The organism is Clostridium sp. AM54-37XD, assembly GCF_003478225.1.
Lineage (GTDB): Bacteria > Bacillota > Clostridia > Lachnospirales > Lachnospiraceae > Coprococcus > Coprococcus ammoniilyticus.
Genome location: NZ_QUEV01000005.1, coordinates 173,015 through 228,263 on the forward strand (window position 1 = coordinate 173,015; position 55,249 = coordinate 228,263).

The window sequence follows — 55,249 nt, forward strand, 5'->3', positions numbered from 1 at the left end:
TTCCGATAACACTTGTTGTATGATCATAGAAACAACCGGACGGAAGTGTATGCAATGCAAATTTACCATAGTCATTTACAATTGTGTGACCTGCATTTGCACCACCCTGAAATCTGACAATAATATCAGATGTTTCCGCCAGCATATCTGTTATTTTACCTTTTCCTTCGTCGCCCCAGTTGGCTCCGACAACCGCTCTTACCATATTTTTATCCTCGCTTTCATGGCATTTTCCCGGAAATATCTTCCGAAATTGAACTCAATTACTTATACATTATAGCATGTATGTATTATAAGTAAAATCGATATTAATTATATATAGCATAAGGTGTACTTATATTTATTCTTTACAAATACATTGGTTCGGTTTACACTTTCAATATAACGATTGATCAGGAGCTTCGATTATGGATATTAATTATGAATATTATAAAATTTTCTACTACGTGGCAAAGACAGCAAGCATCTCTGCTGCTGCCAAAGAGCTGTGCGTATCCCAGCCCGCTGTCAGTCAGGCAGTCAAATCTTTAGAACAGGCAATCGGTATCAACCTGTTTATTCGGACGAAAAAAGGTGTATCCCTGACAGGTGCAGGCGAACTTCTCTACAAACATGTATCCGAAGGATACGAGGCAATCTCCATGGGCGAACAGCAGCTTGCCCGACTGATGCACTTAGAAACCGGTGAGATCCGGATCGGAGCCAGTGATATGACACTCCAGTTCTATCTGCTTCCGCATCTCGAACGCTTCCACCAGCTCTATCCCGGCATCAAAGTACATGTAACAAATGCACCGACCCCAAGTACGATCGATCACTTATTTGCAAATAACATTGACTTCGGTATCGTTACAACTCCTCTCCCACAGAATCCGAATATGGAGATTCGAAACGCGCGGGAGATTGAAGACATCTTTATAGCCGGTCCAAGATTCAACGATCTGAAAGGAAAAATTCTTGACTATCAAGATCTGCAAAAGCTTCCGATCATCTGTCTGGAAAATGACACCAGCACAAGAGCCTATGTGGATCAGTTTCTTGCAAATGAAGGCGTCACGCTGACCCCTGAATTCGAGCTTGCAACCAGTGATATGATCGCACAGTTTGCAAAGAGGAACCTTGGAATCGGATCGATTGTGGCCGACTTTGCCGGTGACTATATTGACCGTGGTGAGATCTTCCGGTTAAATTTCAAGAAGCACATTCCCAAGCGGAACATGTGCATCATCAGCGACCGCAGACGTGGCATGAGCATCGCCGCTATGAAGTTGATGGAATTGCTGTAGCTTTCCTGTCATCCGATAATTGGTCCTTTAACTGTTAATGAACTTCTGAGCTATATTGATTATAACGCTATAACAAAATATCACATGAATTAATCAGGGATGCATATCCCCTTGTAATGACATTGTGAGGATTTCGTTACGAAGTACACATTACCAGTAAATGCGAGTGCTTGTTTGAGCCGAAGGCGAGTTAGCACAAGAGCATTTACGAATCAGGTATGTGCACTGAATAGAAACCACAACACGTCATTACAGGGGATATGCATCCCTAATTGATTCATGTGATATTTAACTTTTATACGTTGATCTCAGCGGTCATGCCAAGTACGTCTTTATTTGCATCAAGTACCGGCTTTACAACCTCTGTGATGAATTCTTCGGTCTGCTCCGGTGCGCGTCCGACAAAGTTCTTTGGCTCAAGGATGGCTTCGATCTCTTCCTTGGTCATGCCAAATGCAGGATCTGCTGCGATCAGATCAACAAGGTTATTTTCCTTGCCCTCTTTCTTTACAGTTGCGCCTGCCTGCATGGAGTATTCACGGATAAGCTCATGCAGCTCCTGACGATTGCCGCCACGTTTTACAGCATCCATCATGATATTCTCAGTTGCCATAAACGGAATCTCCTTCATGAATCTCTGATAGATAACCTTATCATATACAACCAGACCATCTACAACATTCAGATACAGGTCTAAGATACCGTCGATCGCAAGGAATGCTTCCGGATAGATACACGCTTGTTTGCGGAATCATCCAGTGTTCTCTCAAACCACTGTGTTGCTGCTGTAAATGCAGGATTTAATGCATCAGCCATAACGTAGTTTGATAAAGATGCAATTCTCTCACTTCTCATCGGATTTCTCTTATATGCCATTGCTGATGAACCGATCTGGTTCTTTTCAAATGGCTCCTCGATCTCTTTTAAGTGCTGTAACAAACGGATATCATTTGAGAACTTATGTGCACTCTGTGCGATACCGGAAAGTACATTTAACACTCTGGAATCTACCTTACGGGAATAAGTCTGTCCGGATACAGGATAGCATGCTTCAAATCCCATCTTCTCTGCGATCTTCTTATCGATCTGACGAACCTTCTCATGATCTCCGTTAAAGAGCTCTAAGAAGCTTGCCTGTGTTCCTGTTGTTCCCTTACATCCCAGGAGCTTCTGCTGACCGATCATGTAATCCAGATCAGACAGATCCAACATCAGTTCCTGAAGCCATAAGGTTGCACGCTTACCAACAGTTGTTGGCTGTGCAGGCTGGAAATGGGTAAATGCCAGTGTCGGCAGATCTTTATATTCCATAGCGAACTTGGACAGTTCGTTGATCACATTTAATAATTTCTTTCTGACAAGCTTCATAGCCTCTGTCATAACGATAACATCTGTGTTATCACCAACATAGCAGCTTGTTGCTCCCAGATGGATGATGCCGGCAGCCTTTGGGCACTGAACGCCGTATGCATATACATGGCTCATAACATCATGACGAACCATCTTCTCACGCTCTTTTGCTACATCATAATTGATGTCCTCTGCATGTGCCTTTAACTCATTGATCTGCTCCTGTGAGATAACCGGCTTGCCGTTTTCAGAAAGGCCGAGTTCATACTCCGTTTCTGCAAGGGCGATCCATAATTTTCTCCATGTCTTAAACTTCTTATCCGGAGAGAAAATATACTGCATTTCTTTACTTGCATATCTCTCGCAGAATGGGCTTGTGTATCTGTCTGTACTCATTTTTACCTCTCCTGTATTTCTTTATTTTACTTTTGAATCTTCACCGCGTTTGAAATTCTCATGTTCTCCGCGGATATCTTCCTTTGGTGGCTCCATCGGATATTCCCCTGTAAAGCAGCCGTGGCAGTACTGTCTTCCACCGGAGATCTCTAGCAACCGCTCCTTGCGAAGATAAGCAAGGGAATCGGCGCCGATGATCTTGCAGATCTCATCAACCGAACGGTTATATGCGATCAACTGCTCTCTGTCCGGGATATCCGTTCCAAAATAACAAGGATATAAGAACGGAGGCGAACTGATCCTTACATGAACTTCCTTTGCGCCAGCCTCACGAAGCATTCCTACGATACGGTCTGAGGTTGTACCTCTGACAATGGAATCATCGATCATAATGATACGCTTACCCTTTACCGCTTCTTTTAATACATTTAACTTCACGCGAACACTGGACTCTCTCTGGCTCTGCTGTGGCTTGATGAATGTTCTGCCGACATAGCCATTCTTGACAAATGCCGTTCCGTATGGAATGCCGGATTCCAGTGAATATCCCTGAGCTGCTGCATTTCCCGATTCCGGAACACCTACAACCATATCTGCATCTACCGGACTGTCCTTTGCAAGACATCTTCCCGCGATCAGTCGGGATTCATAGATTCCCATTCCGTCAAATACGGAATCCGGACGGGCAAAATAGATATATTCAAAGATACATCTTGCATGCTTCTCCTGACACATATCCTTATAGGACTGAATACCATACTCCGGTGAGATCGTTACGACTTCTCCGGGCTCTACATCACGGATAAATTCTGCACCGATCGTATCAAGGGCACAGCTTTCCGATGCAAGAATATAGGCATTATCACGTTTTCCGATACAGAGCGGGCGGAATCCAAATGGATCTCTGGCTCCGATCAGCTTTCTTGGACTCATTACTACAAGTGAATAAGATCCCTTCACTTTTCTGAGTGCTTTCATAACTGCTTCCTCGGCACTTGCACTGTTCACACGTTCTCTTGCGATATGATAAGCAATAACCTCGGAGTCGATCGTCGTCTGGAAGATCGCACCTGTAAGTGCCAGTTCCTTACGAAGCTCCGGCGCATTGATCAGATTACCGTTGTGTGCAAGACCAAGTGTACCTTTTACATAGTTCAAGACTAATGGCTGAGCATTTTCTATCGTACTCGCGCCGGCAGTTGAATATCTGACATGTCCGACACCGATATTTCCTTTTAATTTCTCAAAGGATTCCGGTGTGTACACCTCGTTTACCAGACCCATGCCCTTCATGGAGCTTACCTTCCCCTTGGGACCTTCCGTGTCTGATACTGCGATACCACAGCTCTCCTGTCCTCGATGTTGCAATGCAAACAATCCATAATAAATGGAGGTTGCAACATCATTGTTGTCAAAATCATACATTCCGAAAACACCACATTCTTCATGCATCTTGTCATCATTCTCAAAATAATGGGATCTTATATTCTCGTTCATGTTTTGCCTCTCGTATTTTATTTTTTAACACACTAAGACTTTATACGTTTTCTGTTTTTCTGTCAATGTTGGAATGTGAAAAATTATTCCGGAAATTAACAGCCATTTTCTCTATATTGCATAACCTTTCTCTTTGATCAGATCTACCATCTGATATACATATTTGTTGCAGAGCTCATCACTCTCTGCTTCTACCATAACACGAATAAGCGGTTCTGTTCCGCTCTGGCGAAGAAGAAGTCTTCCGTCAGAACCAAGCTCCTCTGCGATCTTCTGATTTAATGCCTGCACATCCGGATCATTCATAACCGCATCCTTACTGGATACCTTTACATTTACCAGAAGCTGTGGGAAGATCGTCAGGCTCTTGAAGCACTCTGATAATTTACATTTGCGTTCCAGAATAACTTCCATGATCTTCAAAGACGTCAATACACCATCTCCGGTCGTTGCATATTTGGAGAAGATGATATGTCCTGACTGTTCGCCGCCGATAGAATATCCATGCTCCATCATGGATTCAAATACATATTTGTCACCGACTGCTGTCTTATCATAGGAGATTCCCTTCTTATCCAGTGCTTTATATAAGCCAAGGTTTGACATGATCGTTGTTACGATGGTATTCTTATTCAGTTCTCCACGTTCCTTCATATAACGTCCGCAGACATACAGGATCTTATCTCCGTCTACTAACTCACCCTTATCATCAACACACAGACAACGATCTGCATCACCGTCATAAGCAAATCCTACATCCAGTCCTTTTTCTACTACAAACTTCTGCAGTCCCTCAATATGGGTAGATCCACAATTTGTATTGATATTGGTTCCGTCCGGATCATTATTGATTACATAGGTCTTTGCTCCGAGTGCATCAAATACTGCCTTTGCAACCTGATAGGCTGCACCATTTGCACAGTCCAGGCCAACTCTCATATTCTTAAAGGATCGGGTAGGGATCGTCATCAGGTATCCCATGTAACGGTTTCTTCCCATAGAGTAATCAATCGTGCATCCGATATTTTCTTTTGTAGCCAGTGGAATCTCCGGAATCTCACCATCGATATAACGCTCGATCTCTTCTTCAACCGCAGCCTCTAATTTGTAACCCATGCCATTGATGATCTTGATACCATTGTCATAGTATGGATTGTGGCTTGCCGAGATCATGATTCCACAGTCGAAGCCATCCGTTCTGACAATATAAGAAACACTTGGCGTCGGTGTTACATGCATCAGATATACATCTGCACCACTTGCCGTTAAGCCCGCAACTAATGCATATTCAAACATATAACTTGAACGTCTGGTATCCTTACCGATAACCACCTTTGCCTTGCCTTCCGGATTCTTCTTGCCATAATAATAGCCAAGATAACGTCCGACCTTGAAGCTGTGCTGTACAGTAAGATCCTTATTTGCCTCACCTCTGAATCCATCTGTTCCAAAATATTTACCCATAACTGTAAACCTCTTTCTTTCAACTCAGTTTGAACTACTTAACTTCTTCTTTTTCTTCTTCCGGTGATACCAGCAGAGAAACTGCTCTCCGATGTACAGAGATCTCGGATGTGGTATACTCCCCGCCATACTCTCCATCCAGTGTCCATGCGATCGGTTCTTCGCTCTCGATCACGACACGATTGGTTCGGAATGCTACCATATTGGTCTCATTCGTATTTCCAAGGAGCAGCGAATTGATGATTCTCTGGAGATCTGCAAGATTCTGGATCTTGCGAATCAGGACTCCTTCAAATAAACCATCGTCGAATTCAACTCCATGGCTGGTCAGACTTTTATATCCGCCGACCGATACTGAATTCGATATCATACCGAACATAAACTCACCGGTATATGTCTGGTTATTAAATTCTATCTTCAGATTATATGTGGGAACATTTACAAGACTCTTCATACCCTGTAATACATATGCCGCATGTCCTAAAATATTCTTCATATTCTGAGGGGTTGCATATGATGTATCAGAGAATATGCCAAATGCTGCAACATAGACAAAATAATTCTTATTCAATTCTCCGACATCTACTGAAAAAGGTGCGGCAGTGACAAGCTGTTCTGCTGCCTCGATTGCTTCTTTCGGGATCTCAAGACTTCTGGCATAATCATTTGTCGAGCCACATGGGATATAGCCAAGCGGCCGGTTCAGTCCACATTCCATAAATCCTGTGACTGTATTACCAAGCGTTCCGTCACCTCCGGCACATACGATCACATCGTAGTTCTCTCCTTCTTCTTTTACGACACGGGCAGCATCGCCGACTCCCTGTGTCAGATAAATTCTGACTTCATATTCTTTCTTGCAAAAGACATCTATCACATCTATAAGACAATTCTTCAAAGTTGTTCGTCCCGCTTTGGGATTTACAATAAACAGCATCTTCTTCATATTCATACCTCATTACTGTTTACAGGAACACATTTATCCGATTGCTCTGTTCCCGTCTGACTTATGCTTTATGCATTGTGATTCTTTTTATATTCCATGTAAAGATCGTATCCTTTTTTTCTGAGCTTACAGGATGGACAATGACCGCATCCTTCACCCGGAATACCATTATAACAAGTAAGTGTCATATCTCTGATAACATCAAGTCCGCCGAGTTCATCTGCCAGCTTCCATGTCTCCATCTTATCGATCCACATCAATGGTGTGATAATATCGAATTCATAGTCCATCGCAAGATTCAGTGTTGTATTCAATGATTTGATGAAAATATCTCTGCAGTCAGGATAGCCGGAGAAATCACTCTGGCTGACACCTGTTATGATGTCGCTGACGCCCTTCTGTTTTGCGTAGATCGCTACAAATGTCAGGAATACCATGTTTCTTCCATCTACAAATGTATTCGGTGTACCGACCTCCGGCGCATTCTCGTCTACTTTCATCTCACTTCTTGTCAATGAATTTGGTGCAAGCTGATTCAACAGACTCATATCCAGAATATGATGCTCTACTCCAAATTTTTCAGCAATCTTCTTTGCACATTCTAATTCTTTTACATGCTTTTGTCCATAGTCAAATGATACTGCGTATACTTTTTTATACTTCTTAAGTGCCCATAACAGACAGGTCGTACTGTCCTGTCCACCACTGAATACAACAACTGCTTCATCTCTGTTCTTCAAATTCTGCATCTTTCATATCCTCCTATCGGTTCATCATCAATACTTTATTCTGTAAATTCACATCATTCTCAAATGCTCCACGGAACGTCGTTGTATAGGTCTTCGTTCCCGGCTTCTTAATGCCCCTTGCTGTCATGCAGCTATGATTGGCCTCGATCAATACGGCTACATCCGGTGAGCCTGCTGCCTTTCCAACCACATATGCGATATCGGATCCGATCCGCTCCTGAAGCTGCAACCGCTTCGCTACCATGTCTGCGATCCGTGCGATCTTGCTGAGTCCTAAGACCCTGCCATGTGGGATGTATGCCACTGACACCTTCATATCATACATCAGTGCCATATGATGTTCGCAGTAACTGAACACCTCGATATCCTTTACGAATACCATATCACTTGTATGTGCCGCATCTTCCTCTTTGAATGTCTTGCCAAACATCTCAGCAATCTCATCGTTGGTATAATTCATTCCCTCAAATACTTCTTCATACATTCGCGCAACACGGTCCGGTGTCTCTTTTAAGCCTTCCCGGTCAGGGTCATCACCAAGTGCTACAAGGATTCCACGAATATGCTCCTTTATTGCTTCTTTATCAATTGCCATTTCTACTCCATTCTCTTATTACTCTTAATCGATTATCCAAATAATATGTTAATATCAATATCTGCGGTTTCATCCGTTTTACACTCCACGCATCTCCGGATCCCAGATATACTTATGAAGCTGTAACTGTAATTTTACACCATTCATTTCATTCTCGATCATAAAATCAACGATATCCTCCGGATTGATCTTGCCGTATACCGGACTGATATAGACGTTTGATTTGATATCCAATGCCCATTCATGAATAATGTCTCTTGCTGTTTCCAGATCCTTGATCGAGCCGGATACGAACTTTACCGCATCCTTCTTATCAATATAGTTATAATTGGAGAAACACATATTACTTTCCATTCCGCTTCCCGGAAGCTTATAATCAAGTGTAAATGCTACCCGGTCTGTCAACGCTTTAAACTCTGCGATATCCACACTCCCGTTTGTCTCTACTTCTACCTGAAGTTCCTCATCCATCGCCAGCATCAGGAGCAGCTTATCGATATCCTCCTGGATCAACGGTTCTCCACCGGTTAATGTCACGTTTCTGACTCCGGTTCGCTTGATATAGTCATAGATCTCTGCATCCGTCAGTTCTTCGTATGGGGCATCTGCTTCATTTGCCCATTTGGTATCACAGTAACTGCAATTCAGGTTGCAGCCTGTAAAACGAATAAATACCGCCAGTTCTCCGGCTTTTACGGATTCACCGTTGATGCTGACAAATCGTTCTGCTACTTTAAATTTTGCCATTTCTATTTCCTTCTTACTTTTTGTATATGATATTCTTCGATGTCATATCTCTGATATGACACCTTTGATCGATTTCATTTATTATCATTTTCTTTTATTATGCTTCCGCATAAGTTGCTGCATTGGTCGGGGTCTCATAAACTGTGGTACGAATCACCTGATATCCCTTATCTGCCATATATTCATAAAAATACTTTGCCAGATTCTCTGCTGTCGGACGTACCGGAAGCTCGATGATACGGAACTGTTCTTCTGCCAGTGCTTCCATCGTCTTTTCCTTTAATGTACCTTTCTCCATGATCAGGCAATGATCCATCTCTTCTGTTTTCTCTCTAAGATCCTTTTTCAGATCTCCAAAATCTACAACCATGCCTCTGGTCTGTCCGTCCTGCATCAGCTTCTCGCCGCCGACTTCAACTTCAACCGTCCAACGGTGTCCGTGCAGATTTCTGCATTTACCCTCATAGCCCGCAAGGAAATGCGCGCTGTCAAAACTTGAATTTGTCTTTAAACTGTACATATCTTCCTCTTTCTTTTATTTTCGAATGTTATATTACACAGTTGTCAGCTTGTACGATGTAATAAGCATCGACATTTGTGTAGTTTCGTTATGAGACCTGCACTAGCTGTCAGCACCAAGCCCATGTTTGAACCCGTATGGGTGAGTTTGGGCGACTGCTGACAAATAGGCGTGCAGGTCGAATAGAAACGAAACAAGTCGGGCGATTACATCGTACAAACTGACAGCTGTGCAATATAACATTCCTATGTAAAAAACGCGCATATAGGAAAATGCCCTTCATGCGCGTTTTTTCCTAGTTTTGTTTAGTGACAGGATGGTATTAATGAACTGTCAGTTATTCTGTTTCTGTATTGCCTGTCATATCTGACCGGCATCTGTTTTTAGATATTTAAGAACTTCTTTACGACGCTCTCCATTTCTTCTTTGTCACATACTGTGTCGTGAAGAACAGGAGCTGTACGGATGTCCTCAATCGCCTGTGGAACCTTTACGCCGGATAACTTGCACAGCTCATCGACTAATTCAAAGTCACTCTTTGCTGCATAAGCTTCATCGATAGATTCCATAACACTTCTTGTAAACTTATATGGGCTTGCTGTAGAAGCGATAACCGTAGGAGTCTTATCTCCTGTTTCATTTACATACTTGTCATATACGGTTGCCGCTACTGCTGTATGTGTATCCATAATGTAAGAATCCGATTCATATACCTTCTTGATCGTTGCTGAGGTTTCTGCTTCCGTTGCATAACCGCCCGCAAATTCAGCAAGCTTTGCTTTCATCTCATCTGTGATTGTATATACGCCTTCTGTGCTTAACTGCTTCATCAGTGCTGCATTCTTCTCTGCATCATTTCCTGCGATCTTGTAGATCAGTCTCTCTAAGTTGCTTGAGATCAGGATATCCATAGATGGTGATGTTGTTAAGATAAATTCACGATTTCTGTCATAAGTACCTGTTGTAAAGAAATCATATAATACCTTGTTATCATTTGATGCACATACAAACTTTGCAATCGGGAGTCCCATTTCTTTTGCATAATATGCTGCAAGGATATTTCCAAAGTTACCGGTTGGTACAACAACATTGATCTTGTCGCCGGCCTGGATCGTACCGTCCTTAACCAGTCTTGTATATGCATATACATAATAAACCATCTGCGGAACCAGACGTCCGATATTGATTGAATTGGCTGATGAGAACTGATATCCTTTCTCGTCCATGTATGAAGCAAGCTTCTCATCTGAGAACATCTTCTTAACACCGGTCTGTGCGTCATCAAAGTTGCCTGTGATTCCTACGACAAATGTGTTTTCACCCTTCTGGGTTACCATCTGCTTCTCCTGGATCGGGCTTACACCATGCTTTGGATAGAATACGATGATCTTTGTTCCCGGCACATCTGCAAATCCTGCAAGTGCTGCCTTTCCTGTATCACCGGAAGTAGCTGTCAGAATAACGATCTCGTTCTTTACATGATTCTTCTTTGCGGATGTTGTAAGCAGATAAGGAAGAATGGACAATGCCATATCCTTAAATGCGATCGTTGAGCCATGGAATAATTCCAGATAATATGCACCTGCTTTATGTACGAGTGGTGCGATCTCCGGTGTATCAAATTTCTTGTCATATGCTGAATTGATACAATGCTTTAACTCTTCTTCCGTAAAATCCGTAAACATCAGCTTCATTACTTCATAAGCAACCTGCTGATAGTTCATCTGAGCCAGCTCTGTAAGGCTGACATCAAGAGCAGGAATACTGTCAGGAACAAATAATCCTCCTTCATTTGCAAGACCTTTTAAGATTGCTTCTGATGCGGTTGCTGTTTCATTTGCATTTCTTGTACTTCTGTATATCAATTCCATATGGCACTCTCCTTCTGTTTTATTTACTCTTTTGACTTATGCAGGCTTTCTTTTTCCGATGCTTTCATCCAGACATACTGAAATCAACCTACAAGCGTCCACATTATAGCATACCCATTTTCAAAACACAAGACGGCGGAAGCATCTCCCAAATCTGTTTTTTATATTTTATAGAATTGATCAATCTTCCGCCATCTGTATTTTCTATTTTCTTCTGTTACAAATGGAATTAATTATTTTACTTTAATGGTAATGGTTGCTTTCTTACCACTTCCATCTTTTGCTTTTGCTGTGATCTTAACCGTTCCCTTCTTCTTTCCGGTTACCTTGCCCTTAGCTGTTACCTTTGCAACCTTCGGATTACCGGAGGTCCATGTCACTTCTTTACTGATTCCCTTTGTCGGAGTCAGCTTTGCTTTTAAGGTTATAGACTGTTTCTTCTTAATCATTACTTTCTTTACTGTCTTTTTCTTTGATGTGATCGTAACCTTCTTAACTGCCTTTTTCATAACCTTAACCGTATAGGTCGCTTTCACCTTGCTGTTGCCAACCGCTGTTGCTGTTACCTTGATCGTCTTTCCCTTAGCAGCTTTCTTCACTGTCAGCACACCCTTGCTGTTAATGGATGCATATTTCTTATCCGATTTACGGATTGTCCATTTTACCTTCTTATTTGTCGCTTTCTTAGGTGTAACAGTTGCTTTCAAAGTCAGCTTCTTTCCCGGAGCGATCTTTTTGGTTGCTGCCTGAATCTTGACCTTTGTCGGTTTGACTGTCTTCTTTGGTGCTTCTGTTGTTGGTTTCTCGGTCGTCGGCTTTTCGATCGCAGGTTTCTCGGTTGTCGGCTTTTCCGGATTCGGTGTTGGTGTTACTGTTTCTTTCTTCTTTATCGTAACGGTGCAGGAGCCTGTAACACCACTTTCGTCCTTCGCTGTTACCGTAATAACTGCAGTTCCGGCACTTACTCCCTTCACTTCACCAGTCTGCGATACACTTGCCACTTTCTCGTTGCTGCTCTTCCAGTCAAATGTCTTCAGTGTTGCATTTGCAGGTATAACGGCCGCTACTGCGATCCGTTCTGTATCACCAATATTTAATACCACGCTGGTCTTGTTTAACGTGATCTTCTCGATCAAGATCGTATCTGGGATCTCATCTCCATTTTCATCCTTTGGTTTCGATGAAAAGATATCCTTTGAACCTGAAGAGGATGCTACTGTATTGTCTCCAGCCAGAATGATATTGTCTGATTTGATCGGTGGATTCTTCGTATCCTGATTCGCTCCGACCGTTACCTTAGACTCCTCGATCCGTACAGTATCTGCTTTGATCGCCGTTCCTGTCTCATCTGTACCTGCGACAAGCTCTGCATCCCGGATCAGAACTGTGCCGCCTGCTAAGACGCCTCCATCAACCGATACCTTTCCGCCTTTGATCGTTATATCTCCTGCTGCAGATATCTTTCCGGATACTGTAAGGAATCCATCTCCGCTGATCACAAGTCCGCCGTCCGTCTCAACATTACCTGCGATCGTTACCGTTCCTTTTCTTGCGATCTCCGTCTTACCATCTGCATTTCCAATGATCGCAACGGCTCCAACCTCTGCCTGATCCAGTGTGACCCTGGTTGCCCCACCTGCCTTAATAACAAGCTCCTTATTCTTACCTGTGATCACATAGTCCCTGCCGTCTTCCGTAAGTGTGAGAACCGGTTCCGTATAGTTGACTGTTATTTTGCCATCATCTGTCCGTAAAGCATCCTGATATTCTTTGTCCGTAATCTTTGCTATATCGATCGTATATGGATCCTGAACAAGGGTATATACCGTAAGCAATTCCACTGCTTTTCCTGCATATGCAGTTGCAGTTTCTGCATATCTGCCTGAAACTGTATACTTTGTAAAGCTACGTAATCCGGCAAATTCAATTGTCTCTCCATTGGAGACTGCCTGTTTCCATGTCGTTCCATCTACGGAATACCGGACACCCGCTTGACCGGAGATCCGGATCGTATCCTTTGTTCTTGCAAGAAGATCCACACTATCCGGAACCGCTGTCTGTTTTGCCTTTCGTACTTTTACAGAAACCATCTTTTTATAAACAGCATCTTCATCAGAGTTCTCGATCTGATACTGCTTCTTGCTTGCATCACTCCATGTAAATACAACCTCATACTGATTGATACTATTTTCTACTTCCTGTTCGCCCATTGTTACATCCGGGGTGCTCCATGCAAATGTTCCATACCCGGTTGAACCGCCGGCAAGGGTAGAATCAGAAAGCTTCTGTCCATATACCAGCTCAGAAGCCTCCGGGAATGTGATAGCCGGAAGTCCTGCTCTGCTGACTGTTACCGTCACATTCTGTGTGATCGTTCCTGCTGCCGCATCATACCCTGTGATCTGGTCAAATGCATAATTCTTCTTCGCATCGGAACAAAGGGTTAATACCACCTGTCCCTGATACGTTCCTCGTTCCGGTTTTTCTGCTGCATCTGCCCATGCAAATGTTCCATAGGTCTCATCTCCACCGGATAATTCTGACTCAGAAAGTGTCTGACCAGTTACGATCATTCCTGCTGTCGGGAATGTAATACCCGTTACCGGACATTTCTCAACTGTTGCAGATACCGGAATCTGAAAGGACTGTCCATTATCTGCCTCTATCAGCAGATTGTCGCTGTAAGTACCTGCATCCTTACCATTCTTTAATGATACGATCACAGTTGTTTTTCCTGCCGGTGCAAGCTTTCTTTCACTGTCGCCGGATAACGCAAATGCACTTCCTGCACCTTTCTCCAACTGAAGCGCTGCAGTTCCATCTGCATCTCCTTTATTCTCTAATACCAGTTCTGCCGCAGAACCGGTCTCATATCCATAAATAACCGGTGCACAGGTCAGTACAGTCTGGTCTGTTGAAAATACTGCCTTCGGTGCTGCTTTTACCGTAAGCTTGCAGCTTGCCGTAAGCTTGGTCCCATCCATCGTTGCCGCCGTAATCGTTGTTGTTCCTGCTGCAAGAGCAGTTACCTTTCCGACATCCGAAACCGTTGCAATCTTTTCATTCTCAGACTTCCAGGTAACCTTCTGTTCCGCTGTCTTTGGTATGACCGTTGCTCGAAGTGTAACTGTTTCCCCTTCTGTCAGCGCACAGGTTTCCTGATTCAGCTTGATCTCTGTTGCCTTTACTTCTTCCTCTGTATCATCACCGGAATTTGTTCCGTAATAAGTCTTCACACCTACAGCAGCAAGCTCTGCCGCAGAGGCTGTCTTTGTACTGTAATTCGTTGCATTCTTCTTTGCATAAGATAATTTTACTGTCTTATCATTCTTGTGAACCAGATAAAGTCCTGCTGCCGCACCAACCAGTCCGGCATTATAATCAAGCGCTACTTCATTGCAATAATAATCGCCCTGATCATCTTTATAGGTTCCATTTGCACCAGGTCCACCTACCAGAGCTCCAAGCAGCGTATAATGATTGCTGTTTATGATCTTTGAATCTGTCGATCTGGATGCTGCCCTGTGATGCGGATATTTACTAGAGTTCTCATTATAGCCTACGATATAGCATCGTTTATTCGGATTATCTCCTAACATATAGTTCATCTGACTGGTTGCCCAATCTGCATATGTTGTTTTTCCTGTCAGCTTATCATATACCAGACCGGTAAACTGCTCAGCTGCACTGTATCTGCAGGAGCCCCAGTCACTAACACAGTTAAATACTCCATCGATGGCACTCTTGCCTTTGCATACATCTGTAATGCTTGCAATCTTTGCAGTATCCTTCTGAAGCATACATGCCAGCGCTCCGGTATTTCCCCAGTCCAATACCCAGTACTGATTCACACCATTATCTGAATTATCTTTATATTCGTTATAAATAGAATTATAAGAGGTATCACCTGTCGCAGCAGCAAGTGCACTTGCTGCAAATGCATAGTCATCACCATATGATCTTGATGCATAAAATGTTGATGCGCCCTCGGTTGCACATGCTTTATTATTTTTCTCTACAAATGTAAAGAGATCCTTTGCTGTCTTTAAATCCTCATTATTTCCAAAGTTAATATAGTTCAATGCCAGCGCTGCGATCACAACACTCACTTCATCTGTAGCCGGATTGCTCGCATCTGCAAAGAATGCCGGACGACTGATCGTCTGTCCCTCCGGTGCTGTCCATACACCATGATCTGTATTACCGTCACCTACCTGATAGCAGAATGCGATAACCTGATCTCCCTCATACACTGTACACCGCTTAAAGTAATCGCAGAAATAATCCGTGATCTTCTTCAGATGTTCCTTCTGACCAAGCTCGTCAAATGCATCCTTGAACTGATAATAGCTCATTCCAAGCATGGATGCTGCATATCCCTGTGGAAGTCCGAATTTCACATGATCGCCTGCATCATGGAAACCACCGGAAGCATCTACATTGTAGGTTTTTCCATTCTTTGTATATGTTACATTTTTATCATAGGTATGGCAGTTTCCACGCCAGGAAAGTGCACAGGTGTCTTCCAGATAACCACACATATTTGCGTCATAAAAATACAGACTTTCCTGCAATGCCTTTGCATAGTTGAATTCTACATCCAGATCTTTATTCGTTGTGGTATCACCGGATGAGGTACCACCGGAACCACCGGAACCGCCGGAGCCGCCTGTATTATCATTGGTATCTCCCTGGGAATAATCTACAGAAGATGAAGTTCCTTTGTTATAATAAACTCCCTTTACCTGAATACTGGATGCATCTACATATTTTGCTGCGAATCCACCACCTGGTATATCATTCTGCATTGTTCCTGCTGCAAGGACTGCATTTCCCCCACTCTGCATCGGATACATATAGATCGTATCACCATCTGCCACAAAGGTTGCATTCCAACACTTAAATGCCGAAGCAGTACCGGATGGTACCTGTAATACTACGATCCAGTCACAAATCGATGCTCCCGTATTATTGCTGATCGCCATTTCAAAGCCTGACCAGTCATTGCTTGGTGTTCCCTGATTCTTCACGGTTGCTGTCACACCTGATGAATACTCTCTCTCTGTTCCAAAATCAGAAGAATCGGAACCGCTGCCGGAATCTCCACCTGAACTGCTGCCTGAGTTTACCAGAACCGCCTCTTTAATCTTGTATGTAATACTTGTTACATTTTCAAACTGAAAACCGAAATTATATAACTGACCGGATTTGCTATAGAATTGTGTCAGGTCCAGTTCTACGGTCTGAGTGCCGGAGCCTGCATTCACATTGATCCATTCACCCTTCCATGTTCCTTTCGCATTTACAAACGCCTGTCCGCCAATATTTCCGGTTCCATCGGCTGATGATACCTCGAAGCTGACACGAAGCTTGGTAAGCCCCGCACTCTTAAGCTCCGACAGATCGCTGTATCCGCCATTTCCAAGATCAAGGCTGACCTGATTATCCACATTTCCACTTGCTGTCACCTGATCCGTACTGTAAGACAGCGCAATCGTCTCCCCCGCTGCTTCTGTCTTGTCTGAAGGAATCACCACAAGGCTTACTGCCATTGCAAATGACAGCATCCATGCTATGACCCTTGTAACCCATTTGTCCCTTTGTCTGCTCATACCTTCTCCTTCCTTTTTCTCAAAAGCCGTTCCAGCAATACCCCACTCATCCATTACCTGTCTGCAACAGCTTTTTCTATAAATTCACAGTTAAATTAATTATACCAATAACTGCCAGATCCCACAATGAAAATTGCCTGCCTAATCTCACAAATATTCCCCTCTATTTTCGTACATACGGGACAAAATATAAGGTCCGGATACTTATCTGCGCGATGAATTCTGGCCGTCATATAGAAATATGTGCAAGCACAATTTCTGCATAACATGTATAACAGATAAAGCCCATGTATGGTAACAGTCTTCTATGATCGGGAATGACATTCATGTAGTTTCGTAATGAGATACACTCTAGCTGTCAGCACCAAGCCCTTGTCTGAACCCGCAGGGTGAGTTAGGGCGACTGCTGACAAATAGATGAGTGTATCGAATAGAAACGAAATGAGTCATAACCGATCATAGAAAACTGTTACCATACATGGGCTTTATCGTTGCCACACAGTGAGCAGGGCATGGTCTACTCGCTGCGCAAAAAAGGACAGAACCTTTTGGGTTCTGTCCCGCTCTGTCTATACTGAATTATTTAACATATACATCAACAGTTCTTCTTCCGTAGTTTAAAGCTGCCTGATGGCTTGAGAAGAAAATATCAATTCTGTTACCATGAATTGCACCACCTCTGTCCTCAACGACATATGTGTGCCCATCAATGATAAGCTCTGTACCAAATGCAAAACTGCTTGGTGCTGCAATGGTTCTTCCTTCTGTTGCATAAGTACCGCTGGCTGTAATTCCATCGGACTTACCACAGCAACGAGAACATCCACAATAAGCTGTTGTTGTGTATGTACCAAGATAAGTTCCTGGCTGGTAGCTGTCATCTTCTACAAGAATTGCACCTGCTGTTACTTCCTCTGTAGCTTCTGTTGCTTCGATTCCTGTCTGCTGCTTCTTATCTGTAGCCTCTGTTGTATTCTTCTTTGATTTCTTACCGTTTGACTTTGCTAATTCTGTCTCTTCTGTAGTTGTTACTTCTGTGTCCTCTGTTGTTACCAGCTCGGTTGTAATATCTTCTGCAGTGATATCTGCGGAGGATGCTTCCTCTGTTGGTTCTTCAGCAGTCTCTTCTGTGACATCCTCTACGAGGTTTGCACTTGTTGTATCTTCCTTCTCAGCAAAAGCAAGCTCTGCTTCTGTAGCTATTGTGGCATCCTCTGTCGGTACTTCTTCTTTCTTTGCCAATGCAACTGCTTCTGTTACTTTTCCGGTCTTCTCAATCTTAGCTGATAACTCAGCGTCCTTGATCGACTTCTGTAAATCTGTGTATTCAATCTTAGAATATTCAACCTTAGTATCTTCAATTGCTGTAGATTCAAGCTGGGATACAGCTATCATTTTTGCATCGGAATGGAGTTTGGATTCATCGGATGCAAATGCGATCACAGATGCAACTCCAAGGGAAGTGGATACTACAGCAATACCTGCTCTTTTCAGATATTTCTTAAGATTCTCAGAAAACATCTGGCTGGAGCTTGAAAATTTCTTCATAATATTCTCTCCTTAATTTCTTTTCGGTTTCGAAATTGTTACAAAAAGATTAACTCTTGTTTGTATCGTTATTATAATGCCTGACAATCAAAAGGTCAAGCAAACCAGCCATTTTTATCAATTATGTCGTAGCTACAAAATCTTTCATCATTATTTTGTGGTATTTATAACCAATTTGTGCATTAATTAATTGTGTATATTGCACATTTTAGCATCTTAACAATTATGCAACAACTTAGCACATTGGACACTTCCACGAAGGTAATTTCTTAAATTTTAGCATCAAAAGTGCATTTTTTCTTAAAAAAAATAGAAATAATTTTGAATCACGCACGCATCCGGCTGCATATATTTCAAAATCATCTCTATTTGTTTCTATTATCCTTATTAATTATGTTAAAACATTTTCAAAACTGTATCATAACTGCATCTAAACGTATTATATTATAACTCCAAACAACGTCTGACACACCTGCGGATTCATACATGACTTAAAGCAGCATTCCATCTGTCCATGCATCAAGCAGTTCCACCATCTCGTCATAGTTCTCTACCTGATTGATCAGATTCCGAAGTCTGGAAGAATCATACATACCTGCCGAATACCATGCCACATGCTTCCGCATCTCATGGATTCCTGTAAATTCCCCTTTAAAATCAATCATCAGTCTGGCATGGCGAAGCATCGTCTCCTTCACCTGCTGCTTATCCGGTCTTGCCGGAATCTCTCCTGTCTCAAAGTATGTCTTTAATTCATGGAAGATCCATGGATTGCCACGCGCACCTCTTCCGATCATAAAGGCATCACAGTTGGTCTGCTCTTTCATCCGAATTACATCCTCCGGAGTCAGAATATCACCATTCCCGATCACAGGAATCTTCACAGCCGCTTTCACGTCTGCGATCACGCCCCAGTCTGCATGTCCGTGATAATACTGTTCTCTGGTCCTGCCATGAACAGCCACAGCAGCCGCACCGCTTTCCTCTGCTATATGTGCAATCTCCGGCGCGTTAATATGCCCACTGTCAAAGCCGCTGCGGATCTTGATCGTGATCGGCAGCTTACACGCTTTTGTCATTGCCGACACGATCTTTCCTATTAGCAACGGATCCTTCATCAGTGCAGATCCCTCGCCGTTATTTACAATCTTTGGAACCGGACATCCCATATTCACATCGACAAATGCAAATCCACGGTCTTCGATCTTCTTCGCCATCTCTGCAAGCAGCTCCGGATCCGAACCAAACAGCTGCACACCGATCGGATCCTCTGCCGGCGATACCGCAAGAAGCGGTACTGTATTCTTATTATTATAATACAGTCCCTTTGCACTGATCATTTCCGTATATAAAATATCGCAGCCCTGTTCTTTCGCCAACAAACGAAATGGCTGGTCACACACCCCAGCCATTGGCGCCAAAACAAGTTTATTCGTAAAATCCATAAATACTCCTATGCCTGTTTTTGTTTATCCATAATAATTCGAAGACCATACAGTGTCAGATCCGGATCATAGGTATCGATGCAGTCGGTATTCTCATAAATCATCTTACCAAGTCCACCGGTCGCAACAACCTTCATATTATCAAAGCCGGATTCCTTCCGCATACGCTTTACAATGTATTCTGTCTGTCCGATATAGCCAAGACATACACCTGCCTGCATACTGGAGATCGTATCCTTACACAGTACCGTATCCGGCACCTTGATCTCAATTTCCGGCAGCTTCGCTGTTCCGCTCCATAATGCATTTGCACCCAGGCGAATACCCGGTGAAGTTACACCTGCTATAAATGAACCATCTCCATTTACCAGATCATATGTGGTTGCAGTTCCAAAATCGATCACCAGCACAGGTCCGCCATACATATGGTACGCTGCTACCGCATCTACGATACGGTCTGCACCAAGCTGTCTTGGATTTGGAATCGTAATATTAATACCTGTTTTTACCCCAGGCTCCACGATCAGAGGATCTAACTTAAAATATTTTCTTATTCCATTTGTCAGGGAATGCATCACATTTGGTACTACAGATGCAATAATAACTTCATCAATTACATCTAACGGAAGATTTCTCATTCGAAGCAATTCTCCCAAAAATACACCAAACTCATCTGAAGTTCTCGATATTCCCGTCGTCATACGGAATGTCTTCTCTAACTTTTCTCCGTCAAATAATCCCATCGTGATATTCGTATTTCCTACATCAATTGCAAATAGCATCTCTCACCTCTAATAGTCTTCCAGATAAAATACCTTATAAAACAATTCCAGACTGGAAAACAACTGCTGCTTGTCCTTCTGTAACTGCTTGATCTTCAACTCACATCCGATCTCATCATATAACAAATCCTCATCAAATGCTTCTGTTACAAGATTCAGGCTTCCCTCCTGGTCAAATTCAAGCCTCAGTATACCACCTACATCCTCTGTAAACAATACACACATGATTTTTAATTCTTTTTTTATTTCTTCCGGAAGTCCTTTAAACTCCTCATTCAGATAAAATTTCTGTTCGTACTTCGAACTAGCACATAATACAACCTTTTCTGGTTTCATTGTTTCTCCTATCCTATCACATCTGCCATATCATACATGCCTGCCGGTTTTCCTGCCAGGAATTTTGCGGCTTCTACTGCGCCCTTTGCAAATACTGACTTGGAATATGCTGTATGCTTGAACTCGATCACTTCATCGATTCCCGCAAAGATGACCTCATGTTCTCCAACAATCGTTCCGCCACGAACGGCTGAGATACCAAGCTCTTTCTTATCTCTCTTTTTTCTGACCTGACTTCTGTCGTAGACATATTCATATTCTCCGCCTCTTGCTTCATTAATAGAATCCGCAAGTGCTATCGCTGTTCCGGATGGTGCATCTACCTTCTGGTTATGATGCTTCTCAACGATCTCGATATCATAGCCTGCCGGTGCAAATACATTTGCGGCATCCTTTAACAGCTTCATCAAAGTGTTGATTCCAAGTGACATATTGGCTGACTTTAAGATTGCAACCTTTACACTGCATTCTTTTACCTTTGCAAGCTGTTCATCACTTAAACCGGTTGTACAGAGAACTACCGGGATCTGTTTTTCCACGCTGTAATCAAGAAGTGCATCCACTGCAACTGCTGCTGCAAAGTCAACGATTACATCTGCCGCCACATCACACTTTTTAATATCTGTAAATACCGGATATCCGTTATCTCTGTTATCTGCGATATCAATGCCTGCAACGATCTGTGCATTCGGATCATCCGCTACAAGTCCTGTGATCACCTGTCCCATCTTACCATTACATCCATGCATTATAATTCGAACCATTTTCTTTTCCTCCATTTATCCTGTGTTTTTCTCATTCTGCCGTAGCAGCCGCCAAATCTCTCATGCAGACATGAGCTTTGGCTGAGTACCCGCAAACTAAACAAAAATCCCGCAGAACCTGCGGGATTTTATATACTACAGACAGATTCCTGTATCCCTTCTGTCCATCTTTGTTTATATCATACAGCCTAATCCTCTACCGGATCATCTGTATTTTCTTTTTATTCTAAAGTAAGCCGTACGCTGTCATTGCGGTCTTTAACTTCTCTACATGTGCAGGCTCCATCTCTGTTAATGGCATTCTCATTGTTCCGCCGCATAAGCCCATAAGCTCAACTGCTTTCTTAACAGGAATTGGATTTACTTCACAGAACAGTGCCTCACACAAATCGATCGTCTTTAACTGGATATCAAGACTTCCCTTTACATCGCCGTCCATGAATTTCTTAACCATATCATGTACATCTCTTGGAGCAATATTTGCTGTTACAGAGATAACACCCTTTCCACCTAATGACAGGAGTGGTACTACCTGATCATCGTTACCGGAATAAATATCGATACAGCCATCTGCCAGTTTTGCAAGCTTAACTACCTGTGCGATATTACCGGACGCTTCCTTGATACCTACGATATTTGGTACAGTCTTTGCAAGTGTAACTGCTGTCTCCGGCTGAATGTTACATCCTGTACGGGATGGTACATTGTATAAGATAATTGGAATCTTTACAGAATTCGCAATAGCTGTAAAGTGTGCGATCAGACCATTCTGGGTTGCCTTGTTGTAATATGGTGTTACTAACAGTAATCCATCTACGCCATAGCTCTCTGCCTCTGTAGAAAGGTAAATAGCTGTTCCTGTACAATTAGAACCTGCACCTGCGATAACAGGGATTCTGTGATCTACATATTCTACACATGCCTTTATACATGCGAGATGTTCTTCATGTGATAATGTAGATGCTTCACCTGTTGTTCCACATACGATAATGGCATCTGTACCATTTGCAATATGGAATTCAACAAGCTCCTTCATCTTATCGAAATCAACCTCGCCATTCTCCTTAAATGGTGTTACTAACGCTACACCTGAACCTTCAAAAATTGACATAAATTTTTCCTCCTTAAAATCTAAAACCTGTAAATCCTCGTGGAATCAATTTTACTTCTTCTATACAGTATAAAAGGCCGGCACGCGAGCGCCGACCTTTAGAAATAATATACTTTCTGAAAAAGTAGCCCTCCATCTGTGACGATGACAGTCATACAGTTATTCGCTGCACAACCAGGTTACAGCCCTATGGATAACTGCTTCCTTCGGCGGTATCCCCTTTCAACACATATCATCTACCTCCATATATATCCATATATTTACTGATAAATACCGCGCCTCTACTGAATTTTCTTTTTTCCATTAGATAAAATTACTATATCATTCCTGTCTGTTTCTGTCAATATGTAACAACTTCTTTTCCCTGCCTGTTCATTGCTTTACCGTCCCTTTGCCGTGCTACTCCAGACATTCCATTTTGCTGACAGATACCTCATAAGCCGTCTTACTGATGATCTGGTCATTCCCGATCCGTTTCTGATATTCCCGGCTCTGGATCCTGCCCCAGACCGCAACATGCTCTCCTACCTTCAGCTTCCCTGCAAATCTTGCATTTCTGCCCCAGCAGATACATGGAATATAGTCACTCTTGCCATATGCCCGGTTAACTGCAAGCAGAATATCTGCAATCTCTCTTCCAAGTGGTGTCATACGGTACACCGGCTCCTTGCAGATATAACCATCCAGATAAATCTGATTTGGTTTGTTTTCCGCTTCGTCCTCCTCATCATCCAGTACCGATATCTCCCTGACAAACACCGATAAGATCAGACGGTTTCTCGTCTCCTCATGTTTGTTATAAGAACGGAACTGTCCTCTTGCAACCACCTTTTCCCCAATATGGGAATTTTCTACATCAAATAACCGGTCAGATACCATAAGTGGTATTACGTCATAGGTATCACTCAGTCTGGCGACAACAAGATCCACCATATAAAATCCCTCTCCGAAGATCTCATGACTGAACGTAAAGTCTGACGCGATCTCCCCCGCTACGATCACCTGGTTATTGTTTAATGTTTTTTCCATGCTTTTTCTCCCTTCTGGTATATCCCTTCGAATGTATACCATAAAATATATTCTTATATACCAGAAGATATGCTGCCTTTTTTTGTCTTGTTTTGTCTATTATCCGATCATTTTCGCTGCCTGTATGCTTCATATGCAAGAAGTGTCGCTGAAATTGCAGCATTTAAGGATTCCACCTGACCTGCCATCGGAATACGGATCAGGCGGTCAGCCTTTGCAGAAAGTTCATAGGTCAAACCGTTTCCTTCATTTCCGATCAGGAATGCATTGTTCTTTTCAAGTTTTCCCGCGTACAGATCCTGTCCGTCCAGATGCGCCCCATAGACAACAATTCCATGTTCCTTTAACCGGTCAACCGTACCCATGAGATCATCCACATAGACAAATGGCACCCGGAAGATCGTTCCCATTGTAGATCGCACCACCTTAGGATTGTATATATCACAGGAATCCCCTCCAATGATAATACCTGTAACGTCAGCAGCCTCTGCTGTCCGCACGATCGTACCCAGATTACCGGGATCCTGTATGGATTCCAGCACCAAAAAAGTGTTTCCCCCCTCATGTTTAGTCATCACAGAAATCAAATCATCCATCGTGTAGTGATATCTATCCACGACAGCAAGAAGTCCCTGCGGGGTTTTCGTCTGTGACATCGACTGAAACACACTGTCTGATACAACAACCAGTCGTCCGTCCTGTTCTGTGATCCCTTTTACAGAAAGCTCCGCTTCATATTTTCTATATGCCGTTTCCGATACAAACACCTGCTTTACCCGGTCAACCGGAAGTTCCCGAAACATACGGCTTCCTTCTACTATAAATACCTGTTCTTCTTTGCGGAATGCCGCATTTTTATTTAACTTGTTGATATTCTTTATCTTAGGATTTGAATTTGCAGTAATGATCTCCATACCTGCATCCTCCTGTCATTTTCTTTTCCAGCAATCCTTCAGAATCTGCCATGTAAGCAATCCAGACAAGAACGCTGCTATTTCTTCTTATTCGGACGAACGGTTACACGGCTGACACCATATTCCAGCTTCAGCCGGTCTACGATACCGGAAGCTCCGTCTACCATAAAGCCCCTTCCCATATTCTTGTATTGCTTTTCCTGTTTGATGAATATATATACCGGACAGTTTCCTTTATATTCTTCCAGGATTGACAGGAACTCTCTCTCCAGCTCATCATATTCTTTTCTATCATCAAAGCATACCCAGACCTGCAGATCACCCTCTGTAAATTCCGGTTTTCCTGTATTTTCTCTGCGAGGCTTCATCCTGCCACTGTTATTATAACGGCTGAAATCATTTCCTGCCGCCACTTCATCAAAGGTCAGGATCTCTTCCGCGATCAGCTTCGCGTCCTCCTCTGAAACCGTCGCCCGACCCTTTACAAAGATCTTATTATCTGTCGTCAGTTTCTCCCGGTAATCTTCATATTTCTTTGGAAATACAATGATCTCCGTCTGTCCGACCATGTCCTCCAACGTAACAAATGCCATGTTCTGATTGTTCTTTGTCAGCTTCACCGTAACACCTGCTACCATGCCGCCAAGAATACAGATACTCTGATCCGGAACTCTTGCCCGTCCTTCTTCCTCATCGATCATGAAATCCACCGATGAAAATGCCGTTTTCTCACTCATCAGTTTCTCATAATCAAGAAGCGGGTGGCCGGATATATAGATACCAAGCACAGATTTCTCAAGTGCCAGCTTCTCCTGCTCGTCATATTCCTCTACATCCGGAAATTTCGTCTTTGCCGCTTCTGCAAACTCACCGCCAAAAAATTCTGCAAATGACATCTGTCCTGCAGATGAATTTTTCCGCTCTTTATAGACTTCATCGATCATCATCGGATATGCCATCATCATCTGGCGTCTCTTCACACCAAAGCTGTCAAATGCACCTCCAAGGATCAATGCTTCAACCGTCTTCTTATTGGTCTCCTTCGGTGTCATACGAACCAGAAAGTCCTTCATGTCTTTATACGGTCCATTTGCCTCCCGTTCTTCTACAATCCGGTCTACTACTGCACTTCCGACACTCTTGATCCCTGACATGCCATATCGTATCGCACCCTTGGCTGCTGAGAAGCCGCTGTAGCCTTCATTGATATCCGGCGGCAGGATCTGGATTCCCATCTGGCGGCAGGACTGAATATAACCCGCCACCTTGGAACTGTTATCCTTTACTGATGACATCAGCGCCGCCATAAATTCAACCGGATAATAGCATTTTAAAAATGCTGTCTGATAGGCAACAACCGCATATGCTGCTGCATGAGATTTGTTAAATGCATATTTTGCAAAATCCGTCATATCATCGAAGATTTTATTTGCAGTTGCTTCCGGGATGCCTCTGGCGATACAGCCCGGCACTCCTAATTCTTCATTTCCATATACGAAATACTGGCGTTCCTTCGCCATGACATCTGCTTTCTTCTTTGACATGGCACGGCGCACCAGATCGCTTCGTCCTAGTGTATATCCGGCAAGCTTCATAACGATCTGCATAACCTGCTCCTGATATACAATACAGCCATAGGTTGGTTCCAGGATCTCCTGAAGCTCCGGCACGTCATAGGTAATCTTCTCCGGATGTTCCTTACCATTGATATAGTTTGGAATAAAATCCATAGGTCCCGGGCGGTACAGAGAGATTCCGGCTATGACATCTTCCAGACTCTGAGGCTTTAACTCCTTCATGAAGTTCTTCATACCGGAACTTTCAAGCTGGAAGATACCCTCTGTCTTACCTGACGTAATCAACTCGAATACCTTTTTATCATCATAATCGATATGATCGATATCAATATCAACTCCGGTCTCCTGCTTTATAAACTTTACTGCATCCTGAATAACGGTCAGAGTACGAAGTCCAAGAAAGTCCATTTTCAGAAGTCCTAATCGCTCGATTGTTGTCATTGTAAACTGGGTGATGATCGAATCATCACCGCCTCTTGCAAGCGGTACATATTCATCGATAGAATCTCTGCCGATCACGACACCGGCTGCATGCATACCGGTATTTCTTGGAAGTCCCTCTAACTTTCTTGCCATATCGATCAACTGTTTGACATCTGCATTTTCCTCATACATCTCTTTCAGATCCTTGCTGACCTTCAGAGCTGTGTCAATATTCATGCCGATCTCCATCGGGATCGTCTTTGCTACCGCATCACAAAGTGCATATGGGAGATCCAGTGCGCGACCAACATCACGGATAACATTTCGTGCCGCCATCGTCTGGAAGGTTACGATCTGTACGACCTTTTCTTTTCCATATTTACGGACAACATAATCGATAACTTCCTGCCTTCTCTCGTAACAAAAATCCACGTCGATATCAGGCATGGATACACGCTCCGGGTTCAGAAATCGTTCAAACAGTAAGTTATAACGGATTGGGTCAATATTTGTGATCTCAAGGCAATAGGCTACGATACTGCCTGCCGCAGATCCACGACCGGGTCCGACAGCAATCCCATGATCCTTTGCATATCTTATAAAGTCCGATACGATCAGAAAATAATCTACATATCCCATTTTCTTGATCGTATTGATCTCATAGGTCAGACGCTCCATCAACTCCGGTGTTACCGGGTTATAACGCTTCCTGATTCCCTCCATACAGAGCTTTTCCAGATACTCCTCGGCCGTCAGTCCATCCGGCACATCAAATTCCGGCACCTTCTGCTCGCCAAATACGATCTCTACATTACAACGGTCTGCAATCTTCTGTGTATTTGCAAGAGCCTCCTTCGCATAAGGGAAAAGCTCATACATTTCTTCTTTGGATTTCAGATAATACTGTCCACCTGTATAGCGCATACGATCTTCTTCATGTACCTTCCGGTTTGTCTGGATACACAGAAGGATATCGTGCGCCTCCCAGTCCTCCGCAAGTATATAGTGAGAATCATTCGTTACGACCATCGGAATACCCAGCTCTTTGGACAACCGCATAACACCCGCATTTACCGTTGCCTGTTCTGCCAGCCCATGATCCTGCATCTCAAGGAAATAGTTGTTTTCTCCAAATATCTTCAAATGACGGAGTGCTGCCTCTTTCGCTCCTTCATAGTTATTCTTTCTTAAATTGACGGCAACCTCCCCCGCCAGACAGGCTGAAAGCGCGATAATGCCCTCATGGTATTGTTCCAGCACTTCCAGATCTACTCTTGGCTTATAATAAAAGCCCTCCGTAAATCCTCTGGATACGATCTTAGACAGGTTCTTATATCCCTGATTGTTCTCTGCGAGCAGTACCAGATGATAATATCGTTCCTCGCCTCTGGTATTCTCACGGTCAAATCGTGATCCCGGACTGACATAGATCTCGCAGCCTATGATCGGCTTGATGCCTCTGCCCTTGCTGCCTCATAAAAATCAATAACTCCATACATAACGCCATGATCGGTAATCGCAAGCGAATCATATCCCAGTTCCTTCGCACGCTTTACCAGACTCTTGATCTTCGCCGAGCCGTCCAACAAGCTATATTCTGTATGCACATGTAAATGTGTAAAATCCATATTTATCCCTCCGGCTTTTCAGCCTCTCTTCCGTTTGTATACTTTCTCCAGTCTGACGTTACTGTCAATAACGATCTTATTTCTATTTTTTCTTCGGTTTTTTATTATGCAATACTTCCCGCCGTATATAGTCAAAAGTATAATCTTCCCCTTTTTCTGCCAGCATAACCAGCAGACTCTCAAGCAATGCATCCGTTTCCGGATGGAGCAGATGATTCTTTCTAGCCTTACCTTTTCTGAAATATTCCAATGGGAAAGAATCGTTATACTTCTCTTTATTATAATTCTTACTTGCTGCAATCCGGTCACAGAACATCTCAACTACATATTTTTCCGGCATTTTACAGCCCGCTAACGCACCGGAATGATCGGTGCTGTAATCTACCCAATATTCCAGATGATGCTTATTTCTTCCTTTATGGTGCAGCCAGGCACTTGTATAGCCTTTATCCTCTCGTTCCGCATCATTCGGGCTTCGGTCTCCCTGATAATACTTCACACCCACTGAAAACTCCGCCCATGAGTATTTGGACAGATCATGCAGCAGTCCCTGTTTATATAAGCCTACCCGGAAGCAGTTTTTCATAACCAGCCACTTATGATGGTTGATCGTTTTCAAATGTTTATACCAGTTCATGTTCATGAAACGTTTCATCTCCGATTTTATTCTAAATATTATCCATCTTTTTATTGTATTTCATTTTGCCCTTTTTGCCAACACCCAAGAAAGCAGTTACCTGAGAAAAATTGCGATTATTTTTATCATCCATTAAAAACGGATAATACCTCTGCTTTATTATAATTTAATTTCATAATTCTGCCCCCAAACTGCCCCTAAAACCATTTTAAGACATAAAAATACCCCGAATCCCTTGCTTTCTCTTAGGTTTCGGGGTATAAGGTTCAAAGCCGAAAAAGGGACTCGAACCCTCGACCCACGCATTACGAATGCGTTGCTCTACCAACTGAGCTATTTCGGCGTTTGTTAAAAGTTCCAGATGCCGTATAGCGGAACATTTAAAAGTCCGTTATTCATATACATGTCATCTGTTGAAATTCTGATAGACGTTGCATTGTTATATCTCTGCTTGAACACCTTGGAACTCTGTGCCTTCGTATGTGGCTCTGTCTGTACATCAACCGGTACAACCTCACCATCACCTTCATACACAAAATCAACCTTCGCTGTTGCAGATGATATCCAGAAGAACAACCTGCCAATATTCTTATTCGCATATAATTCTTCCATCGCATACTGCTCGGCTATCATGCCATCCATCGTATCAACGATATTGGTCTGATCTATATCATAATAATGAATGCCTGCCATAATCCTTAAAAGACCATGATCCAAATGATAGATCTCAAAGGACTTTTCATCCACCTGCTCTGCAAGTGGCAATATACCATGTTTTACACGGTACACCTGACGGACAACTCCGATCCGTACAAGATGGTCAACTGACGACTCATACTCTCTGGCTCTCGCCTTTGGATCTACGTATCCGTACATAAACTTTTTATTCTCTTTGGTAAGCTGAACAGGAATACTGTTCCAGATCAGCATCACCTTTGTTAAAAGTTTCTTCGGTGTTACTTTTACTATATATTCGGTCATCTTGTCAAGTGTTTTTTGCAAAATACCGTCAACTTCTTCAAAATTTTCATTTTTGTAATATGCATTTACCGCTTCCGGCATTCCCCCGGTCACTAAAAATGCATCCAGCATCGTATCTACGCTTGCCCGTACCTCCTCCGGCAATCCTTCCAGTCTCTGGTTCTCAATGTACTTCCAGAGCTTTCTGCCTTTTCCTGCCTTTAAAAACTCATCAAAGGTCATCGGCGTTAACTCATACACAAAGAGATCATCCTGGCATTCTGCTTCACCCGGCAACATTCCATTCACTGTTGCAAGCATACAGATTCGCACGCCGCTGCTTACCCTGGCATATTCTACCAGATTCGGAACCGCCATTGTACTAAGCTGTACATTATCAAAAATCAATAACTTTCCCTGAAAGTCATATTTATCCAATGAAGTTGTTAATTTCGCATGTAGTTTCTCCGGCTTTCTCTCCTTTGAAATATACTGACAAAAATCCGGATACTGCTCCAGATCGATAAGAATGTGTTCATCAAAAAAACCTGTAGCAAAATCAAGGGCTGCCCATGTCTTTCCTACAAACTTTCCTCCTCTAATGAGTGCTGCTTTATTTTCTCCAATCTCATACCATGTTGCCAGATTGTTCATGATATTTCTAAACATTTGTACTCACCTCTACGACAAACACATTTGTCATTTCTACATGCTGCTTCAACAGACACTTGCCCGAAGAATTATTCTCCGGGCAAGATACTGCTTTAAAACATATTGTTCTAAATTCTATTAAGCATCTTTTCCTATCGAAAGGAATCCATTCTCATTTGCCTTAAGAAGGAATGCAAGACCAATGTTCTTTCTGTTTTCACCTGTTGCTTTGTAGATCTCACCAGTCTCAACCAGAGATTTTGCAATCGTGTTCAATACATCTTTGAACTGCATCATCTCCCGTCTGTCCTTCGAACTAAGCTTAAAGATATACTGATTCTTTGAGCTGATCAAAAGAATACTGTATGTATGGATGTTATCCTTCGAACTTCTGATCGCAGAACCGATCATTCTGGAGTTCGCAATAATAACCTCTGCATTCTCATCTGGCAGATATTCTGATACAATCAGTTTATAAATCTTCAGATAATCCTGCTCTGCTGTCGCATTGACAGGCATCTCAGCCACCGCAAATTCAACAACAGAATCGGCAAGCTTGATCGTACCGCCTTCATCATTGATCGTTGCTGAACATTCTTTTGGAACACACAAGCGGAAAAACTTGTTCTCCACAATCTTCTGTCCCTTACCCGGTTCACGGATAATCAGATCTACATAATGCATTTCCAGTTTGTTCATCGCTACGATAGCAGTCTCATCACCGGTCTCTGCCAGCTCGATCAGTGCATCATACAAACTCCAGATCTGCTGTGTTGTAAACGGAACCAGTTCAAACAGCTTTTCGATAGCCGGAACGTAACCCATACTTGCATTTTCGATATAGAGCTTGATAGCCTCTTCGTTATCGAGTCCCTTTTCAACCTTGTAATTAATAACTCTGAACAGATTTTCCTTATCCCAGTCATCAAAGTTCGCATTAAAGGCTTTCTCAAAATACTTGATACTCTTGATCTCGCCCTTATAGTTTTCCTGTTTCTCCTGAAGCTGATAGATACGTCCAAGTTCATATCCTGCTCTGGCACTTCCAAGTCCAAGTGCTTCCAGATATGCTTTCTCAATCTCGTACGGCGTTGCTATATAGAAAATCTGCTGTTGTTTCATCATTGCGATCTTAATTGCTGCAGATTCACTTCCTGCCTGAACCGCTCTTTCCCATTTCTCAACGGCCGTCTGGAGATCTTCACCCTTCAATTCCTCAAGATCCTTGATATAACCTTCTGCTTCCGGTATACCGTTCTCTCTTGCCTTCTTGAAATATTCCAGAGCCTTTCTTCCATCTCTCTTGGTACGGAGTAATCCATAATAATAAATACGTCCCAGATAGAATGCAACTCGCTTATGTCCCAGCCGTTCTGCATTCTCGTACCAGTTCAAAGCTTTCATGTAATCTTTCATCTGCTGATCGTATACATTACCAATCAGGAACGCAAGTTCCGGATCCTTCGTCGCTTCAAACAACTGCTTTGCATAACTAATCGTCTTTTCCAGATCACGGTATGGGCTGTCCTCATCATAGTATAGCTCTACAAGCAGATAACTCGCTTTGATGCTTCCAAACTTCAGTGCCTGCTTTGCAGCCTTCATGGCACCTTCATAATCTTCCAGATAGTAACAGTAGATTGCTTCATTGTAATACTGCATATCTCTCCGGTTTGCACTTTCTTCACTGACCAGTGTCGGATCAATAAATGCAAATGAGTTTGCTACCTCGAAGATAATCTCCTCGTACTGTTCAATGATCTCCATCGTTGCACATACGAAACGCATACATGCCAGTCGTCTTCCCTGATAGAACGCAAATGAAACAATACCCTTTTCCATATCCTTATGGTAGTATGTCGTGCAGATACCATCTGCATACTCTGTAATATATGCTTTCAACTGTAAATCTTCGTCAAATGCATCATTACAATATCTCAGATAGTTTTCCAACGTCTTCTTAGAATCCTTTGGTATACTGTCATAATAAACATAGATTGCAAAGTCTTTATATGTAAGGCTTGGTGCGTAATATTCTTCACCGGTTGACTCATTAATCGTCTTTACCCAGTCTTTTGGAAGTTTGTGGATATATCCTTCCACCTGATTGTGTACATAGGAATACTGATACTGTAACCTGGATGCCTCGATCACCTTATATCGTGGCTCTTTTCCCTTTTCTTTTCTTCTCTGGGAAATCTCCGTATACAGCTTATCTTTTTCCTCAAATTCCAGACTGTCTTCATGTGTGCTTGCATATAACACGCGCTCATAAGATGCCCTTGCCTTTGCGTCACCGGCATCAGCAAGCTTCTTATACCACTGCATTGCCTTTTCCAGATCAACAGGAACGACGAAATCACTCTTATTTCCATATTCATCAATCCGGTTCAGACCACTTTCATAAATAGAACCAAGGCTCATGTATGCTGCCTTGATACCATAATCCGTTGCTGCCATCTCGAAGTACTTGATTGCCTTTGAAAAATTCTGGATTTCCAGCATCATCTTAGCAAGCTTGTATATCACATCACCATCACGGTTCTGATTCACATACTTCTCGTAGTATTTTGTAGACTTGTTCATATCTACATTTATTTTTGCGTTGCGGTAAACACCCTTTTCATAAAACTCAGCAAGTGCGAGAAGGGCATCATCTCCATATGATTTGTACTGGGTATCCATAATACCGATATCTGCAACCTGTTCCAGTATCTTAACAGATTCTTCAGAATCACCATTATCCATAAGATTCATAGCCTTGTTATACTGTAACTCTACATTATTAACCGGCGCTTTCTTTTTCGAGAATCTGGACACGAAAGGTATTTTCTTAAAAATCCCATCAAAAAATCCCATATCTGCTTCCTCCGATGACACATATCCATTAATAATCTGATTTTATCACATTCAACCAAAGCGTGCAATAAAAACACCAATTAATTAACAGAAGATTTTATGCATTCGCTGTCAGATATTCTGAGATCTCCTTTACTGCTGCTGCTTCATCTTTTCCATCTGCAATGACCGTAATCTCCTGTCCTTCTGTAAATCCCATACTCATCATGCCCATAATGCTCTTGGCATTGATTTTTTTGTCATCTGATACAAGATGAATCTGGCTCTCATACTGACTTGCGATCTGTACAAGCACTGCCACTGGTCTTTCTTCGGTTCCTTCGGTCATGGCTACCTTAACTGTTCTTTCTAACATTTTTTCCTCCTACACATACGACTTTTGTCTTAGGTCTTCTGCTATTTCACTTATTTTTCTTAATCTATGATTGACTCCCGATTTTCCAATGGGAGGATTCATCATCTCGCCTAATTCTTTCAACGACGCATCCGGTTCTTCCAGCCGGAGTTCTGCAAGACTCCGCAGATTATCCGGAAGATATGTGATACCTCTTGTTTCTATCACATAATTGATATCCTGGATCTGTCGGACAGCCGCACTGACTGTTTTATTCAGATTCGCTGCTTCGCAATTTACCCTGCGGTTTACATTATTACTTATATCTTTTAATATTCTCACATTTTCCATATTCATTAAAGAAATGTGAGCGCCCATGATGTTCAACATATCAACGATCATGGTTCCATCCTTTATATAACAGACACTATACTTTTTTCTGGCAATGACACGGCTTTCGATATCAAGCTCCGCCATGATCTTCCCGATCATTCCGGCACGATCCTCATTATTACAGACGATCTCCAGATGATATCCTTTCTTCGGATCACTGACCGATCCGGATGTCATAAATACACCTTTGATAAATGCCCGTTTGCAGCATTGCTGCTGCACAACCATCCGGTTGACTGTCATATCCTGACAGCTTACCTTTGCTACGCCATTCTGAGATATCCCAAAATCAGGCGAGAGCTTCAGTGTCTGCATCATCCGTTCGATCTCCTGTTGCTGATCTAACACCATCCGGTAGATTCGGCTGTTGCTCCCGGTTCTTTTTACGGAACATTCCATACGGATATCAAATAATACCTTGATCAAAGCTGCCATCGTCTTTGCTATAATACTGCGTTCTGTCGTTATACAGAGTTTAAAGAGTGAACCATTCCTATACCATACATCTGCCACCATCGACATCATTCCTGAAAGCTCTGCGATCCTGCAGTGTCTGGCACTGCTGATATTCTTCGCAAGTTCTGCTTTTACTTCCGAGGAAAAGGACATATGTCTCACTCCTGTTCTACAATTTCTTTACGACTGCATCTTTTCCGATATCACGGTGATATATTCTCACAGTGTATGTGGATTTCTGCAGACGACTATATACTTCATTCGCGATCGTTACAGAACGGTGTTTGCCACCGGTACAGCCGATCGAGATAACAAGCTGGTTCTTGCCTTCTTTAATATAATTCGGAATCAGGAACTGTACCAGATCTATAAATTTATCCAGAAATTCCGGTCCTTCCTTACAGTTCATGACATAATCCTGAATCACCTTATCATTTCCGGTCAGTGGTCTCAATTCTTCATCATAATAAGGATTTGGCAGGAATCTTACATCCTGCACAATATCCGAATCTCTTGGGATTCCATATTTGAAGCCAAATGACATAATGGTAATGATAAAATTCCCATATTCCATATTCTGCACAAAGATCTTATCCAGTTCAGATTTAAACTCCCGAACCAACAAATTCGTTGTATCTATGATATAATCGGCTTCATCCTTGATAAAGCCAATCAGTTCTCTTTCTTTTTTGATACCATCTATGATCCTTCCGTTCTTTGCAGATAATGGATGATTCCTTCTTGTTTCCTTGAACCGTTTTACCAGTTTCTCATCTGAACATTCCATAAACAGGATCTCATACTGGTATCCATTTTCTTTCATGTCATTTAAGCAGGCATTCAACTGGCTTAACGCTCTTCCACTCCGGATATCGACACTGATCGCCACGTTATCAACTTGAATCTGTTCATCATATGCAATTTCCGCAAAACGCTTAATAAGCTGGATTGGAAGATTATCCACACAGAAGTATCCTGCATCCTCCAGCGTTTTCATCGCTGTTGTCTTTCCTGCGCCGCTCATTCCTGTCACAATTACAAATCTCATCCTAGAATGCCCCCAGTGTCTTTATCTCAAGCTCCAGATCCACACCGGAACTGTCTTTTACTTTTTTCTTTACATCGTCTACCAACTGCATAACATCAGCCGCCGTTGCGCCGCCTTTGTTCACCACAAAACCACAATGCTTCTCTGATACCTGAGCTCCTCCTACAGTATAACCGCGAAGTCCCGCATCCATGATCAGTTTTCCTGCAAAATATCCCTCCGGTCGTTTAAAAGTCGATCCTGCCGACGGATATTCCAGTGGCTGCTTTGAGATTCTCGCTTCTGCCAGCCGTTTCATCTCTTCATCTATCTTATCCATATCTCCGGTCTGAAGTTCAATTACAGCTTCCAGCACAACCAGGCCATCCTGTTCTGCCTTACTGTGGCGGTAGCCGAATTCCATATCTGCACCCGCGATCTCATAGATCTGTCCATCCTGATCCAGCACCTTTACAGATGTGATAATATGCTTCATCTCTCCGCCATATGCTCCTGCATTCATATAAACAGCACCACCAACGCTACCCGGTATACCAGATGCAAATTCCATTCCGGTCAGTCCGTGCTGTTTTGCTGTTACCGCAGTTTTAATCAGGGATGCACCTGCCTGCGCAGTGATCCTTGTTCCTTCCACCGTGATCCTAGACATTCCATCTGCTATATGAATGATCATTCCATGATAGCCATCATCTGATACCAGTAAGTTGCTTCCATTTCCCATAATAAAAAACGGAACTTTTTCCTTTTTACAGAGGTCTGCAAGCTCTGCGATCTGCTCCGGTTTCTCCGGTTCAGCAATAAAATCTGCTTTTCCACCGATCCGGAAGGTTGTATATCGGTTCAAAGGTTCTTTTGTTTTTATTCTGTTTTCTCCTGTGATCGCTGCTGCGCTCTCATAAAACGATGTCATATAATTTTAAACTCCTGACCTGTTTTTATTCCGGATTCTCAAGAATCTTATAAACCTGATAGACAAAACAAAGCCTTTAACATAAGGTTTTGCATGCTGTTCCAGTTGATTTCTCAAAATCTCAAACACTACCACACAATATCATACATTAAAGGCTTTTAGAATTCAATATTAAAAATGTATAGAATTTTCAGGGCGTTTCAACCCGATTTATGTAATTTACACATAGTTTACTTAATACTTTTACTGATTCAGTATACTGCACGCACCACCATACATACCCGCATCGTTACCAAGTGTAGCAAGTGCAAACTTGGTCTGTCTGCATGCATGAAATGCATATTGTGCAAAATATTTTGCAGTTGTATCGATCAGGATATCTCCTGCTCTGGATACGCCACCACCGATTACGAAGATTTCAGGATCTACTACACATGCGATCTGGGCAAGTGCTTTTCCAAGAACCTTTCCATGATTTTCTACCAGTGTTGCTGCAAGCTCATCACCTTCTTTTGCTGCATCAAAGATCTCTTTTGCTGAAATGTACTGGATCTGACGAAGCTTGGATGGCTTGTCTGTTGTATTTAAAATGATCTTTGCCATACGAACGATACCGGTTGCTGATGTATACTGTTCCAGACAGCCCTTGTTACCACATCCGCATACTTCTGTCTCGTCGTCATTTACGCAAATATGTCCGATCTCACCGCCTGCACCGTTGGTTCCCGCGAGCATCTTTCCATTTAAAATAATACCGCCGCCGACACCGGTTCCAAGTGTTACCATTACGATATCCTTATGGCCTTTTCCGCCGCCCTGCCACATCTCACCGAGCGCTGCCATGTTTGCATCATTTCCGGCTTTTACAGGAAGGTCTAATAATTTGCTGAGTTCTTCTTCTACATTGAAGATTCCCCATCCAAGGTTTACACATTTGATAACCGTGCCGTCTGCCTTTACAGGACCCGGAACACCCATTCCAACACCTGCTACATCAGACTTCTCGATCCTTTTCTCTGCCAGTTTATCTTCAACAGATGCTGCGATATCGCTTAAGATATATTTTCCGCCTTCATCTGTTCTTGTTGTGATCTCCCATTTCTCAACCATCTCACCCTGTGTTGTAAACAGACCGATTTTTACGGTTGTTCCTCCAATATCTACTCCAAATACATAGTTTGCCATTTTTCTACTGCTCCTCCTTATTTGCATTGCCCTTCATAATATTCTGCGTCACTCTGTTATATAATTCCTGTGCCGCATTATATCCCATCTTCTTCTGTCTATGGTTAACCGCTGCAGATTCAACAATGATCGCGATATTTCTGCCCGGACGGATCGGAATATTATGACTTACGACTTTATTTCCAAGGAATTCCGTATACTGGTCTTCCAGTCCCAGACGGTCATACTCCGTATCCTTGCTCCACTCTTCCAGATTGATGACCAGATCGATGTTCTGATCCAGCTTTACACATTCTACACCAAACAGTGATTTTACGTCAATGATTCCAATACCACGCAGCTCGATAAAATGTCTGGTAATATCCGGTGCTCGTCCAACCAGCGTCGCATCACTGACCTTCTTGATCTCAACCACATCATCTGCAACCAGACGGTGGCCTCTCTTGATCAGCTCCAGAGCAGCCTCCGATTTACCGATACCACTCTCACCCATGATCAGAACACCTTCGCCGTATACATCGACCAGTACAGCATGTACGGATATTCTTGGTGCCAGTTCTACATGGAGCCAACGATCTACCTCATGAACAAATGCAGATGTAACAGCACTTGATGTGAGGACAGGCACTCCGTGTTTCTTTCCTGCTTCTATAATAAATTCATATGGTTCCAGATCTCTGCAGAATATCAGACACGGCGGCTTATATGAGAAAAATTCATTTATGATCTTGATATTTTCTTCCTCTGTATGCATCGCCGCAATATAGGCATGTTCTACATTTCCGCATATCTGGATACGTCCTGCATCAAAATGTTCAAAGAATCCTCCAAACTGTACCGCCGGGCGGTTCATACCCGGATCCTGGATCAGCACCTTATCGGTATCGATCTCCGGTGTATAATTCTTCAGATTCATTTTCTCTATGAGTTTGGATACTGTTATACTATAAACCATCTTCTCCTCCTGTTTTCCCTAGTTTCAGTTCTTGTTTCATTATATTCTACAACCTATTTATCGTCAATTCATCAATTTATTTTTTCAGGAAAAAAGCCACCTGTTTTCTGAATCTTATGTTATACTGATTTTTATGTGTGAATCTGCTGTTTTTAGAATACGCAGCGGAAAGGATATGAATTCAAAGTATGTTTAATTTTGAAGAAGAATTAAAAAAACTGCCTCATACACCGGGTGTCTATCTGATGCATAACAAGACCGATGAAATCATCTATGTCGGCAAAGCCATTGATCTGTATAACCGGGTACACCAGTATTTTCAGTCAGGATATAAACGCTCACCTAAAATCGAAAAAATGGTCGGCCACATCGCGTGGTTTGAATATATCATCTGCGAATCTGAAATTGAAGCACTGGTGCTGGAATGTAATCTGATCAAAGAACACCGTCCGCACTACAATACAATGCTTACGGATGACAAAAGCTATCCATACATCAAGATCACAGTCAACGAGGATTTCCCTCGTATTCTGTTCTCGCATCAGATGCACCGGGATCACGCCAGATATTTTGGTCCTTATACGAATGCAGGTGCTGTCAAGGATACCATTGATCTGTTAAAAAAACTATATCATCTGCGAAGCTGCAACAAAAAGCTGCCACAGGAAACAGGGCTGGATCGTCCATGTCTGTATTACCACATCGGACAGTGCAAGGCTCCCTGTCAGGGTTACATCTCAAAAGAGGACTACAGCAGACAGGTGGGACAGGCAATCCATTTTCTGACCGGGCATCACCAGCAGACGGTAAAAGAACTGGAAGAAAAGATGAAACAGTTGGCAGCCGATATGGAATTTGAACAGGCGGCAGAGGTTCGTGATCTGATCGAAAGCATCAAGCACATCGCATCAAAGCAGCGTGTTGACAACACAACAACCGATGACCGTGACGTGATCGCGATGGCTACCAACAACATGAACGAAGGCGTTATCTCGGTCTTTTTCATCCGAAACGGCAAGATGATCGGCAGAGAACATTTTCATATGACCGGTGTGCAGTCGGAATCTTATGGAGATATTATGGCTGCATTTTTAAAACAGTATTACGCTTCTACTCCATTTCTCCCTAAGGAGATCATTCTGGAGCATGAAGTAAATGAGCAGGAGCTGATCGAACAATACTTAAGCGAACGACGGGGAAATCTGGTACACATCCTCACACCTCAAAAAGGTGACAAAGCTAAGCTGTTAAAGCTTGCGCGTGACAATGCTTTTCTTGTTCTGACACAGGATACTGAAAAGCTGAAACGGGAGCAGGCTCGAACAGAAGGTGCTGCAAAGGAACTGGCAGAACTGATCGGTGTCCCATCTGCCAAACGGCTGGAAGCCTTCGATATCTCGCACATCAGCGGCTACCATTCGGTTGCTTCGATGGTGGTCTTTGAAAATGGAAAAGCCAGACCCAATGAATACCGCAAATTCAAATTAAGAACGATCGACGGACCGGATGACTACGCCAGTATGCGCGAGGTTCTGACAAGACGATTTACCGATGAACGTTTTAAGGTCTATCCTGACATCCTTATGATGGATGGTGGTAAGGGACAGGTCAACATTGCCCTGGAGGTTCTTGACGAACTGCATCTGAATATTCCGGTCTGCGGTATGGTAAAGGATGACTACCACCGGACCAGAGGACTGTATTATAACAATAAAGAAGTGGAATTTCCAAAGAATACACAGGCATTTGACATGGTTACCCGTTTGCAGGACGAAGCCCACCGTTTTGCCATCGAATATCACAGAAGCCTCAGGAGCAAATCTCAGGTACATTCTATCCTTGAGGATATACCGGGCATCGGTCCTGCCAGACGAAAGGATCTGATGGGGTACTTCAAGGATATTTCAAGGATCCGAGAGGCATCCATCGAAGAACTGATGCAGGCGCCATCCATGAACCGGAATGCCGCCGAAGCGGTGTACGGATTTTTCCACAAGGAGTGAGCTAACCTGTGAATATATCTGCAAAAGATGGAAATGGCATAATATATTTGGACACTTTTGACCTTACCAACCAGGGGACGTTCCCACTCGTTTCCACTCTGTGTAACTTCGAACTAACCTCGGCTAAGCCTCGCTAAGGTCTCAGTTACTCCTGCAGCGGTACTAAGATGCTGCTAATGCACCATCACACCACAGGGGTGCGCTTTCGTTCTAAGCTCGTGCAAGCACTCACTAAGTACGAAATGTGAGTACCGGCGGACTCAAATGCCCCTGTTTTGGTAAGTCAAACTGTCCAAATATAATTTACTTTCTTATTTTTTTGCAGATATATTCACAATTATTTAATAAGGAGATAAAGATGGAATATAATTTTTTTGCTATGATTTCGAGAATGAAATACATCGACCGCTGGGCGTTGATGCGGAATACCAGAGAAGAAAATCTGTGTGAGCACAGTCTGGAAGTCAGCATTATCGCTCATGCACTTGCCGTGATCGGCAATACCTATTATGAAAAGGATCTGAATGCGGAGCGGGCTGCTCTGATCGGACTATACCATGACGCTTCAGAGATCATAACCGGTGATATGCCGACACCGGTCAAGTATTATAACGATGCTATCAAGGAATCCTTTAAAATGATCGAGAAAACAGCCTGCTACAAGCTGTTAAACAAACTGCCGGATGAAATGAAACCACAGTATGAACCACTCTTCTTCCGCCAGTCCGGAGATGAATATATCTGGAAGCTTGTAAAAGCGGCAGATAAACTATCTGCTCTTATCAAATGTATGGAAGAAACCTCTGTCGGCAATCCGGAATTCTCCAGCGCCTACGAATCCACAAAGATCGCTGTCGACAAGCTGGCTGCCGACCTTCCGGAGGTTGAACGCTTTCTGTCTGACTTCCTCCCGGCCTACGGCAAAAACCTCGACCAGCTTCAATTTTAATTTTAGTAATGCCGTTTTTGGCGTGGCATGTAATACAACTATTATTCCGCAAGACGCTTGCGCTCTATTTCTCGACGTAACGGTACATAAAGTTGCAAAATACGCAACTTAAGTACCGACGCTCGGAAAGGCTTGCCTCATAACAGTGTATTACATGCCACGCCAAAAACGGCATTTTTAAAACTACCACAAAATATTGCAACTATGCGGTGGTATATGTTTTTATGGGATATCAAAAATACCGCACATGGATGGTTATATTACACACTGTTATGTAGCAAGCCTTTTTCCACGCCGGTTCTTAGTGAACCGCCACAGGCGGAGAACTTAGCACCGCTGCGTGGAAATAGAGCGCAAGCGTCTTGCGGAATAATAGTTGTATGATATAACCGTCCATGTGCGGTATTGCACCTATCTCTGTGGTTCCACCTGAGCAAGAATTGACATGAATTCTTTGCCGGTGATCGTTTCATGTTCTATAAGGAAGCTGGCGATAGAATCCAGGGCTGCCATATGGGCAGACAAAAGTTTCTTTGCTTTATTATAGGAATCTCGCAGCATATCACGGATCTCCTTATCGATCTTGGTTGCAGTCTCATCGGAACACTGAAGGGCAAGATTTCTGTCCAGATACTGTCCTTCTATTGATTCAAGCTGCACCATGCCGAATTTATCTGACATACCATACATGGTTATCATAGCCCTGGCAGTCTTGGTCGCCTTCTCGATATCATTTGATGCTCCTGTCGTTACAGAGTCAAATTTCAATTCTTCTGCTGCACGTCCGCCGAGCAGGGTTATAAGCTCTGCTTCCAGTTCTTTCTTGGATTCCAGATATTTTTCTTCTTCCGGAACCTGCCATACGTAGCCCAGAGAACCCATGGTTCTTGGAACGATCGTAATCCTCTGGATTGGCTCCGTGTGTTTCTGAATTGCAGCGAGTAATGCATGTCCGACTTCATGATAAGCAACGATCTGTTTTTCTTCTTTGCTGAGCAGACGATCCTTTTTCTCTTTGCCGGTAAATACAACCTCTACCGCACCGATCAGATCCTGTTGGGAAACCAGACTTCTGCCATCTCTGACGGCTGCCAGCGCTCCCTCATTTATGATATTTGCAAGATCCGCACCAACCGCACCTGAAGTTGCAAGTGCCAGTTCATGAAGATCAACCGTTTCATCCATCTTGACATTCTTGGAATGAACCTTCAGTGTATCGATTCTTCCCTTCAGATCCGGCTTCTCTACGATAACTCTGCGGTCAAATCGTCCCGGACGAAGAAGTGCCTTATCAAGCACCTCAGGACGATTCGTTGCTGCAAGGATCACAATACCCTTTGATGTATCAAAGCCATCCATCTCTGCAAGAAGCTGATTCAGGGTCTGCTCCCGTTCGGAATCTCCGCCATGCCTGGAATCTCTGCTTCTTCCAATTGCATCGATCTCATCAATAAATATAATACATGGTGCCATCTGTGTCGCCTGTTTGAACAGATCTCTGACACGGGAAGCACCCACTCCGACATACATCTCTACAAAGCTGGACCCGGACATAGAAAAGAATGGTACATTTGCTTCACCTGCCACTGCTTTTGCAAGCAGGGTCTTACCGGTTCCCGGAGGACCGACAAGCAGTGCCCCCTTTGGCAGCTTCGCTCCGATATCCAGATATTTCTTTGGATTGTGCAGGAAATCGACCATCTCTGTCAGAGATTCCTTAGCCTCTTCCTCTCCGGCAACATCCGCAAAGGTAACACCTGTTTTCTTCTCAACGTAAATCTTCGCATTTGCTCTACCTACACCGCCGCTTCGCTTCATGATCATCGACAACAACAGATAGAATGCAACGATCATTACAATGTAAGAAATGATCGTGCCAACCATGGCACTTCCGCTCTCATCAATGCCTTCATATTCTGTTCCATATTTCGTCTTTGCCTGACGAAGCTTCTCTGCCAGACTGTCATCCGATATTCTGGTTGCAGTATATTTTGTCTTACTGATCACCTTATCATCGGCATTATTTTCAAATACGATCTTGCTTCCATAGATCTTTACGGAACCAACCTCGCCCTTATCTAACATCTCGATAAACTGACCATATGTGACTTCCTCTTCCCTGCCGGATGACACCCGGTCAAATACGCGCCAGAATAAAAATGTCAGTAAAATGGAAATAACCAGGATCACCATGATCGAGCGATTGTTTCTTCCCTTATTTCCATTATTATTGTTATTATTGTTGTTATTACTGTTATCAGGTAAATTGTTGTCCAATCAGAACCTCCTTTTTATACAGCCTGCCTGCTGTATTCTTCTTTTGTATATATTTCCGGCAATTCCGCATCCATTATAACCACGTTTTTCCCGGCTTTCAAGATGGTACTGCTTTTGTTCATGAAGATTTAACCTTTCTATTCACCCAGATAGTCCATCGCAATACCAAGAGAGGTTTCTCCTCTGCTGATCGTCAGGCTCCATTTTCCGATCTGAAGGTCTGTATAATTTGCACTGGGATCATCCGCAGAATACTCCTTTTCCTGATAGGCGCAAATCATCTCTGTTGTCCGTTCCAGACTGTCGCCCTGAAGCGTTTCATCCTCAAGTGCCATTACCAGATCTTCATAGATCTGATCCAGACAGAAACCATCATCGACATCCGGCGGATACTGCCATATTCGGACAGAGTGGATCGCCTGTGTATTCAGATCACTGTTTATGCTCACATCAATGCCATATTCGTCATCTGAAATATACTTTTCTTTATTATAGTATGTAAATGTATCTCCGTTTTGATACGAGTATTCATACAAACTCAGATTCCCGGCAGTCCCTGTACTTGTATCTTCAAATAAAATGTCATCTTCCTCTGCATTCTGTAAAAAAGCAGCCTCCAGCTCATCACTGGTGACGCCCTCATAATGAGCCACACCATCACAGGCTTCTCCCCGGTCATACACTTCATCGGCTGATAAGCCAACCAGACTGTCTGTGCCATAATCCGTGGTTTCTCCCGGCTGATAGATATAGCGGTAGCTGTATCCGTTCTCATCTACATAGTTTTTCTCATCCTGTTCATCCAGCATCTCATGTAATTCATCCAGAGATTCCTGCATCTTCTGCTTATCCCGGTACTGCTGCCATGCATCCCACAAGCTGCTCATCCGGAAGCATACTCCAATCGCAGCCAGAAAAAGCAGGCCAGAGATCACACTCTCTGCTTTCTTCGATTTCTTTTTCTTTGTCGTATAGGTCGTATCCAGATTCGGCATAGGGTTTGCCGATGTCGGAGTCCGATTCGCCCATTTCGGAAGCTCGGTTTCAAACTCATCATGGCAATCCGTTACTTCATCCTCAACTTCAGGTTTATCCGCACTGTAGTCCGATACATCCCCACTATATTGATACTCTCTCTGATAATCTTCAGGCTCTCGTCTTTCGTTCAGATAAAAGCTGTGGCTGGTTTCTATCGGTGTTACAAACCGTTTACAGGTTTTACAAAAATTAATACTGTTTACTTTTCCATCACATATCGGACAGATCTTTGTTCCCATAAGTACCTCCTCTTTCTTTTCGATACTTTATTTCTAACGCTAACTTTATATTCTTTTTCGGCATCCGTCAATATTCTTTTCTCCGGCTTGACATCCCCATGGAAACTCACTATTATTTTTTTAACTTATGATCTACAGGAGGTTTATGTCACATGCCCGGTTTTCTGATGCATCTGATCGAGGGTGAAATGATAATCAATAAAATAAATACAGGTGTAACTTCCGCAGCCGATTCCCGTCTGTTGGCAATAAAGGCCGACCCGGAACAGTTTCTCCTCGGCTGTATCCTGCCGGATATCACGGATAATAAAGAAAGAACGCATTTCCGTCCGGCATGGCAGAAGAATCTGATCACTAAATATCCGGATCTTGATTATATCCGTGCTCTCTACCCGGATGATGCGATATTGTCACCGGCTGACTATGGCATCCTGGCACATCTGCATCTGGATACCCACTATGTGACTGATTTCTGGCCGGACTATTTTACTATAGAAAATACCGCAGGGAATACCTGTTTTGATACAAGACAACCTTTGTATGTTCACATTTCCTCACAACCGGAAAAAAAGATTCCTCTGGCAGAATTTTTCTCTGACCGGTACTTTTATGGAGAATATGATAGGATCAATCCACGTCTGCTAAAGGACTTTCATCCATATATACCGGAACAAATCACTTATCAGCCGGAGCTTGTACATATTACAGAATGCCGGCCGGAGGATCCGTCACAGATCACAAAAGCTCTGCAGACGTACATTATTCAGAATCCGTCACCTGCCCCGGAAGCTTCCGTCACCCGTGCTGAGATTTTTCCATATGATGCAGTCATTGAATTTCTGGAACATATGGCAGATACATTTTTTACAGAATTCATTTAACCTGTCTTCCATATCAGCAGCCAAAATAATATTTATAATTTCACCCATAACAAACAGCCATCGATGCATCGGAAACGGATCCGTATATGGATCCGGCTTCCTTTTCATCAATGGCTGTTTTTTTATTTTCGGCTTATTTGATCTTCGCTTTTACTTTAACGGAATAAGCACCATATGTTTTTTTCTTATTCAGAGTCTTGTATGCTCTGACCTTGAAATAATATGTCTTTCCTTTTTTCAGGCTCTTCTTTGTCAGATTCAGCTTCTTTGTATCGCCGATCTTCTTATACTTGCCTTTCTTTGAGGTTGCCATATATACCTGATATCCACTGGCACCGGCTACCTTCTTCCAGCTTATCTTACATGCCTTTGATTTCGCTGTCGTCTTTACTGATTTTACCTTTGACGGCTTCGTTACAAAGGCCTTACTCTTCTCTTTGCCCTTTATCTTAGAGTTTCCTGACTTCTTATAAGCATATACACTATAAGTGTATTTGGTTCCTGCTTTCAGCTTCTTCGCATTGTAAGAAGATGCATTCTTACCCACCGTTTTTATAAGTTTCTTCTTGCCGGAGCCCTGCTTCTGGTAGATCATATATCCATCTGCATCAGATACCTTCTTCCATGTGATCTTTGCAGAAGTTGTCTTGATCTTGCTTACTGTAATCTTTTTCGTTACACCAGGCTTCTTCACATTTGGTGTGGTCTTTGCCTTAATTGCAAATGTCTTTGACGCACTTCCTGTATAATTGCCTTTTCCGGTTATCACAACCTTCGCTGTACCAACATTTGTATTGTTGGAATATGCTGCCGTGTAATCTGTATTCAGCTTCAGCACCTTACCCTTTAATGTAACAGTAACTGCAGGTGTTAACGCTTTTCCGGTGTAAGTCTGATCTGCCACCGTTATAACTGCCGCAGACAGATCTGTCTTTGTAACCGGTGTCGTCTGTTTTACAATTGCAAAATACTGTGTCAATGTACCGGTGTAATTTCCATTTCCTATAATCTGTATCACAGCCTTAGTTGTCGGCTCTATATTAGACTGATACGATACCGTATAGTCTGCAGATGCACCGGCGCTCAGCACTGCATTTCTTGCTGTATCCTTGACAATAACGGAAGGTGTGACAGCCTTTCCTGTATAGGATACGCTCTTTGTATAGGACACTGTACATTTCTCTATCTGTTTTGGAAGGATCGTAAAGGTTCCATATCCTGTATTTTTAAAGGAATCCGAAAGACCATTTACCGTGATCCTTGCAGTTCCGGCATTGATATTTTCAGAATAGAGCACACTGTATTCGGATGGATCGATCACTCTACCGGATACCTTTACTGTAACAGCCGGCTTCTGTTCCCTGCCGTTATAAGTCTGGTTCTCGGCCGTTATCTCTGCCTCCTTGAGATTGATCTCCTGTTTCTGGATTGAGAAATACCGGTCTATTGTTCCTGTATAATTTTCTTTTCCTGTGATCCGGATCCGTGCAGATGTTGTCACTTCTGTATTGTTCTGATAGCTGACATCATAATCCACATTTTTCTTCAGCTCAACTGCTCCATCCATTACCTTTACTTCCGGACAAACCTGCTTTCCTGTATATGCCATCAGATTTGCGTAAGTCACAGAAGTGTCTTTCAGAGGCTTCGCCTGGATCGTAAATTTTTCAGTTATCGTTCCCTTATAATTGCCTTTGCCTGTAACTGTGATCGTTGCAGTTCCGACATTGATATTGTTGGAATATGTCACATCATAGTTTGCAGCCGCCAGTGATCTTCCACTTATCAGAACAGTGCATCCCGGTTTCAGTTCTCCTCCTGTATAGGTATATGGAGAACCTGTAACCATGATAAAACCGCCATTATTTATATCAAAAGGCTGAATGGTAAAGGTCTTTTCAACTGTTCCATCATAATTGCCAAGACCTGTAATCTTTGCTTTTGCAGTTCCGGCATTGATGTTATTTGTAAATGCAGCTGCATAATCCTTGCCCTTTGTAAGCGTTTTGCCGTTAAAGGTTACTGTAATATCCGGACTTAACGCTGATCCTGTATAAGTCACTGTACCCACATTCATTACCAGTGAATCATTCAGCGATTTCCGCGTGATCGCAAAAGTTCCGGTTGTGGTTCCCTTATAATTACTGCCGGTTCCGGTCACAGTAACGGTTGCCGTTCCGACATTGGTATTGCCGGAATATGAAACACTGAATTCTGACAGATTTGTGATCCGCTTTCCACCTGTGGTTGTAAGGCTTACAACTGCCGGTGTAAATGCCGCACCTGTATATTCATATGACCGCTGTACAAGTGCTACTTCTGCACCTGTAATATCTGCTGCCACGATCTTAAATGTCAGGGTTCTTGTACCTGTATATGCTCCGATGCCCTGGATCGTAATGGTTGCAGTGGAACCGACCGTCTTATTGTTGGTTACTGTTACAGTATAACTCTCACCTTCTACCAGAGTAACTCCATCCCGTGTGATCCTGAGCTTCGGAATAATGGCTTCTCCTCCCTGATACTCCTGATCTCCGATCGATGCTATGCTGATTGAACTGTCATTGATGTTTGTTACAATCTTTGTGATCTTAAATGTACAGGCCTGTGTACCGCTGAAATTTCCATTTCCTGTGATCCGGATCGATGCACTGTCTGTTTCATTTATATTATTGCTATAGGAAACAGTGTAATCCGTTCCTGCCTTCAGTTCATAGGAACCATAGGTCAGTTTTACAGAAGGCTTTACCTCGGATCCGGTATATACCATCTCTTTGCTGTATTCTGCCTTACAGCTTGAAATAGCTCTGGCTGCGATCGTGAAGGTCGTCTTTGAACTTCCGCTATAGTTACCTTTTCCTGTTGCTGTAATCGTTCCTGTACCGGCATTGATATTATTTTTATAGGATAATTCATAATCTGCATTGGCAGCTAAAGTCGTAGTTCCAATCTTTACGGTTGCTGTCGGCTTCTGTTCACTTCCTGTAAATGTACATGCTGTAATATTACTGAAAACCGCTCCGTTGATCGATTTCTTTGTAACAGTAAATGTTCCCACTGCATATCCTGTAAAGTTTGCATTTTTTCCTTTTATAGTTACCGTTGCCGTTCCGCAGTTTGTATTATTCGAATAATTCACAGTGAAATTCGTCATACTGGTGTAGGTCTTTCCGGATACAGTTGTAAAGGATGTAACACCCGGAGTCTGTGGCATGCCTGTATATTCATAACTGTCTGCTTCCAAAACAACCTTTGCATTTGTCAGATCAAGTGCAACAACATTAAAGGTTACTGTTCTTGTTCCTGTATAATCATTGATTCCCGTAATAGTTACTATTGCTGTAGATCCTGCAGTATAGTTATTGGTATAAGTAACCGTATAATCTGTATTCAGAGTAAGGATCGTACCACCATTTCTGACTGTAACAGCAGGTCGGAGTCCCTGTCCTGCATTGTATTCCTGGTCTGCGATCGCATCGACTGTAATCGTTGAAGCATTGACGTCCGTACGATCTCTGGTGATCTTATATGTCAGTACTTTTCTTCCTGTAAAATTACCTTTTCCTGTCACTGTAGCAGTCGCTGCCCTTGTCTCATTTATATTATTGGAATAAGCAACGGTATAATCCGTACCCTCTATTAAGAGCTTCTGACCATATGTGATACGGATATTCGGAGTTACGGCACTTCCTGTCCATTTTACGCTCTCATCATAACTGAGCGAGCAATCTGCCAGCGCTCTTGCACTGATCTTGAAATTTACAGATTTCGTTCCACTGTATCCGTTCTTTCCGGTGATCGTAACCGTACCTGTACCACAGTTGACATTTGTGCCATATGAAACGGTGTAATCGCTGTCCTTCGTCAGTGTTTTGCCATCATAGGTCACTGTACCTCCGGTTTGATCTGTGCTCCGGTATAGGTCTGATCTGCAATTGTACTGCACACTGCCCCTGACAGATCCGGCAGGGAAGAAGTGATCGTAAAGTACACGGTTTTGGAACCTGTATAGTTTCCCTTGAACGTAACAATTACCTTTGCCAGATTGCCGGCTGCTACATTATCTTTATAAGATACCGTATAATCCGTTCCTTCGGTCAGTGTATATCCATCTGAAGTGACCGACGTTACTGTCGGTCTGATCTCTGCACCGGTCTGATCAAAGGATGTCTGGTTCAGTGTTACCCTTGCTGTATTCGTCACATCCAAAGGATTGACGGTCAATGTACCGGTAACGGTTCCTGTATAATTGCCTTTTCCTGTCGCACTGATTGAAACCGTACCGGCTGTCTTTGCTACATAGCTTGCAACTGTATAATCGGTTTTATTCGTCAATGTTGTTCCCAGTTTGCTGTCATAAACACTGATCTTTGGTGAAAATACTTCTGCTCCATATTTATATGTTGCAGGCTCTGCCGTCAAAGTCGCCTTTGAAATATCTCTTGGATTGATCTTAAAAGTGAGGGACTTTGTATTTGTATATTTGCCGCATCCACTGATCAGAACCGTTCCATTTCCTGCATTTGTATTTGCAGAATAGGATACCGTATAATCCGTTCCATGCTTTAATGTCGTGCTTCCATCCTTTACCGCGACAGCCGGTGTCTGTGCCTGTCCATTATATGTACATGATGCTACATTCACGGTCGTCTGTGATATATCCTTTAAGGCTGCACTTCCACTGCTGATCGTATAGTTCAGGGATGTGCTTCCGGTGTAACAATCCTTACCTGTGATCGTCACGGTTGCGGTTCCCGGATTTATATTGTTGCTGTAAGAAAGTGTATAATCCACGCCTTCTTCCAGATACTGATAATCATTATTCTCATCCAGCCAGGAGTTCACATCAGCGATCGTAACCGACGGCTTCTTTTCCTTTCCATCATAGCTGTAATTGGAGTTGCTCAATGTGATGATCTGATCCTGGATATTGGCAGCCTTCAGATACCAGGTATAGGTTTTGGAACCACTGAAATTATTCATTCCCTTAATCACTGTTGTTCCCTTAGAACCAATCTCCAGATAATTCTCTGAAAGAGTAACATTCTCATAATAATCTTTCTCCGCTACCAGAACCTTTCCATTCCAGGTAACCGATTCGACTGTCGGAGAATTTGCCAGATTCTTTACATACGGAACATAATACTTGCCGGATACAAGCGTCATATCGGATGCAAATTTGACCTTTGCTTTATTGATCGGTGTGACACGAATTTTGAATTTTGCCGTATTGCTTCCTGTATAACCCTTTTCCGGTTTACCGGTTATCGTTGCCACGGCAAGCTCGGTTGCAGTTGACACGTTCACGTTATTTGTGTATACCACATCATAACAGTCCGACGGTACTTCCTCCCCATCTACCTTTACCGTAACCGGTGCTTCGATCGCCTCTCCGGTATAATAATTACCAAGACCGGTTTCCGTCGTTGCTACAACAGTAACCTTATGTGCTCCATCCTTTCCGGACAGATCGATCAGATCCGCTGCCTTCACCCAACCTGCAAATGGAATTCCTGCCCCGCCATACGGCATGATCATCGTGATGACCATGACAACGGTAAGGAACCATGCTGCCACTCTTTTTCCATGTTCTCTCATGCTTCTAAAATGCCCTCCTTGCTGTTATGCCCGCTGTATTATACACTTTATACAAGATGCCTCTACATTTGTACTGCCCCTCTGTGCATATTTTTCATTTCATCCTGTCTCCTATGATATTACATAAAAAAATACCCCAAATGCAGTTCCGCGCGAACAAAATTTAAGTGAATTTTACCATTTTTTGCATGCCGCTTCAATCCGCATTTGGGATATTTTTTATTTTTATTTTATAATATGTCACACTAACTGGTTGGAATATAGAAGATATCCAGCATCTCTTCTACCAGACTTCCCGTATCCACCTGATACTCATCAAAATGAGCAGGGCGTTCATACGTTCCCGGAAGCTCCTGTATATCCTTCTCTGCAACTGCTATATCCATTCCACGCATTCTGCTGAACAGATACAGGCAGGCATCTCTGTCCAGATTCGTCTGTAGATATGGACTTGCTGCCTCGTATACCTTCTTTATGATTCCCTTATCATCGGAATAGCACTGTTCAAACCGCTCCAGCCAGCCTGCCAGATACTGACTCTGACGTTCCATCCGCCTGCCATGTTCACCGACTGCATCCGTTACCGTATCCATCTTTTCCAGATACCGGTATGCGTCATTGCCCTGTAAGGTGACTACATCCTTCTCAAAGACATTCTCACTGATCGTATCTCTGGCTGTCAATGTTACCCCGCTCAGGACGTCATTGATATCTGCCATTGCATCCATGTCAAAGGCCACATAACCGTTAATCGGAAGATTATACATCAGTCCGGATACCGCATGTGTAAAATTCTCACAACTGACGATCTCTCCATCCCCATAACCATACGCCAGTCCGATCTGCATCCGGTCTGTAAGTGCTGTTTTTCCTTCTATGGTTTTAATATCCACATCTGTCATACTGTCACGATTTATATTAATAACGTGAAGCTTATCATTTCGAAGATCAAATACCACCAGGAAGCACAGATCGATCCTTCCGCCATACCGGACATATTCAGAGCCATTTGCATCCGAATAGGTCAGGGCATCATCTCTGTCTCTGAGATCTGCTTCCGTCGTAGCTTCTGTATCCTCTGAGGTTTTCTTTGACTTCTTTGACTTTTTGGGCTTTGTTTCCTCCGTTGCCGCCTCTGTTGTCTTCGGTTCTTCGTTCTTTTCCGATTCCTTCGGCACATACTCGGAATTGTCAACGCCAAATACCAGAATCGATACGGTATCTGTATTATAAACGTAATTCTTCCCTTTATATGTGATAGCCGTTGAAGAAGATCCGTCTGTATGAAAACTCACCTTTTCTCCCTGCGCATTTTCTGCCAGCCGGTTCTTTCCATTCATATACATTCTGGCAAATATACCGGCAGGGATCCCGGTCACAACCAGTACCACAACAAGCAGGATCACACAGACCTTTTTCCTGAGGCTCCATGGATCTTTCAGCTTTTTGGGTGCATGTACCGGTCTGGATTCCAGCTCCGGATCCAGCTTCTTCTTTTCCCGTTTCGCTTTCTCTGCCTTCTTCTGGAAAAATTCTTTTCTTATATCCTCTGTCTGGATACCTTCGGCAGCGATCTCTTCCTGTGTTTCCTGCACGATTTCTTTTATAAGCTGATCGACTGCTTCCTCACCAGTCTGCGGAACCGGAGCAGCAACCGGTTCTTCCGTCCGGCTGACCGGACGGCTGTTTTCGGTTTCCTGTTTTACTTCTGTCTTTTTTCCTTCAGGTTCTTTTTCCTCTGACTCTTTTTCTTCTGACTGTCCATCCTGCAATGCTTCTGCAAGCCGTATCGCTTCTAACAGCTTCTCGTCAAATAAATCTTCCATATAACAACCTTATGCATACAGTGGATACTTCTCTACAATACTCTTAACAAGTGCTTCTGCTTTTGCCTTGTCATCATCAATCACTGCTGCCTTGATCGCCTCAGCAATTGTCTCCATATCAGCTTCATTTGCACCTCTGGTTGTAACCGCCGGTGTTCCGATACGGATACCGCTTGTTACAAACGGAGATTTTGGATCATTTGGTACTGTGTTCTTATTTACAGTGATATGAACCTCATCTAAAAGCTTCTCTACTTCCTTACCGGTACGGTCCAGATTCTGAAGATCCACCAGCATAAGGTGGTTATCTGTACCACCTGATACGATATTGAAGCCTCTTGCCATTAATGCGGATGCAAGTGCTGCTGCATTCTTTACAACCTGTGCCTGATACTCCTTATATTCCGGCTGTAATGCTTCCTTTAAACATACTGCCTTACCTGCGATGACATGCATCAGAGGTCCGCCCTGGATACCAGGGAATACTGCCTTATTGAAGTTGAATTTCTCATTGATCTCGTTGCTGCACATGATCATACCACCTCTAGGTCCACGAAGTGTCTTATGAGTAGTGGTTGTTGTAACATGTGCATATGGAATCGGGCTCATATGAAGGCCTGCTGCTACAAGACCTGCGATATGTGCCATATCTACCATCAGATATGCACCAACCTCATCTGCAATCTCACGGAATCTCTTGAAATCGATTGCTCTTGCATATGCAGACGCACCCGCTACGATCAACTTTGGCTTGCATTCCTTTGCGATCTCAAGAACCTTGTCATAATCTATAAAGCCATCATCATTTACACCATAAGGTACACAGTGAAAATATTTACCGGACATATTTACAGGTGATCCATGTGTCAGATGTCCGCCATGATCCAGATTCATTCCCATAAACGTATCGCCAGGATTTAAAATAGCAAAAAATACTGCCATATTGGCCTGTGCTCCGGAATGTGGCTGAACATTTACATATTCACATCCAAATAATTCTTTTGCACGCTCTCTGGCAAGATCTTCCACTACGTCTACATACTGGCATCCGCCATAATATCTCTTTCCAGGATAACCTTCTGCATATTTGTTAGTCAGATGGCTTCCCATGGCTGCCATAACTGCCTTTGATACGATATTCTCTGATGCGATCAGCTCCAGATTGTTATTCTGTCTGTTCAATTCATCCGTCATTGCTGCCGCAACTTCAGGATCTACTTTTGTAATTTCATCAAATCCAAACATTTTCTTACCTCCTGGTATGTAATAATATATAACGCATTAATAGAAACAGTATACCATGTCCTCCCTTTCCATACAAGCCAACAAGTAATAGAAATAGGATAGAAATTGTAGGTTTGTCAAACATATGTTACACAGATGCCAGATAATCCTTTAGTACCTGATTTGGAGATTTCCATCCTAATGGACGCATAGGAAAGTTGTTATAATCCCTGCGA

General features: G+C 43.0%; 36 protein-coding genes, 1 tRNA gene, 3 pseudogenes and 1 riboswitch (1 of these 41 only partly in view). Of the genes and pseudogenes, 4 read left to right on the forward strand and 36 right to left on the reverse strand.

From position 1 onward, the window contains the following. A pseudogene (locus DXA07_RS06515) lies at window positions 1-205 on the reverse strand (adenylosuccinate synthase) (it extends 1,078 nt beyond the left edge of the window). Window positions 206-407: 202 nt separating this feature from the next. On the opposite strand from DXA07_RS06515, the gene DXA07_RS06520 reads away from it, so the two are divergent. Further along, a complete protein-coding gene (locus DXA07_RS06520) occupies window positions 408-1,286 on the forward strand; it encodes a LysR family transcriptional regulator (protein ID WP_118483932.1) in 879 nt (292 codons plus the stop codon). A 295-nt stretch (window positions 1,287-1,581) separates the two neighbouring features. Here DXA07_RS06520 and purB read toward each other — a convergent pair. The 29 genes and pseudogenes from purB to hprK form a co-directional block, all read right to left on the reverse strand. Next, window positions 1,582-3,032 (reverse strand): annotated as a pseudogene (gene purB, locus DXA07_RS06525) (adenylosuccinate lyase). Between the two features lie 21 nt (window positions 3,033-3,053). Further along, window positions 3,054-4,529 carry an amidophosphoribosyltransferase gene (gene purF / locus DXA07_RS06530; protein ID WP_118483934.1) on the reverse strand — a complete coding sequence of 492 codons (1,476 nt, stop codon included), beginning with the start codon at window positions 4,527-4,529 and terminating at the stop codon, window positions 3,054-3,056. 111 nt (window positions 4,530-4,640) lie between these two features. Beyond that, window positions 4,641-5,993, reverse strand: a complete 1,353-nt coding sequence (glmM, locus tag DXA07_RS06535) for a phosphoglucosamine mutase (protein WP_117808469.1) — start codon at window positions 5,991-5,993, stop codon at window positions 4,641-4,643. A gap of 34 nt (window positions 5,994-6,027) precedes the next feature. Further along, complete coding sequence (locus tag DXA07_RS06540) at window positions 6,028-6,939, reverse strand: diacylglycerol kinase family protein (protein WP_117808470.1); 912 nt, start codon at window positions 6,937-6,939, stop codon at window positions 6,028-6,030. Window positions 6,940-7,007: 68 nt separating this feature from the next. Next, complete coding sequence (gene queC, locus DXA07_RS06545; RefSeq protein WP_118483936.1) at window positions 7,008-7,688, reverse strand: 7-cyano-7-deazaguanine synthase QueC; 681 nt, start codon at window positions 7,686-7,688, stop codon at window positions 7,008-7,010. A gap of 13 nt (window positions 7,689-7,701) precedes the next feature. Further along, the gene (folE, locus tag DXA07_RS06550; protein WP_008401371.1) at window positions 7,702-8,283 is read right to left on the reverse strand and encodes a GTP cyclohydrolase I FolE; all 582 of its coding nucleotides are present in this window, start codon (window positions 8,281-8,283) and stop codon (window positions 7,702-7,704) included. Window positions 8,284-8,361: 78 nt separating this feature from the next. After that, window positions 8,362-9,030: a putative 7-carboxy-7-deazaguanine synthase QueE gene (queE, locus tag DXA07_RS06555; protein WP_118483938.1), complete on the reverse strand. Its 669-nt coding sequence runs from the start codon at window positions 9,028-9,030 to the stop codon at window positions 8,362-8,364. Window positions 9,031-9,127: 97 nt separating this feature from the next. Next, the gene (gene queD / locus DXA07_RS06560) at window positions 9,128-9,550 is read right to left on the reverse strand and encodes a 6-carboxytetrahydropterin synthase QueD (protein ID WP_118483940.1); all 423 of its coding nucleotides are present in this window, start codon (window positions 9,548-9,550) and stop codon (window positions 9,128-9,130) included. 383 nt (window positions 9,551-9,933) lie between these two features. Then, a complete protein-coding gene (gene thrC / locus DXA07_RS06565; protein WP_118483942.1) occupies window positions 9,934-11,421 on the reverse strand; it encodes a threonine synthase in 1,488 nt (495 codons plus the stop codon). 233 nt (window positions 11,422-11,654) lie between these two features. After that, window positions 11,655-17,033: a glycoside hydrolase family 9 protein gene (locus DXA07_RS06570; RefSeq protein WP_182427536.1), complete on the reverse strand. Its 5,379-nt coding sequence runs from the start codon at window positions 17,031-17,033 to the stop codon at window positions 11,655-11,657. Between the two features lie 579 nt (window positions 17,034-17,612). Next, window positions 17,613-18,581, reverse strand: a complete 969-nt coding sequence (locus DXA07_RS06575) for a 3D domain-containing protein (protein WP_243013951.1) — start codon at window positions 18,579-18,581, stop codon at window positions 17,613-17,615. 491 nt (window positions 18,582-19,072) lie between these two features. Next, window positions 19,073-20,026, reverse strand: coding sequence for a tRNA dihydrouridine synthase DusB (gene dusB / locus DXA07_RS06580; protein ID WP_117808476.1), 954 nt, complete (start codon window positions 20,024-20,026; stop codon window positions 19,073-19,075). Between the two features lie 8 nt (window positions 20,027-20,034). Beyond that, the gene (locus DXA07_RS06585) at window positions 20,035-20,808 is read right to left on the reverse strand and encodes a type III pantothenate kinase (RefSeq protein ID WP_021944847.1); all 774 of its coding nucleotides are present in this window, start codon (window positions 20,806-20,808) and stop codon (window positions 20,035-20,037) included. Between the two features lie 9 nt (window positions 20,809-20,817). Continuing rightward, a complete protein-coding gene (locus DXA07_RS06590) occupies window positions 20,818-21,144 on the reverse strand; it encodes a DUF6145 family protein (protein ID WP_008401359.1) in 327 nt (108 codons plus the stop codon). Window positions 21,145-21,152: 8 nt separating this feature from the next. Next, window positions 21,153-21,908: a 4-hydroxy-tetrahydrodipicolinate reductase gene (gene dapB, locus DXA07_RS06595; RefSeq protein ID WP_118483946.1), complete on the reverse strand. Its 756-nt coding sequence runs from the start codon at window positions 21,906-21,908 to the stop codon at window positions 21,153-21,155. 226 nt (window positions 21,909-22,134) lie between these two features. Beyond that, the gene (gene dapA, locus DXA07_RS06600) at window positions 22,135-23,019 is read right to left on the reverse strand and encodes a 4-hydroxy-tetrahydrodipicolinate synthase (RefSeq protein ID WP_118483948.1); all 885 of its coding nucleotides are present in this window, start codon (window positions 23,017-23,019) and stop codon (window positions 22,135-22,137) included. A 117-nt stretch (window positions 23,020-23,136) separates the two neighbouring features. Then, window positions 23,137-23,311: riboswitch (Lysine riboswitch) on the reverse strand. A 107-nt stretch (window positions 23,312-23,418) separates the two neighbouring features. Beyond that, window positions 23,419-24,048 carry a single-stranded DNA-binding protein gene (locus DXA07_RS06605; RefSeq protein ID WP_242997360.1) on the reverse strand — a complete coding sequence of 210 codons (630 nt, stop codon included), beginning with the start codon at window positions 24,046-24,048 and terminating at the stop codon, window positions 23,419-23,421. Window positions 24,049-24,155: 107 nt separating this feature from the next. After that, window positions 24,156-24,962, reverse strand: coding sequence for a 23S rRNA (guanosine(2251)-2'-O)-methyltransferase RlmB (gene rlmB, locus DXA07_RS06610; RefSeq protein WP_182427537.1), 807 nt, complete (start codon window positions 24,960-24,962; stop codon window positions 24,156-24,158). Between the two features lie 77 nt (window positions 24,963-25,039). Beyond that, a pseudogene (locus tag DXA07_RS06615) lies at window positions 25,040-28,590 on the reverse strand (DNA polymerase III subunit alpha). Between the two features lie 82 nt (window positions 28,591-28,672). Beyond that, window positions 28,673-29,227 carry a DUF5662 family protein gene (locus DXA07_RS06620; RefSeq protein ID WP_118483969.1) on the reverse strand — a complete coding sequence of 185 codons (555 nt, stop codon included), beginning with the start codon at window positions 29,225-29,227 and terminating at the stop codon, window positions 28,673-28,675. A gap of 270 nt (window positions 29,228-29,497) precedes the next feature. Next, window positions 29,498-29,570: transfer RNA gene (locus DXA07_RS06625), tRNA-Thr, on the reverse strand. A gap of 5 nt (window positions 29,571-29,575) precedes the next feature. Beyond that, on the reverse strand, window positions 29,576-30,856 hold the full coding sequence (locus DXA07_RS06630) for a DUF4143 domain-containing protein (RefSeq protein ID WP_226801065.1): 1,281 nt from the start codon (window positions 30,854-30,856) through the stop codon (window positions 29,576-29,578). A gap of 120 nt (window positions 30,857-30,976) precedes the next feature. Continuing rightward, a complete protein-coding gene (locus DXA07_RS06635) occupies window positions 30,977-33,697 on the reverse strand; it encodes an SEL1-like repeat protein (protein ID WP_021944839.1) in 2,721 nt (906 codons plus the stop codon). A gap of 97 nt (window positions 33,698-33,794) precedes the next feature. Continuing rightward, complete coding sequence (locus DXA07_RS06640) at window positions 33,795-34,052, reverse strand: HPr family phosphocarrier protein (RefSeq protein ID WP_021944838.1); 258 nt, start codon at window positions 34,050-34,052, stop codon at window positions 33,795-33,797. Between the two features lie 9 nt (window positions 34,053-34,061). Next, window positions 34,062-35,033: a DNA-binding protein WhiA gene (gene whiA / locus DXA07_RS06645; RefSeq protein ID WP_021944837.1), complete on the reverse strand. Its 972-nt coding sequence runs from the start codon at window positions 35,031-35,033 to the stop codon at window positions 34,062-34,064. Window positions 35,034-35,049: 16 nt separating this feature from the next. Next, window positions 35,050-35,928, reverse strand: coding sequence for an RNase adapter RapZ (rapZ, locus tag DXA07_RS06650; RefSeq protein WP_117808479.1), 879 nt, complete (start codon window positions 35,926-35,928; stop codon window positions 35,050-35,052). 1 nt (window position 35,929) lies between these two features. Beyond that, window positions 35,930-36,838 carry a UDP-N-acetylmuramate dehydrogenase gene (gene murB, locus DXA07_RS06655; RefSeq protein ID WP_117808480.1) on the reverse strand — a complete coding sequence of 303 codons (909 nt, stop codon included), beginning with the start codon at window positions 36,836-36,838 and terminating at the stop codon, window positions 35,930-35,932. A 243-nt stretch (window positions 36,839-37,081) separates the two neighbouring features. Continuing rightward, window positions 37,082-38,023 (reverse strand): ROK family glucokinase, encoded by a 942-nt coding sequence (locus tag DXA07_RS06660; protein WP_021944834.1) that lies wholly within the window; start codon window positions 38,021-38,023, stop codon window positions 37,082-37,084. A 4-nt stretch (window positions 38,024-38,027) separates the two neighbouring features. Next, window positions 38,028-38,978 carry an HPr(Ser) kinase/phosphatase gene (hprK, locus tag DXA07_RS06665; protein ID WP_008401344.1) on the reverse strand — a complete coding sequence of 317 codons (951 nt, stop codon included), beginning with the start codon at window positions 38,976-38,978 and terminating at the stop codon, window positions 38,028-38,030. Window positions 38,979-39,166: 188 nt separating this feature from the next. Between hprK and uvrC the strand changes: the two genes are divergently transcribed. Continuing rightward, complete coding sequence (gene uvrC / locus DXA07_RS06670) at window positions 39,167-40,981, forward strand: excinuclease ABC subunit UvrC (RefSeq protein WP_118483950.1); 1,815 nt, start codon at window positions 39,167-39,169, stop codon at window positions 40,979-40,981. A 358-nt stretch (window positions 40,982-41,339) separates the two neighbouring features. Beyond that, complete coding sequence (gene yfbR / locus DXA07_RS06675) at window positions 41,340-41,930, forward strand: 5'-deoxynucleotidase (RefSeq protein WP_117808482.1); 591 nt, start codon at window positions 41,340-41,342, stop codon at window positions 41,928-41,930. Window positions 41,931-42,341: 411 nt separating this feature from the next. On the opposite strand, the gene ftsH is transcribed toward yfbR, so the two are convergent. Continuing rightward, the gene (ftsH, locus tag DXA07_RS06680) at window positions 42,342-44,207 is read right to left on the reverse strand and encodes an ATP-dependent zinc metalloprotease FtsH (RefSeq protein ID WP_118483952.1); all 1,866 of its coding nucleotides are present in this window, start codon (window positions 44,205-44,207) and stop codon (window positions 42,342-42,344) included. 137 nt (window positions 44,208-44,344) lie between these two features. Then, the gene (locus DXA07_RS06685) at window positions 44,345-45,484 is read right to left on the reverse strand and encodes a hypothetical protein (protein ID WP_118483954.1); all 1,140 of its coding nucleotides are present in this window, start codon (window positions 45,482-45,484) and stop codon (window positions 44,345-44,347) included. 152 nt (window positions 45,485-45,636) lie between these two features. Here DXA07_RS06685 and DXA07_RS06690 point away from each other — a divergent pair, with 152 nt between their 5' ends. Then, window positions 45,637-46,365 (forward strand): hypothetical protein, encoded by a 729-nt coding sequence (locus tag DXA07_RS06690; RefSeq protein WP_117808484.1) that lies wholly within the window; start codon window positions 45,637-45,639, stop codon window positions 46,363-46,365. 133 nt (window positions 46,366-46,498) lie between these two features. Here the strand turns inward: DXA07_RS06690 and DXA07_RS06695 are convergent, their stop codons facing one another. The 4 genes from DXA07_RS06695 to glyA all read right to left on the reverse strand — a co-directional run bounded on the left by DXA07_RS06695 (window position 46,499) and on the right by glyA (window position 55,034). Further along, on the reverse strand, window positions 46,499-50,254 hold the full coding sequence (locus DXA07_RS06695) for a fibronectin type III domain-containing protein (protein ID WP_118483956.1): 3,756 nt from the start codon (window positions 50,252-50,254) through the stop codon (window positions 46,499-46,501). After that, a complete protein-coding gene (locus DXA07_RS06700) occupies window positions 50,251-51,963 on the reverse strand; it encodes a hypothetical protein (RefSeq protein WP_118483958.1) in 1,713 nt (570 codons plus the stop codon). The genes DXA07_RS06695 and DXA07_RS06700 overlap by 4 nt, the downstream gene beginning before the upstream one ends. Before the next feature lie 245 nt (window positions 51,964-52,208). Then, entirely contained in the window at window positions 52,209-53,789 is a 1,581-nt protein-coding gene (locus tag DXA07_RS06705; protein ID WP_117808486.1) for an LCP family protein, read from the reverse strand. 9 nt (window positions 53,790-53,798) lie between these two features. Next, window positions 53,799-55,034, reverse strand: coding sequence for a serine hydroxymethyltransferase (gene glyA, locus DXA07_RS06710; RefSeq protein ID WP_021944825.1), 1,236 nt, complete (start codon window positions 55,032-55,034; stop codon window positions 53,799-53,801). Between the last annotated feature and the right edge of the window lie 215 nt (window positions 55,035-55,249).

Excerpts from the sequence above, each read along its gene's own strand:
- hprK (WP_008401344.1), bottom strand. The coding sequence starts at position 38,978 with ATGGTTTATAGTATAACAGTATCCAAACTCATAGAGAAAATGAATCTG.
- DXA07_RS06630 (WP_226801065.1), bottom strand. The coding sequence starts at position 30,856 with ATGTTTAGAAATATCATGAACAATCTGGCAACATGGTATGAGATTGGA.
- dusB (WP_117808476.1), bottom strand. The coding sequence starts at position 20,026 with ATGGATTTTACGAATAAACTTGTTTTGGCGCCAATGGCTGGGGTGTGT.
- queD (WP_118483940.1), bottom strand. The coding sequence starts at position 9,550 with ATGTACAGTTTAAAGACAAATTCAAGTTTTGACAGCGCGCATTTCCTT.
- DXA07_RS06605 (WP_242997360.1), bottom strand. The coding sequence starts at position 24,048 with ATGGAAAAAACATTAAACAATAACCAGGTGATCGTAGCGGGGGAGATC.
- rapZ (WP_117808479.1), bottom strand. The coding sequence starts at position 35,928 with ATGAGATTTGTAATTGTGACAGGAATGAGCGGCGCAGGAAAGACAACA.
- queC (WP_118483936.1), bottom strand. The coding sequence starts at position 7,688 with ATGCAGAATTTGAAGAACAGAGATGAAGCAGTTGTTGTATTCAGTGGT.
- yfbR (WP_117808482.1), top strand. The coding sequence starts at position 41,340 with ATGGAATATAATTTTTTTGCTATGATTTCGAGAATGAAATACATCGAC.
- murB (WP_117808480.1), bottom strand. The coding sequence starts at position 36,838 with ATGACATCGTTTTATGAGAGCGCAGCAGCGATCACAGGAGAAAACAGA.
- dapB (WP_118483946.1), bottom strand. The coding sequence starts at position 21,908 with ATGGTTCGAATTATAATGCATGGATGTAATGGTAAGATGGGACAGGTG.
- queE (WP_118483938.1), bottom strand. The coding sequence starts at position 9,030 with ATGGCAAAATTTAAAGTAGCAGAACGATTTGTCAGCATCAACGGTGAA.
- glyA (WP_021944825.1), bottom strand. The coding sequence starts at position 55,034 with ATGTTTGGATTTGATGAAATTACAAAAGTAGATCCTGAAGTTGCGGCA.
- purF (WP_118483934.1), bottom strand. The coding sequence starts at position 4,529 with ATGAACGAGAATATAAGATCCCATTATTTTGAGAATGATGACAAGATG.
- DXA07_RS06690 (WP_117808484.1), top strand. The coding sequence starts at position 45,637 with ATGCCCGGTTTTCTGATGCATCTGATCGAGGGTGAAATGATAATCAAT.
- folE (WP_008401371.1), bottom strand. The coding sequence starts at position 8,283 with ATGGCAATTGATAAAGAAGCAATAAAGGAGCATATTCGTGGAATCCTT.
- DXA07_RS06640 (WP_021944838.1), bottom strand. The coding sequence starts at position 34,052 with ATGTTAGAAAGAACAGTTAAGGTAGCCATGACCGAAGGAACCGAAGAA.
- DXA07_RS06585 (WP_021944847.1), bottom strand. The coding sequence starts at position 20,808 with ATGCTATTTGCAATTGATGTAGGAAATACGAATATCACGATGGGATTA.
- uvrC (WP_118483950.1), top strand. The coding sequence starts at position 39,167 with ATGTTTAATTTTGAAGAAGAATTAAAAAAACTGCCTCATACACCGGGT.
- DXA07_RS06570 (WP_182427536.1), bottom strand. The coding sequence starts at position 17,033 with ATGAGCAGACAAAGGGACAAATGGGTTACAAGGGTCATAGCATGGATG.
- DXA07_RS06700 (WP_118483958.1), bottom strand. The coding sequence starts at position 51,963 with ATGAGAGAACATGGAAAAAGAGTGGCAGCATGGTTCCTTACCGTTGTC.
- whiA (WP_021944837.1), bottom strand. The coding sequence starts at position 35,033 with ATGTCCTTTTCCTCGGAAGTAAAAGCAGAACTTGCGAAGAATATCAGC.
- DXA07_RS06575 (WP_243013951.1), bottom strand. The coding sequence starts at position 18,581 with ATGAAGAAATTTTCAAGCTCCAGCCAGATGTTTTCTGAGAATCTTAAG.
- DXA07_RS06635 (WP_021944839.1), bottom strand. The coding sequence starts at position 33,697 with ATGGGATTTTTTGATGGGATTTTTAAGAAAATACCTTTCGTGTCCAGA.
- DXA07_RS06620 (WP_118483969.1), bottom strand. The coding sequence starts at position 29,227 with ATGAACTGGTATAAACATTTGAAAACGATCAACCATCATAAGTGGCTG.
- glmM (WP_117808469.1), bottom strand. The coding sequence starts at position 5,993 with ATGGGTAAATATTTTGGAACAGATGGATTCAGAGGTGAGGCAAATAAG.
- DXA07_RS06660 (WP_021944834.1), bottom strand. The coding sequence starts at position 38,023 with ATGGCAAACTATGTATTTGGAGTAGATATTGGAGGAACAACCGTAAAA.
- DXA07_RS06705 (WP_117808486.1), bottom strand. The coding sequence starts at position 53,789 with ATGGAAGATTTATTTGACGAGAAGCTGTTAGAAGCGATACGGCTTGCA.
- DXA07_RS06685 (WP_118483954.1), bottom strand. The coding sequence starts at position 45,484 with ATGGGAACAAAGATCTGTCCGATATGTGATGGAAAAGTAAACAGTATT.
- DXA07_RS06590 (WP_008401359.1), bottom strand. The coding sequence starts at position 21,144 with ATGAAACCAGAAAAGGTTGTATTATGTGCTAGTTCGAAGTACGAACAG.
- DXA07_RS06520 (WP_118483932.1), top strand. The coding sequence starts at position 408 with ATGGATATTAATTATGAATATTATAAAATTTTCTACTACGTGGCAAAG.
- dapA (WP_118483948.1), bottom strand. The coding sequence starts at position 23,019 with ATGTCAATTTTTGAAGGTTCAGGTGTAGCGTTAGTAACACCATTTAAG.
- thrC (WP_118483942.1), bottom strand. The coding sequence starts at position 11,421 with ATGGAATTGATATACAGAAGTACAAGAAATGCAAATGAAACAGCAACC.
- rlmB (WP_182427537.1), bottom strand. The coding sequence starts at position 24,962 with ATGGAGATCATTACTGCAAATTCAAATCCTAAGATAAAGAATATCAAC.
- DXA07_RS06540 (WP_117808470.1), bottom strand. The coding sequence starts at position 6,939 with ATGAAGAAGATGCTGTTTATTGTAAATCCCAAAGCGGGACGAACAACT.